At 64.8% G+C, this 56,313-nt stretch carries 50 protein-coding genes (1 of these 50 only partly in view); 24 read left to right on the top strand and 26 right to left on the bottom strand.

Annotation, left to right across the window (positions count from 1 at the left end; all coding sequences use genetic code 11):
* On the top strand, positions 1-437 hold the 3' portion of the coding sequence (locus FLQ03_RS08930; protein ID WP_144373577.1) for a DEAD/DEAH box helicase. Its footprint begins 880 nt before the window's first position; 437 of the gene's 1,317 nt are visible here — the last part of the coding sequence; the start codon falls outside the window, past its left edge; it ends in the stop codon at positions 435-437.
* A gap of 109 nt (positions 438-546) precedes the next feature.
* Here the strand turns inward: FLQ03_RS08930 and FLQ03_RS08925 are convergent, their stop codons facing one another.
* The 6 genes from FLQ03_RS08925 to FLQ03_RS08900 all read right to left on the bottom strand — a co-directional run bounded on the left by FLQ03_RS08925 (position 547) and on the right by FLQ03_RS08900 (position 5,090).
* Positions 547-1,044, bottom strand: a complete 498-nt coding sequence (locus FLQ03_RS08925; RefSeq protein WP_144373576.1) for a phosphatidylglycerophosphatase A family protein — start codon at positions 1,042-1,044, stop codon at positions 547-549.
* Positions 1,028-1,969: a thiamine-phosphate kinase gene (thiL, locus tag FLQ03_RS08920; RefSeq protein WP_144373575.1), complete on the bottom strand. Its 942-nt coding sequence runs from the start codon at positions 1,967-1,969 to the stop codon at positions 1,028-1,030. Before thiL ends, FLQ03_RS08925 begins: the two co-directional genes overlap by 17 nt.
* 282 nt (positions 1,970-2,251) lie before the next feature.
* Positions 2,252-2,701, bottom strand: a complete 450-nt coding sequence (nusB, locus tag FLQ03_RS08915) for a transcription antitermination factor NusB (RefSeq protein ID WP_144373574.1) — start codon at positions 2,699-2,701, stop codon at positions 2,252-2,254.
* A 41-nt stretch (positions 2,702-2,742) separates the two neighbouring features.
* A complete protein-coding gene (ribH, locus tag FLQ03_RS08910; RefSeq protein WP_144373573.1) occupies positions 2,743-3,210 on the bottom strand; it encodes a 6,7-dimethyl-8-ribityllumazine synthase in 468 nt (155 codons plus the stop codon).
* Between the two features lie 45 nt (positions 3,211-3,255).
* The gene (gene ribBA / locus FLQ03_RS08905; protein ID WP_144373572.1) at positions 3,256-4,371 is read right to left on the bottom strand and encodes a bifunctional 3,4-dihydroxy-2-butanone-4-phosphate synthase/GTP cyclohydrolase II; all 1,116 of its coding nucleotides are present in this window, start codon (positions 4,369-4,371) and stop codon (positions 3,256-3,258) included.
* 107 nt (positions 4,372-4,478) lie between these two features.
* Positions 4,479-5,090, bottom strand: coding sequence for a riboflavin synthase subunit alpha (locus FLQ03_RS08900; protein WP_144373571.1), 612 nt, complete (start codon positions 5,088-5,090; stop codon positions 4,479-4,481).
* A 167-nt stretch (positions 5,091-5,257) separates the two neighbouring features.
* On the opposite strand from FLQ03_RS08900, the gene FLQ03_RS08895 reads away from it, so the two are divergent.
* From FLQ03_RS08895 to FLQ03_RS08885, 3 genes are read left to right on the top strand one after another with little or no spacing between them, the layout of a single operon-like run.
* The gene (locus tag FLQ03_RS08895) at positions 5,258-6,868 is read left to right on the top strand and encodes a peptide chain release factor 3 (RefSeq protein WP_144373570.1); all 1,611 of its coding nucleotides are present in this window, start codon (positions 5,258-5,260) and stop codon (positions 6,866-6,868) included.
* A gap of 17 nt (positions 6,869-6,885) precedes the next feature.
* Positions 6,886-7,743, top strand: a complete 858-nt coding sequence (locus FLQ03_RS08890; protein WP_240802238.1) for a mechanosensitive ion channel domain-containing protein — start codon at positions 6,886-6,888, stop codon at positions 7,741-7,743.
* Between the two features lie 3 nt (positions 7,744-7,746).
* Positions 7,747-8,397, top strand: a complete 651-nt coding sequence (locus FLQ03_RS08885) for a TetR/AcrR family transcriptional regulator (RefSeq protein ID WP_144373568.1) — start codon at positions 7,747-7,749, stop codon at positions 8,395-8,397.
* 119 nt (positions 8,398-8,516) lie between these two features.
* Here the strand turns inward: FLQ03_RS08885 and FLQ03_RS08880 are convergent, their stop codons facing one another.
* Positions 8,517-9,500 (bottom strand): LacI family DNA-binding transcriptional regulator, encoded by a 984-nt coding sequence (locus FLQ03_RS08880; protein WP_240802237.1) that lies wholly within the window; start codon positions 9,498-9,500, stop codon positions 8,517-8,519.
* A gap of 160 nt (positions 9,501-9,660) precedes the next feature.
* Here FLQ03_RS08880 and ptsP point away from each other — a divergent pair, with 160 nt between their 5' ends.
* From ptsP to FLQ03_RS08865, 3 genes are all read left to right on the top strand, one after another.
* Positions 9,661-12,162 (top strand): phosphoenolpyruvate--protein phosphotransferase, encoded by a 2,502-nt coding sequence (gene ptsP / locus FLQ03_RS08875; RefSeq protein ID WP_144373566.1) that lies wholly within the window; start codon positions 9,661-9,663, stop codon positions 12,160-12,162.
* The gene (gene pfkB, locus FLQ03_RS08870) at positions 12,159-13,130 is read left to right on the top strand and encodes a 1-phosphofructokinase (RefSeq protein WP_144373565.1); all 972 of its coding nucleotides are present in this window, start codon (positions 12,159-12,161) and stop codon (positions 13,128-13,130) included. The genes ptsP and pfkB overlap by 4 nt, the downstream gene beginning before the upstream one ends.
* Positions 13,131-13,224: 94 nt before the next feature.
* Positions 13,225-14,946 (top strand): fructose-specific PTS transporter subunit EIIC, encoded by a 1,722-nt coding sequence (locus tag FLQ03_RS08865; protein WP_144373564.1) that lies wholly within the window; start codon positions 13,225-13,227, stop codon positions 14,944-14,946.
* Between the two features lie 524 nt (positions 14,947-15,470).
* On the opposite strand, the gene FLQ03_RS08860 is transcribed toward FLQ03_RS08865, so the two are convergent.
* A complete protein-coding gene (locus FLQ03_RS08860) occupies positions 15,471-17,492 on the bottom strand; it encodes a M3 family metallopeptidase (protein WP_144373563.1) in 2,022 nt (673 codons plus the stop codon).
* A 312-nt stretch (positions 17,493-17,804) separates the two neighbouring features.
* Here FLQ03_RS08860 and FLQ03_RS08855 point away from each other — a divergent pair, with 312 nt between their 5' ends.
* Complete coding sequence (locus FLQ03_RS08855) at positions 17,805-18,335, top strand: helix-turn-helix domain-containing protein (RefSeq protein ID WP_206210915.1); 531 nt, start codon at positions 17,805-17,807, stop codon at positions 18,333-18,335.
* A gap of 16 nt (positions 18,336-18,351) precedes the next feature.
* Here the strand turns inward: FLQ03_RS08855 and FLQ03_RS08850 are convergent, their stop codons facing one another.
* The 3 genes from FLQ03_RS08850 to FLQ03_RS08840 form a co-directional block, all read right to left on the bottom strand.
* On the bottom strand, positions 18,352-20,988 hold the full coding sequence (locus FLQ03_RS08850) for an EAL domain-containing protein (protein WP_170252360.1): 2,637 nt from the start codon (positions 20,986-20,988) through the stop codon (positions 18,352-18,354).
* A gap of 147 nt (positions 20,989-21,135) precedes the next feature.
* Positions 21,136-22,464, bottom strand: coding sequence for a two-component response regulator AauR (gene aauR, locus FLQ03_RS08845; protein WP_144373561.1), 1,329 nt, complete (start codon positions 22,462-22,464; stop codon positions 21,136-21,138).
* Positions 22,457-24,358, bottom strand: coding sequence for a sensor histidine kinase (locus FLQ03_RS08840; protein WP_240802236.1), 1,902 nt, complete (start codon positions 24,356-24,358; stop codon positions 22,457-22,459). The genes aauR and FLQ03_RS08840 overlap by 8 nt, the downstream gene beginning before the upstream one ends.
* Positions 24,359-24,814: 456 nt before the next feature.
* On the opposite strand from FLQ03_RS08840, the gene FLQ03_RS19560 reads away from it, so the two are divergent.
* Positions 24,815-25,915, top strand: coding sequence for a methyl-accepting chemotaxis protein (locus tag FLQ03_RS19560; protein WP_144373560.1), 1,101 nt, complete (start codon positions 24,815-24,817; stop codon positions 25,913-25,915).
* 57 nt (positions 25,916-25,972) lie between these two features.
* Here FLQ03_RS19560 and FLQ03_RS08830 read toward each other — a convergent pair whose 3' ends face one another.
* Positions 25,973-26,299: a YkgJ family cysteine cluster protein gene (locus tag FLQ03_RS08830; protein WP_144373559.1), complete on the bottom strand. Its 327-nt coding sequence runs from the start codon at positions 26,297-26,299 to the stop codon at positions 25,973-25,975.
* Between the two features lie 167 nt (positions 26,300-26,466).
* Here FLQ03_RS08830 and FLQ03_RS08825 point away from each other — a divergent pair, with 167 nt between their 5' ends.
* Positions 26,467-26,817, top strand: a complete 351-nt coding sequence (locus tag FLQ03_RS08825) for a hypothetical protein (RefSeq protein WP_144373558.1) — start codon at positions 26,467-26,469, stop codon at positions 26,815-26,817.
* A gap of 158 nt (positions 26,818-26,975) precedes the next feature.
* Entirely contained in the window at positions 26,976-28,130 is a 1,155-nt protein-coding gene (locus tag FLQ03_RS08820) for a hypothetical protein (RefSeq protein ID WP_144373557.1), read from the top strand.
* 60 nt (positions 28,131-28,190) lie between these two features.
* Here the strand turns inward: FLQ03_RS08820 and FLQ03_RS08815 are convergent, their stop codons facing one another.
* A complete protein-coding gene (locus FLQ03_RS08815; RefSeq protein WP_144373556.1) occupies positions 28,191-29,399 on the bottom strand; it encodes an amino acid aminotransferase in 1,209 nt (402 codons plus the stop codon).
* 135 nt (positions 29,400-29,534) lie between these two features.
* Complete coding sequence (locus tag FLQ03_RS08810; RefSeq protein ID WP_144373555.1) at positions 29,535-30,083, bottom strand: GNAT family N-acetyltransferase; 549 nt, start codon at positions 30,081-30,083, stop codon at positions 29,535-29,537.
* Positions 30,084-30,152: 69 nt separating this feature from the next.
* Here FLQ03_RS08810 and FLQ03_RS08805 point away from each other — a divergent pair, with 69 nt between their 5' ends.
* Together FLQ03_RS08805 and FLQ03_RS08800 are read left to right on the top strand one after the other, a co-directional pair.
* Positions 30,153-30,731, top strand: coding sequence for a HutD/Ves family protein (locus FLQ03_RS08805; RefSeq protein ID WP_170252359.1), 579 nt, complete (start codon positions 30,153-30,155; stop codon positions 30,729-30,731).
* A complete protein-coding gene (locus FLQ03_RS08800) occupies positions 30,724-31,071 on the top strand; it encodes a DUF1289 domain-containing protein (RefSeq protein WP_240802235.1) in 348 nt (115 codons plus the stop codon). Before FLQ03_RS08805 ends, FLQ03_RS08800 begins: the two co-directional genes overlap by 8 nt.
* A gap of 75 nt (positions 31,072-31,146) precedes the next feature.
* Here FLQ03_RS08800 and FLQ03_RS08795 read toward each other — a convergent pair whose 3' ends face one another.
* Both FLQ03_RS08795 and FLQ03_RS08790 read right to left on the bottom strand, forming a co-directional pair.
* A complete protein-coding gene (locus tag FLQ03_RS08795) occupies positions 31,147-31,827 on the bottom strand; it encodes a DUF1045 domain-containing protein (protein ID WP_144373552.1) in 681 nt (226 codons plus the stop codon).
* A 192-nt stretch (positions 31,828-32,019) separates the two neighbouring features.
* Positions 32,020-33,939 (bottom strand): B12-binding domain-containing radical SAM protein, encoded by a 1,920-nt coding sequence (locus FLQ03_RS08790; protein WP_144373551.1) that lies wholly within the window; start codon positions 33,937-33,939, stop codon positions 32,020-32,022.
* A 35-nt stretch (positions 33,940-33,974) separates the two neighbouring features.
* Between FLQ03_RS08790 and FLQ03_RS08785 the strand changes: the two genes are divergently transcribed.
* Entirely contained in the window at positions 33,975-34,544 is a 570-nt protein-coding gene (locus FLQ03_RS08785) for a hypothetical protein (RefSeq protein WP_144373550.1), read from the top strand.
* A gap of 27 nt (positions 34,545-34,571) precedes the next feature.
* Positions 34,572-34,943, top strand: coding sequence for a 5-carboxymethyl-2-hydroxymuconate Delta-isomerase (locus FLQ03_RS08780; RefSeq protein WP_144373549.1), 372 nt, complete (start codon positions 34,572-34,574; stop codon positions 34,941-34,943).
* A 75-nt stretch (positions 34,944-35,018) separates the two neighbouring features.
* Here FLQ03_RS08780 and FLQ03_RS08775 read toward each other — a convergent pair whose 3' ends face one another.
* Complete coding sequence (locus tag FLQ03_RS08775) at positions 35,019-35,999, bottom strand: TerC family protein (protein WP_144373548.1); 981 nt, start codon at positions 35,997-35,999, stop codon at positions 35,019-35,021.
* 282 nt (positions 36,000-36,281) lie between these two features.
* Here FLQ03_RS08775 and FLQ03_RS08770 point away from each other — a divergent pair, with 282 nt between their 5' ends.
* On the top strand, positions 36,282-37,379 hold the full coding sequence (locus FLQ03_RS08770; protein ID WP_144373547.1) for a PQQ-dependent sugar dehydrogenase: 1,098 nt from the start codon (positions 36,282-36,284) through the stop codon (positions 37,377-37,379).
* Between the two features lie 187 nt (positions 37,380-37,566).
* On the top strand, positions 37,567-38,112 hold the full coding sequence (locus FLQ03_RS08765; protein WP_144373546.1) for a DUF2087 domain-containing protein: 546 nt from the start codon (positions 37,567-37,569) through the stop codon (positions 38,110-38,112).
* 87 nt (positions 38,113-38,199) lie between these two features.
* Here FLQ03_RS08765 and udp read toward each other — a convergent pair whose 3' ends face one another.
* The 4 genes from udp to ahpC all read right to left on the bottom strand — a co-directional run bounded on the left by udp (position 38,200) and on the right by ahpC (position 42,170).
* The gene (gene udp, locus FLQ03_RS08760) at positions 38,200-38,973 is read right to left on the bottom strand and encodes a uridine phosphorylase (RefSeq protein WP_144373545.1); all 774 of its coding nucleotides are present in this window, start codon (positions 38,971-38,973) and stop codon (positions 38,200-38,202) included.
* A gap of 450 nt (positions 38,974-39,423) precedes the next feature.
* Positions 39,424-39,720, bottom strand: a complete 297-nt coding sequence (locus FLQ03_RS08755) for a helix-hairpin-helix domain-containing protein (protein WP_170252358.1) — start codon at positions 39,718-39,720, stop codon at positions 39,424-39,426.
* Between the two features lie 128 nt (positions 39,721-39,848).
* Positions 39,849-41,423: an alkyl hydroperoxide reductase subunit F gene (ahpF, locus tag FLQ03_RS08750; protein ID WP_144373543.1), complete on the bottom strand. Its 1,575-nt coding sequence runs from the start codon at positions 41,421-41,423 to the stop codon at positions 39,849-39,851.
* A gap of 183 nt (positions 41,424-41,606) precedes the next feature.
* Entirely contained in the window at positions 41,607-42,170 is a 564-nt protein-coding gene (gene ahpC / locus FLQ03_RS08745; protein ID WP_144372445.1) for an alkyl hydroperoxide reductase subunit C, read from the bottom strand.
* Positions 42,171-42,334: 164 nt separating this feature from the next.
* On the opposite strand from ahpC, the gene FLQ03_RS08740 reads away from it, so the two are divergent.
* Both FLQ03_RS08740 and FLQ03_RS08735 read left to right on the top strand, forming a co-directional pair.
* Entirely contained in the window at positions 42,335-42,931 is a 597-nt protein-coding gene (locus tag FLQ03_RS08740) for a hypothetical protein (RefSeq protein WP_144373542.1), read from the top strand.
* Between the two features lie 136 nt (positions 42,932-43,067).
* Positions 43,068-43,640, top strand: coding sequence for a hypothetical protein (locus tag FLQ03_RS08735; protein WP_144373541.1), 573 nt, complete (start codon positions 43,068-43,070; stop codon positions 43,638-43,640).
* A 183-nt stretch (positions 43,641-43,823) separates the two neighbouring features.
* Here FLQ03_RS08735 and FLQ03_RS08730 read toward each other — a convergent pair whose 3' ends face one another.
* Positions 43,824-44,459 (bottom strand): LysE family transporter, encoded by a 636-nt coding sequence (locus FLQ03_RS08730; protein ID WP_144373540.1) that lies wholly within the window; start codon positions 44,457-44,459, stop codon positions 43,824-43,826.
* Positions 44,460-44,569: 110 nt separating this feature from the next.
* Here FLQ03_RS08730 and FLQ03_RS19555 point away from each other — a divergent pair, with 110 nt between their 5' ends.
* Positions 44,570-45,466: a LysR family transcriptional regulator gene (locus tag FLQ03_RS19555; protein ID WP_144373539.1), complete on the top strand. Its 897-nt coding sequence runs from the start codon at positions 44,570-44,572 to the stop codon at positions 45,464-45,466.
* Between the two features lie 88 nt (positions 45,467-45,554).
* Here FLQ03_RS19555 and FLQ03_RS08720 read toward each other — a convergent pair whose 3' ends face one another.
* Both FLQ03_RS08720 and clpB read right to left on the bottom strand, forming a co-directional pair.
* Positions 45,555-47,549, bottom strand: coding sequence for a site-specific recombinase (locus tag FLQ03_RS08720; RefSeq protein ID WP_144373538.1), 1,995 nt, complete (start codon positions 47,547-47,549; stop codon positions 45,555-45,557).
* A gap of 245 nt (positions 47,550-47,794) precedes the next feature.
* Positions 47,795-50,371, bottom strand: a complete 2,577-nt coding sequence (gene clpB / locus FLQ03_RS08715) for an ATP-dependent chaperone ClpB (RefSeq protein WP_144373537.1) — start codon at positions 50,369-50,371, stop codon at positions 47,795-47,797.
* Positions 50,372-50,519: 148 nt separating this feature from the next.
* Here clpB and FLQ03_RS08710 point away from each other — a divergent pair, with 148 nt between their 5' ends.
* Together FLQ03_RS08710 and mnmC are read left to right on the top strand one after the other, a co-directional pair.
* Positions 50,520-50,996, top strand: a complete 477-nt coding sequence (locus FLQ03_RS08710) for a hypothetical protein (RefSeq protein WP_144373536.1) — start codon at positions 50,520-50,522, stop codon at positions 50,994-50,996.
* Positions 50,997-51,107: 111 nt separating this feature from the next.
* Positions 51,108-53,099: a bifunctional tRNA (5-methylaminomethyl-2-thiouridine)(34)-methyltransferase MnmC2/FAD-dependent 5-carboxymethylaminomethyl-2-thiouridine(34) oxidoreductase MnmC1 gene (gene mnmC, locus FLQ03_RS08705; RefSeq protein ID WP_144373535.1), complete on the top strand. Its 1,992-nt coding sequence runs from the start codon at positions 51,108-51,110 to the stop codon at positions 53,097-53,099.
* Positions 53,100-53,184: 85 nt separating this feature from the next.
* On the opposite strand, the gene FLQ03_RS08700 is transcribed toward mnmC, so the two are convergent.
* A complete protein-coding gene (locus FLQ03_RS08700) occupies positions 53,185-53,610 on the bottom strand; it encodes an acyl-CoA thioesterase (protein ID WP_144373534.1) in 426 nt (141 codons plus the stop codon).
* A 137-nt stretch (positions 53,611-53,747) separates the two neighbouring features.
* On the opposite strand from FLQ03_RS08700, the gene FLQ03_RS08695 reads away from it, so the two are divergent.
* On the top strand, positions 53,748-54,311 hold the full coding sequence (locus FLQ03_RS08695; RefSeq protein WP_144373533.1) for a thymidine kinase: 564 nt from the start codon (positions 53,748-53,750) through the stop codon (positions 54,309-54,311).
* Positions 54,308-54,706 carry a hypothetical protein gene (locus tag FLQ03_RS08690; RefSeq protein ID WP_144373532.1) on the top strand — a complete coding sequence of 133 codons (399 nt, stop codon included), beginning with the start codon at positions 54,308-54,310 and terminating at the stop codon, positions 54,704-54,706. The genes FLQ03_RS08695 and FLQ03_RS08690 overlap by 4 nt, the downstream gene beginning before the upstream one ends.
* A 291-nt stretch (positions 54,707-54,997) precedes the next feature.
* On the opposite strand, the gene FLQ03_RS08685 is transcribed toward FLQ03_RS08690, so the two are convergent.
* Complete coding sequence (locus tag FLQ03_RS08685) at positions 54,998-56,020, bottom strand: adenosine deaminase (protein WP_420855653.1); 1,023 nt, start codon at positions 56,018-56,020, stop codon at positions 54,998-55,000.
* Positions 56,021-56,313: the final 293 nt, after the last annotated feature.

Here is a 56,313-nt window from a genome sequence, read left to right as displayed (position 1 = left end):
GCCGCATCAAGATTCTGGTAGCAACCGACGTGGCCGCACGCGGCATCGACGTACCGGGCATTGGCCTGGTAGTGAACTACGATCTGCCGAAACAAGCCGAAGACTACGTACACCGCATTGGCCGTACCGGTCGTGCCGGCCGTAGCGGCGTGGCGATCACCATCGCCGAATCGCGCGAATTCCACCGCGTACGTCGTATCGAGCAATACCTGAAGCGCCAGCTGGCTGAAGCCGTCATCCAGGGCCTGGAACCGACCCGTCGCCCGCCGAAAGGCCGTCCGGCCGGCAAAGGCGGCCCGCGTCGCGGTAACGGTGGTGGCTACGGCGACCGCAAACCGGGCGGTGGCTACGGTGGCAACCGTGGCGGCTACGGCGATCGCCGCAGCAACGGCCCGCGCAACGGCGGCAGCAGCGACCGTCGCCCGCGCAGCGAGTAAGCCTGCTAGCGCAGCAAATAAAAACCCGGCTCCGGCCGGGTTTTTTTACGTGTTGGCGACACAACAAGGGCGGCCACGCGTGGCCGCCTTTGCGCCTTACACCCCGCCATCAAGCCGACAAATACGGCAGCACCGGCTGCAGCACAATCACGGCAAACAGCGCCGCCACCACATCGTCCAGCATCACGCCGAAGCCGCCGTGCACGCGGGCGTCCAGCCAGCGTATCGGCCACGGCTTGACGATGTCGAACACACGGAACGCCAGCAGCGCGGCCAACCACGCCAGCGGCGTCGCCGGCACCGCCGCCAGCACCAGCAGCATGGCCACGATTTCGTCCCACACGATATGGCCGCTATCGGCCACACCCAACGCGCGGCCGGTAACGTCGCACACCCACACCCCCAGCACAAACAGCGGCAACGCCAGCCAAGCCAGCATCACACCGTGCACGCCAGCCAGCTGCAAACCCGCCGCCAGCGGCAAGGCGGCAATGCTGCCCCAGGTACCCGGCGCCGGGGTAATCAAGCCGCTGCCAAAACCCAGCGCCAGAAAGTGTGCCGGGTGGCGCAGCAAAAAGCGCACGTCCGGCTTAGGCAAAGTGGTCATAACCCAACCTTTCCAGCGTGATGGCCTGGCCGCCGGCATCCAGCAGCCGCAAACCGCTACCGGCCACAATGCGGCCAACCTTGCTCACCGCCACCCCCACCGCGGCAGCAGCCGCCTCTACCGCCGCCGCTTGCGCCGGCGCGGCGGTAAAGCACAGCTCGTAATCGTCCCCCCCGGCGGCAATGGCCGGCAGCCAGCGCGTGCGTTCGGCCGCCAGCTGCGGGTGCGTCGGCAAGGCCGCCGCCCACACCTCGGCGCCGACGCCGGAGCGCGCCAGGATATGCGACAAGTCGGCCGCAAAGCCATCGGACACGTCCAGCGCCGCGTGCGCCACACCCAGCAAGGCACGGCCCAGCGCCACCCGCGGCTGCGGGCGCTCCAGTTTGCGTAGGCAATCGGCAGGCAATGCCAAACCGGCACCCGACAAACGCTGCTGCAGCGCTGCCGCCGCCAGGCCCAGCTGGCCGGACACCCAGATATCGTCGCCCGGTTGCGCCGCGTCGCGGCGCAAGGCCTGGCCGTGCGGCGTTTCGCCAAAGATGGTCACCGATAGCGTCAGCGGGCCACGGGTGGTATCGCCCCCCACTACGCTAACGCCGTGCTCGGCCGCCAGGCCAAAGAAGCCGCGCGCAAACGCGGCCGCCCAGTCGGCATCCAGCACCGGCAACGCCAGCGCCAGCGTTACCCAGCGCGGCGTGGCGCCCATCGCCGCCATATCGGACAGATTCACCGCCAGCGCCTTGTGCCCCAGCGCTTCGGGGCAGACATCGGCAAAGAAATGGCAGTTTTCCACCAGCATGTCGGTGGACACGTGCAGGTCACAACCCGGGGTTGGCCGCACGATGGCCGCATCGTCCCCCACGCCCAACACCGCATTGGGTGCGGCGCGGGTAAAATGCTGCCGGATCAAATCGAATTCGGTCATGCCGTCATCACCACACTGGGCCGCAAGCCTGCTTGCGGCCAACCTTGAACAACCTTGCCCCGCCCTCACCCGAACAACACCGTAGCCCGGATAAGCCGCAGGCGCATCCGGGGAAACAGCAAGCCACTGCCGCATCCGGCGGAACAAACCCACACCCGGACAAGACCGTAGCCCGGATAAGCCGCAGGCGCAGCCGGGGGAACCCCAAGCCACACACGAGCAAGGCAATAAAAAAGCCCGGCTGAACCGGGCTCTGGCAACACAGCCCGCAGGCTGCGCGAATCAGTCCGCCTGGCGGCGGCTGCGGATGGCCTGGACTTCTTCCTGGCGCACGTCGGCCGCCAGCTTGTCCAGCACGCCGTTGACGAACTTGTGACCGTCGGTGCCGCCGAAAGTCTTGGCGATCTCGATGGCTTCGTTGATGATCACCGGGCACGGCGTCTGCGGGTGCGATACCAGCTCGAAAGCCGCCATCAGCATCACCGAACGCTCTACCGGGCTCACTTCGCTGGCGTCGCGCTCGTAGTACGGCACCAGGTATTTGGACAGCTCGGCGTGGTCGCGCAGGACACCGTACAGGATCTCTCGGAACAGCGCTTCGTCAGCCTTGGCGAAGTAATCGTTTTCACGCAGGTGCTTTTCGATCAGCGATGCCGGGCGGTCGGCATTCAGCTGCCACTCGTAGATGCCTTGAACGGCATACTCGCGGGCGCGGCGGCGGGCAGTTTTCATTTACAGCTTCCTTGTAACTAAAGAACGTACGCGGCTTGCAATCAGCCGCGCAGGGCCTTGTGCAGATTCGCCATCTCCACGGCCACCTGGGCGGCTTCGCGGCCCTTCACCGACATGCGCACTTCGGCTTGCTCGTCGGTTTCGGTGGTGAGGATGGCGTTGGCAATCGGAATGCCGGCATCCAGGCCAACGCGGGTGATGCCCGCGCCGGATTCGTTGGATACTAGCTCGAAGTGATAGGTCTCGCCGCGGATCACCGCGCCCAGCGCGATCAGCGCGTCAAAGCGGCCGGTTTTTGCCATGGTTTGCAGCACCAGCGGGGCCTCCAGCGCGCCCGGCACGGTAGCCAGGGTCACGTCGGCAGGGGCCACGCCCAGCGCTTGCAGCTCGGCCAGGCAGGCATCGCGCAGACCGTGGCAAACCAGTTCGTTGAAGCGGCACATAACGACGCCGATCTTCATCCCCTTGCCGGAGAGGTCGGGAGCGATACGGTTTACTTGGTCCAGCATGCGGTTCTCCTTGCGGCGACAGCCAAATCGGTAAAGGGCGACATTTTAATCCAAATCGACGTGCACGTGTTCAGGTTGCACGAAGCCGGTCACTTCCAGACCGAAGCCGGTCATCGACGGCAGATTCACCGGCGACGCCATCAGCTTCATCTTGCCCACGCCCAGCGCGCGCAGCATCTGGGCGCCAATACCGAAGGTCTTGCTGTCCCAGCGCTGGCGCGGGCCTTTTTCGGCCTGCTCCGGCAGCGCACGGCTGAGCAGGTCTTCGCCGGATTCCGGGCGATGCAGCAGGATCACCACGCCGCAACCGCGCTCGCTGATTTCTTCCAGCGCATGCGGGATGGTCCAGCTGTGCTTGCCGGACAGCGGGTCCAGCAGGTCCATCACCGACAGCGGCTCGTGCACGCGCACCAGTGTTTCCTTGTCAGCACGCGGTTGGCCGCACACCAGCGCCAGGTGCGTGGCGCGGGTCAGTACGTCCTGGAACACGTGCAGCTGGAAGGTGCCGAACGGGGTGTCGGCCAGACGCTGACCCACCTGCTCGACAAAGCACTCGGTGCGGCTGCGGTAGTGGATGAGGTCGGCAATGGTGCCTACCTTCAGGTTGTGCTCCTTGGCGAACTCCAGCAGCTCCGGCAGACGCGCCATGGTGCCGTCGTCGTTCATGATCTCGCAGATCACCGACGCCGGCTCCAGCCCGGCCAGGCGCGACAGGTCGCAGCCGGCTTCGGTATGGCCGGCACGCACCAGCACGCCGCCCTTTTGCGCTTTCAGCGGGAACACATGGCCCGGCTGCACAATGTCGGTGGGGCGGGCGTCGCGCGCCACCGCCACCAGCGTGGTATGAGCGCGGTCGGCAGCGGAGATGCCAGTGGTAACGCCTTCTGCCGCCTCGATGGACACGGTGAAGTTGGTACCGAAGCTGGTGCCATTATTGGTGGCCATCATCGGCAGGTTCAGCTGTTTGCAGCGCTCTTCGGTCAGCGTCAGGCAGATCAGGCCGCGACCGTGCTTGGCCATGAAGTTGATGGCTTCCGGCGTGACGTGCTCGGCGGCCATCACCAGGTCGCCTTCGTTTTCGCGGTCTTCCGCGTCCATCAACACCACCATCTTGCCGGCCTTGATGTCGGCAATGATTTCCTGGATCGGGGCAATGCTCATTGTGTCGTCCTTCCCGCACGCCTGCGGCGCGCCTGGCTGCTATGGAGCATGGCGCCGCGCGCCATGCAGGAGTAATTCATTTATAGATGGGGCTACCCGGCCGGCAATCAAGCGCCGCGTGCGGCCAATACACGCTCCACGGTATCGACGATGGCCTGGGTTTGCGGATCGATCTCGATATTCACCACGTCGCCCACCTGGCGTACGCCCAGCAGCGTGCGCTGCAGCGTTTCGGGGATCAGGTTGACGCAGAAGCCGTCGTCACGCACGTCGCCGATGGTGAGACTGCAACCGTCCACGCCGATATAGCCCTTTTTCAGCACGTACTTCATCAGCTCGCGCGGCAGCGTGAACCACAGCGTGCGGTTGTCGGGGCTGGTCAGCACCTCGCTCACTGCCGCGGTGCAGATGATGTGGCCCGACATGCTATGGCCGCCGATGTCGTCGCCAAAGCGGGCGGCGCGCTCCACGTTCACCGCGTCGCCGGCCTGCAGGCTGCCCAGATTGGTCAGGCGCAGCGTTTCGGCGATCAGGTCGAAGCTCACCACGTCGCCGTCGATGGCGGTCACGGTCAGGCAGCAGCCGTTGTGCGCCACCGAGGCACCGATCTGCAGCCCGGGCAGTAGCGCCGCCGGCAGGCGTACCTTGTGGGTACGGAACTGGTTTTTCTCTTCCACCGCCACCACGGTGGCCATGCCTTGCACGATACCGGTAAACATTCTGCGGGCTCCGCTTACATCCGAAAGCCCGATTGTACCGTGTTGCACTGCAAATACGAGGCGATACGCGGCAAAAGGTTGGCCGCAAGGGCAGACGCGGCTTCTATGGCGCGCCCTTAATGCAGTACAATCGCCTGTTTTTCCGAATCTTTACCAGACGAGCATCCATGTCCGCCGAACTGACCCGCATTGCCGAAGAAGTTGCCAAGCGCCGCACCTTCGCCATCATTTCCCACCCTGACGCCGGTAAGACCACCCTCACCGAAAAACTGCTGCTGTTTTCGGGTGCCATCCAGATGGCCGGCACGGTAAAGGGCAAGAAAGGCGGCAAGTTCGCCACCTCCGACTGGATGGAAATCGAGAAGCAGCGCGGCATCTCGGTAGCGTCGTCGGTGATGCAGTTCGACTACCGCGAGCACACCGTCAACCTGCTGGACACCCCGGGTCACCAGGACTTCTCGGAAGATACCTACCGCGTGCTCACCGCCGTGGACAGCGCACTGATGGTGATCGACGCCGCCAAGGGCGTGGAAGAGCAGACCATCAAGCTGCTGAACGTGTGCCGCCTGCGCGATACGCCGATCGTTACCTTCATGAACAAGTACGACCGTGAAGTGCGCGACAGCCTGGAGCTGCTGGACGAAGTGGAAAGCATCCTGAAGATCCGCTGCGCGCCGATTACCTGGCCGATCGGCATGGGCAAGACCTTCCGCGGCGTGTACAGCCTGCTGAACGACGAAGTCATCCTGTTTGAAGCCGGCAGCGAGAAGCTGGTGAGCGACATCGAAGTGATCAAGGGCATCGACAACCCGCGCCTGGACGAACTGTTCCCGCTGGAAATGGAACAGCTGCGCATGGAGATCGAACTGGTCAAGGGCGCGTCCAATGAATGGAACCTGGAAGAATTCCTGGCCGGCGAGCTGACCCCGGTGTTCTTCGGCTCCGCCATCAACAACTTCGGCGTACGCGAGATTCTGGACGCACTGATCAACTGGGCGCCGGCACCGCAACTGCGCGATGCCACCAGCCGTGACGTGGCGCCGGAAGAAGGCAAGTTCTCCGGCTTCGTGTTCAAGATCCAGGCCAATATGGACCCGAAACACCGCGACCGCATCGCCTTCCTGCGCGTGTGCTCCGGCCGTTTCGAGCGCGGCATGAAAATGAAGCACCTGCGCCTGAACCGTGACATCGCCGCCTCGTCGGTGGTGACCTTCATGTCGCACGACCGCGAAATCGTGGAAGAAGCGTTTGCCGGCGACATCATCGGCATCCCGAACCACGGCAATATCCAGATTGGCGACAGCTTCTCCGAAGGCGAAGACCTCACCTTTACCGGCATTCCGTTCTTTGCGCCGGAACTATTCCGCAGCGTGCGCATCAAGAACCCGCTGAAGCTGAAGCAGCTGCAAAAAGGCCTGCAACAGCTGGGCGAAGAAGGCGCGGTACAGGTGTTCAAGCCGCACAGCGGCGGCGACCTGATCCTGGGTGCCGTGGGCGTGCTGCAGTTTGAAGTGGTGGCCAGCCGCCTGGCGGCCGAATACGGCGTGGACGCAGTGTTCGAGTCGTGCAGCATCTGGTCGGCACGCTGGTTCAGCTGCGACGACCGCAAGAAACTGGACGAATTTACCAACGCGCTGGTGATGAACATCGCCACCGACGCTGGCGGCAACCTGGCCTATCTGGCGCCCAACCGCGTCAACCTGGCACTGACGCAGGAACGCTGGCCGGACATCGTGTTCCACGAAACCCGTGAACACGCGGTGAAACTGAACGACTGATGACAGGAAGCCTCCCCATGCCCGCCTGGCTTGCCCCCATCTTGCAAAGCTACGGTGCCGACTTGTTGCGCTCGGCCGTGCTGGTGCTGGTGCTGTTGCTGGTGCACGCCAGCATTGCCCGTACCATTGCGGCCAACCCGCAGGTGCCGGTAGATACGCGCAGGCGCTGGGCGATCAATGTGCGCAATACGATGATCATCATCGGGCTGGCAGGCTTCGTCATCATCTGGGCGCGCGAGCTGCAAACCATCGCACTGTCGATGGTGGCGTTCGCCGCCGCGCTGGTGGTGGCCACCAAGGAGCTGCTGATGTGCCTGGGCGGCGGCCTGGTGCGCTCCATCACCAACAGCTACGAGCTGGGCGACATCATCGAGATCGGCGGCATGCGCGGCCGGGTGCAGGACATCACCATGCTGGGCACCACGCTAATCGAAATCGGCCCGCGCCACGACTCGCACCAGCTTACCGGCAAGGCCGTCACCTTCCCCAACAGCCTGTTGCTGACCCAGTCGGTAGTACGCGAAAACTTCACCGGCGATTTCGTGATGCACATCGTCAACGTGCCGCTGCCGTACAGCGTGCGGCCAGCGCGTGCCGAACGCCTGCTGCAGGAGATTGCCGCCGAGGTATGCGCGCCGTGGCTGGACGACGCCCGCCGCCACATGGCCATGCTAGAACACAAATTGCTGATGGATACGCCCTCGGTAGAACCGCGCATTGCGCTGCAACCCACCAGCGAAAAAGAATACCGTTTGATTGTGCGCATCGCCCTGCCCCCGCGCGAGCGCCAGCGCGCCGAGCAGGCCATCCTGCGCCGCTTCCTGTTTGCCTGCTTCCCCGAAGACAGCCAACACCCCCAAGCCGACACCGACTGAATCATGCCCAAGACCCGGATCAAGACCTACGACCGCATCGTTCAGGAAAGCCTGAAGCTGTTCAACGAGCACGGCGAACGCACTATCACCACCAACCACATCGCCGCGCACCTGGGCATCAGCCCGGGCAACCTGTACTACCACTTCCGCAACAAGGAAGAGATCGTCTACCAGATCTTCCTCAGCTACCGCCGCTTCATCAGCGAACGGCTGGCGGTGCCGGCCGACGGCACCATGAAGGTGGACGACCTGGTGAACTACCTGGAAACCGCCTTTGACGCGATGTGGCAGTTCCGCTTCATGTTTTACGACCTGCCGGGGCTGATGGCGCGCAACCCGCAGATGCAAACCGACTACCACCAGTTCGTCAACGGCGAGCTGCAAGGCATTCTGGAAGGCCACTTCCGCGAATTCATCCGCCTGGGCCTGCTGAAGATGGACCTCGACGACATCGGCCCGGTATCGGTCAACATCTGGCTGGTGGTGAAGTTCTGGTTTGCCTTCGAGCAGACCGCCCGCCCCACATCGCCGATCAACGAGGCATCCAGCCACCGCGGCGTGCGCCAGGTACTGGCGCTGCTAAAGCCCTACGTGCAGGCAGACTTCCTGCCCGCCTTCCAGCAGCTGCTGGCACGGCACCATACCGCAGACTGACGCAACGCGGCCAACGTTGGCCGCAACACAAAACAACACCCCCGCCAGCCCATGCCGTGCGGGGGTGTTGCTTTACAGGGGCCGTATGCCCCCGTTCCAGGAGATACAGGCCTTGCGCGTCAACAGGCCGGCGCGCTACTGCCACGCGCCAGCAGCTTGCCTTGCAGCACCACGATGCGCGGGCTGCGCTCGGCGTCGTCCAGCCGCTCCAGCAGCATGGCCATCGCCGCGCGGCCGATGTCGCCTACCGGCTGTTCGATGACGGTGAGGCCGTCGCCCAGCAGCTCGGTCCAAACATCATTGTCAAAACCGGCCAGCGCCACGTCTTGCGGCCAGTGCAGGCCGGCCGACTTCAGCGCCCGCACCGCGCCCAGCATCAGCACGCCGTTACTGACCACCAGCGCCCGCGGCCGCTGCGGCGCGGCCAACATCGCCAGCACCGCCTGCTCGGCCGCTTCCACACTGGGCGCCACAAACTGCGCCGGCGCCGGCAGGCCGGCCTGCTGCATGGCCTCGGCAAAACCGGCGTGGCGCTCCATGCCGGTGCTGCTGGTATTGCCGAACACGCCGGCGATATCGCGGTAGCCCTGCGCCAGCAGGTGCTCCACCAGCGTGGCGGCGGCGCGGCGGTTGTCCAGCACCACCGCGTCGGTGGTGACGTCACGGCCGGCGCGGTCGATCATCACCACCGGAAAGCCCAGCGCCGCCGGGTCCAGGCTGGCCACCGTCTGCCGCGTCGGCGCAAAGATCACGCCGGTAACGCGCTCTTCCTGCATCAGGCGCAGGTACATCGCCTCTTTGTCGGGGTTTTCGTCGGTATTGCACAGGATCACCCGCATGCCGTTGCGGTAGGCCTCGTCCTCCACCGCACGGCTGACGGCGGTAAAAAACGGGTTGCGGATGTCCGACACGATCAGGCCGATGGTGTCGGTGTGTTGCGAGCGCAGGCGCCGTGCCGCCAGGTTGGGGCGGTAGTCCAGCTGCCGCATCGCTTCTTCCACGCGCTTGCGTACCTTGTCGCTGACCGGGCCGTTACACAGCACCCGCGAAACGGTGGACGGAGACACCCCCGCCGCTTCTGCCACATCCTTGATCTTTGCCACTTGCATGCTCCGGAATCGATTTCATGCGACCAACCTTGGGCTGGCGCAATGTTGTGGTGAAATGGTACCACCAAAGCTGACACAAATATTGACACAAAAATTGGGATCGATTTCAATTGCGCCACACGGCAACACACAAATAATCCGGAGACAGCACCCCATGTCCACTCAGATCATCCGCGCAGACCTGGTTCAGCTTGGCGCCCAGGCGCAGGAAAAAACCAGTGCAATCAAGGCTGCAGGCCAATTGCTGGCCAAAGCTGGCCGTATCGACCCGGCCTATATCGACAGCCTGCTGCGCCGCGAAACCGTTGCCAACACTTTCCTCGGCCACGGCGTTGCCATTCCGCACGGCATGATCGAAGACCGCCACCTGATCCGCGAAACCGGCATTGCCATCCTGCAAGTGCCGGAAGGCGTGGAATGGAACCCCGGCCAGCGCGTGCACCTGGTGATTGCCATTGCCGCCCAGTCCGACGAACACATCGCCCTGCTGCGCCGCCTCACCCGTCTGCTGCAGGACGAAAGCCGCCTGGCACAGCTGTTTGCCACCACCAACCCGCACGACCTGATCGCCGCGCTGGACGACAGCGCCGCCGCGCCTGCCGCCCCCGCCGCGCCGGCCACCGACCTGGCCCATAGCGCCAGTTGGCAGCTGAACTACCCCAACGGCCTGCACGCCCGCCCGGCACGCGCCTGGAGCGAGCAAGCACGCCGCTTTGCCGCCACCGTACAGGTACGCAACGGCAATGAAGTCGCCGACGCCAAGAACATGATCAGCCTGCTGCAGCTGGGCGCCGAGCACGGCCACACGCTGCAGCTGTCCACCGACGGCCCGGACGCCGACGCCGCGCTGCAGGCGATGCTAACTATCGCCAACCAGCTCACCGCGCAAGAAGTGGCCGACGCCCAGGCCGCGGCCAAAGCCGCCGCCAAGGCCAACCGCCAACACTGGCAGCCGTCCGGCAAGCTGCTGGCGCTGCGCGGCATCACTGCTAGCCCCGGCCTGGTGATTGGCCAGGCACGCGTGCTGAAAGCGCAACAGATTGTGGTGCCGGACGTACCCGCCACGCTGGGCTACGACGGCGACCTGCTGGAAACCGCCCTCACCGCCACCCGCAGCGAACTGCAGGGGCTGGCCGACGACACCACCCGCCGCCTGGGCAAGACCGAAGGTGGCATCTTCCTGGCGCAGGCCGAGCTGCTGTCCGACACCGACCTCATCACCCTCACCTGCCAGCTGATGGTAGAAGGCCACGGCGTGGCCTGGGCCTGGCACGAAGCGGTACAGCGCCTGGCCGACCGCCTGGCCGCGCTGGGCAACCCGCTGCTGGCCGCCCGCGCCGCCGACCTGCGCGACGTTGGCCGCCGCGTGCTGGCCAAGCTGGCGCCGGACCTGGCGCTGGACGCCGACAAAGACGCACAGCGCGACAACGAAGTGCTGATCGCCACCGACCTGGCACCGTCCGACACCGCCACGCTAAACCCGAAACAAACGCTGGCGCTGGTCACCGCCCAAGGCGGCCCCTCCTCGCACACCGCCATCCTGGCCCGCACGCTGGACCTGCCGGCCGTGGTCGCCGCCGGCAGCGCGGTGATGGACATTCAGGACGGCACCACGCTGATCGTCGACGGCGACAGCGGCACCGTGTACCTGAACGCCGGTGATGACGACCTGGACAGCGCCCGCCAGTGGCAACAGGCCCAGCGCGACAAGCTGCTGCAAGCCACCCGTGAAGCGCAGCAGCCGGCCCGTACCCGTGACGGCCAGCAGGTGGAAGTGGCGGCCAACGTCAACCGCCCGGAACAAGTAGCCGCCGCGCTGCAAGCCGGCGCCGAAGGCGTGGGCCTGATGCGCACCGAGTTCCTGTTCCTGGAGCGCGACAGCGCACCGGACGAAGAAGAGCAATACCAGACCTACCGCGCCATGCTGGCCGCGCTGGAAGGCCGCCCGCTGGTGATCCGCACGCTGGATATCGGCGGCGACAAACAAGTGCCCTACCTGAACCTGCCGCACGAAGAAAACCCCTTCCTCGGCGTACGCGGCGTTCGCCTGCTGCTGCGTCGCCCTGACCTGATGCTGCCGCAACTGCGCGCGCTGTACCGCGCCGCCGCCCACGGCCCGCTGTCCATCATGTTCCCGATGGTGAGCACGCTGGCCGAAGTGAAACTGCTGCGCGCCCAGTGCGAGCAGGTACGCGCCGAGCTGAACGCGCCGGTGGTGCCGCTGGGCATCATGGTGGAAGTGCCGGCCGCCGCCACCATGGCCGACCGCCTGGCCGAACACGTGGACTTCTTCTCGGTCGGCACCAACGACCTCACCCAGTACGTGCTGGCCATCGACCGTCAGCACCCGGAGCTGGCTGCCGAGGCCGACAGCCTGCACCCGGCGGTACTGCGCCTGATCGCGCAAACCGTGGCCGGCGCCCGTGCCCACGGCCGCTGGGTAGGCGTGTGCGGCGGCATGGCCGGCGACCCGCTGGGCGCTGCCATCCTCACCGGCTTGGGCGTGTCCGAGCTGTCGATGAGCCCGCGCGACATTCCGGCTGCCAAAGCCAGCATCCGCGCCGCCGACCTGGCCGCACTGCAAGCGCTGGCCCAGGCCGCGCTGGGTTGCGACAGCGCCGCTGAAGTGCGCGCGCTGCAGGGAGCCCAGGCATGAGCCAGCCCGTCATCACCCTGACGCTGAACCCGGCGCTGGACCAGACCGTCACCGTGCCGCTGCTGCGCACCGGCGCCGTTAACCTGGCCAGCGAGGTACACGTCAACGCCGGCGGCAAGGGCGTCAACGTGGCCAGCTGCCTGGCCGACTGGGGCGTGCCGGTGGTGGCCAGCGGCCTGCTGGGCCGCGACAACACCACGCCGTTTGAAGACCTGTTTGCCGACAAGGGCATCCGCGACGCCTTCATCCGCGTTGGCGGCAGCACCCGCACCAATATCAAGCTGGTGGACGCCGCCACGCTGGACACCACCGACATCAACCTGCCGGGCATCCAGCCCTCTACCGGCGCGCTGGCCAAGCTGCAGCTGCTGCTGGACGAGCAAGTAGACGACGGCAGCCTGGTGGTGCTGGCCGGCAGCCTGCCCGCCGGCGTGGACGACGGCTGCTGGGCGCAATACGCCCGCCAGCTGCGCCAGCTGGGCGCCCGCGTGGTGCTGGACACCAGCGGCCCGGCGCTGCAACAGGCGCTGGCGCTGCCGCCAGACGCGCTGCCGTGGCTGATCAAGCCCAACCAGCACGAGCTGGAACAGTACCTGGGCCAGCCGCTGCCGGACGTGGCCGCCACCGTGGCCGCTGCCCGCCAGTTGCAACAGCGCGGCATCGCCGTGGTGGTGGTGTCGCTGGGCAGCGCCGGCGCGCTGCTGTGCTGCGAGCACGGCTGCTGGCAAGCCCTGCCGCTGCAACTGGACAACCTGAAAAGTACCGTTGGCGCCGGCGATGCGCTGGTAGCCGGCCTGGTGGCCGCGCTGCACGCCACCGCCCCCGGCCAGACGCCGGCATGGCCGGAAGTGCTGCGCCTGGGCATGGCCTTTGCCGCCGCCAAGCTGGCGCATATCGGCCCGCACCTGCCGGACACCGGCGAAGTGCGCCGCCTGGAGCGCCGCATCACCGTCAACGCCCTGGATTGAATCACGGTAACACCCCGGCCCCGCCAGGGCGCCGGGCATAACAGCACGCACGACCAGACCAGTCCGCCAAAGCGGCACACTGAGGAGAGTAAACATGTCGAACATCATGGCCATCATTGCCTGCCCGCAGCGGGTAGCGCAGGGTCAGCTGGCAGCCGAAGCGCTACGCAAGGCCGCCCAGCAGGCCGGACATCAGATCAGCATCGAACTGCGCCACGCGCAGGGCGTGCAAGGCCGTCTGGACGAGGCACAGCTGGCAGCGGCCGACGCCGTCATCGTCATTGCCGAAGGCGACGCCGAAACCGGCCGCCTCAACGGCCGTGCCAGCCATGCGGCCAACCTGGACGCCGTACTGGCCAACGCCGCCGGCGTGATCAGCGCCGCCCTCGGCGCCGCCCAGGCTGCCGCGCCCGCTGCCGCTGGCAAACTGCGCATCGTCGGCATTACCTCTTGCCCCACCGGCATTGCCCACACCTTCATGGCCGCCGAAGGCCTGAGCCAGGCCGCCACCACGCTGGGCCACGAGATCAAGGTGGAAACCCAGGGCTCGGTCGGCTCGCAAAACACCCTGACCGCCGCGGATATCGCCGCCGCCGACCTGGTGATCATCGCCGCCGACACCCAGGTGAACCTGGACCGCTTTACCGGCAAACGCCTGTACAGCAGCGGCACCAAGGCCGCCATCAACGACGGCATTGCACTGGTAAAACGCGCGCAAGCTGAAGCCCGCCCGCACCAGGCTACCAGCGCGGATGCACAGGAAAGCGAAGCGGCCCCGGCCAGCGGCGCCAAGAGCGGCGAGCACAGTGCCGCCTACAAACACCTGATGACCGGCGTGTCCTTCATGCTGCCGTTCGTGGTAACCGGCGGCCTGCTGATTGCGCTGGGCTTTGCGCTGGGCGGCATTTACGTTTACGAAGACGCCTTCAAGGGCACGCTGGGCTGGACGCTGTTCAATATCGGCGCCAAGGCCTCGTTTGCGCTGATGGTACCCATCCTGTCCGGCTACATCGCCTACTCCATCGCCGATCGCCCCGGCATTGCCCCCGGCATGGCCGGCGGCATGATCGCCGGCTCCATCGGCTCCGGCTTTCTGGGTGGCATCGTGGCGGGCTTCATTGCCGGTTACGCGGTGAAGTACCTGAACGAGAAAATCCAGCTGGGTCGCAACTTTGACGGCCTGAAGCCGGTGCTGATCCTGCCGCTGCTGGGTACCACCATCGTCGGCCTGCTGATGTACTACGTGCTGGGCCAGCCGGTGGCCGCCGCACTGGGCGCGGTAACCGACTGGCTGAAAGGCCTGCAGGGCTCCAGCGCGCTGGCACTGGGCATGATCCTGGGCGGCATGATGGCCTTTGATATGGGCGGCCCGATCAACAAGGCCGCCTACACCTTCGCCACCGGCCTGCTGGCCAGCCAGGTGTACGCACCGATGGCCGCCGTAATGGCCGCCGGCATGACACCGCCGCTGGGCATTGCGCTGGCCGCGCTGCTGTTCAAGAACCGCTTCAGTGCCGACGAACGCGAAGGCGCCAAGGCGGCAGGCGTACTGGGCATCTCCTTCATTACCGAAGGCGCCATCCCGTTTGCCGCCAAAGACCCGCTGCGCGTGATTCCGGCACTGGTGGCCGGCTCGGCGCTGGCCGGTGCCATCTCGATGGCCGCCGGTTGCGAACTGCGCGTGCCGCACGGTGGCGTGTTCGTGCTGCCCATCCCCAACGCCGTGACCAACCTGGGCATGTACCTGGTGGCGCTGGCGGCCGGCACCGCACTGACCGCCGTGGCACTGGGCCTGTTCAAGAAACCGGCCAAGTAAGCCCTAGCCCTTTTCTCTCCCTGGCATCACCAGGATTTTGCGACCAGCCCCTGGACCGGGCTGGTCTTTTTTTTGCGGCCAACCCTGGCTGCCGGCAATAAAAAAACCGCCAGGGAGGGCAATGCCATTCAACTAGGCGAATGTGCTTGGTTTTCACGTAGCAGGACGTGAGTGAAGCGCCCCATCCCGTTGGCGCGAGCCGGTCAAAATGGTGCGCCCCAGGTTTTAAGACGCCGATTTGTTTGAGCTCCGAGCCGTTAGCGAGGAGCGAGTTCGGCGGCGCCTGGGGCGTGCCATTTTGAACGGGGTTTCGAGCAGCCCCGGGTTGCGGGGGAATGAAAAGGGGGCGGCAATCCGCCCCCTTTTCCCGTTTGCCGGGCGGAACCGGCATGTAAGCATGGGTCCGCATCGCGGACACGAAAGCACTCTCCAACACCACAAACTTTTAGCGATAGAAAATACCAGTCAGCGTTAACTGACTGGCATTACCACCAATGCAGGCTGGTTTTTTCGTACAGCCGATATTACTGGCGGGTGCCGGTAATCTGGGCAAAGAAGGCGTCGCTATTGGGCGCCCGGCCGAGGAACTGGGTTACCAGTGTCATCGGGTTCACCTCGCCACCCTTCTCCAGAATCAGACTGCGGTACTTGGCGCCCACTTTCGGGTCCATGAAGTTATTGCCGTAGGCCGACTGCATGTCCAGCGCCATCACTTCCGACCACATATAGCCGTAGTAGCCGGCTGCATAGCCGCCTGCCAGGTGGCCGAAGCCGGCCGGGAACAGCGTGGCAGGCACGTAACCCAGCGGGGTGGCGCCTTCCAGCGCTTGCCACGAGGCCAGCGGTGCCTGGTAGTCCTTGCCTACCAGCGACATATCGTAGCTGGCGTACAAGCGCTGGCGGGCGTACTGGATGCCGGCGCCGTAGTTGTTGGCCGCCTTGATCTTGGCGATCAGCGCGGCATCTACCGGTTTGCAGCTGGCGCAGGCTTCGGTGAGCAGGCGCGTCACTTCCGGGCGGCGCGTCCACTCTTCGAACATCTGCGACGGCGCTTCCACAAAGTCGCGCTTCACATTGGTACCGGCGTGGAAGCTGTAACGGGTTTTGGACAACACGCCGTGCAGCACGTGGCCGAACTCGTGGAACAGTGTTTCCAGCTCGTCAGAGCTGAGGCCGCCCTTGTCGAAGTTGGTCACCAGCACGCTGACCGGCTTGGCACCCAGCTGAGTGCTGACACCGCGCACCCCCCAGGCGGCGGCGTGGCCGTACTTGTCGTCACGCGGGAACAGGTCCATGTAGAAGCTGCCGATGTAGGTCTTGCCGTCGGCCTCGTACACATCGTAAGCCTTCACTTCCGGGTGCCATACCGGCAGTTTGGCGTTGGCCTTGAACGTGAGGCCGTACAGGCGGCTGGACACCAGCAGCAGCCAGTCTACCGAACCCTGGGTGGGGAACTGTTTGCGCACTTCAGCCTGGTCCAGCGCGTAGTTCTGCTTCTTCACCTTGGTCTGGTAGTAGGTGACGTCCCAGCGTTCCAGCTTGGCTGCCGGGTTGGCCGTATCGCTGCGCTTCAGTGTGGTCAGGTCGGCAATTTCCTTTTTCTCCAGCTCTTCCACCTTGCTGCCCACACTGGCCAGGAAGTCATCCACGGCTTTGGGGGTGCCGGCCATGCGGTCTTCCAGCGTCCAGGCAGCAAAGCTTTCCTTGCCCAGCAGCTGTGCTTGCTGGCGACGCTTCTTGGACAACTCGTCCAGGATGGTGATGTTGCGGTTGCCGCCACGCTGCATGAAAGCCACATAGAACTTGCGCCGCGCTTCTTCATTGCTGGCATAGCCCATGATGTTGTCGCGGTTGGGGTAGTTCAGCTTGAACTGGTAGTTGCCGGCGCCGTCTTTCGGGATGCTGGCCAGGAATGCGGCGTCGATACCGGCCACTTCCGCCGGGCTGAGGGTAACGATGTTTTTGCCGTCGTTGGCCACATTGGCGTTGAACTCGTTGGCCAGCGTGGTCATGTCGTCCGACAGCTGCTTGAATTGCGCGCGCTTGGCGGCGTCCAGGCTGATGCCCGAGCTTTCGAAGCCTTTCAGGATGTCGCGCTTGGCCAGCGTATCCAGCTCGTCGGCCGGCACCACGGCATTCATGCGCTGATACAGCGCCTCGTCCTGGTACATATTGGTGTACTGGCTGGACACTTTTTCGGTACACGCCAAGGCGGCGTCACGCAGGCCCTGGCTGGTATCGGTATTGGCCTGCAGGTCTGCCGTACCGGTGGTGCTATCCAGCAACTGGTTCACTTCGTTCCAGCGTGCCAGCAAACCGGCCTTGCCGGCATTGGCTAGCGGAATGGCCCGGATGGCGGCCAACTGGTTGGCCGCATTCTTCAATGCCTGGTCGCAGCTGTCCTGCACCGCCTTGGCGGTGGTACCCAGCAAAAAGCCCCCCTGCAGATTGGGCTGTTCGTCCTTGCTGCTGCCGTGCGTCAGACAGCCGGTCAGCACCAGGGCCAACGGCACGGTCAGTACTGCACTCTTGATGATGTTATGCACAATGTTCTCCTCGCAATCACCGTTGCGATTATGTTGGTTATTGCCGCGTCATGACGGCAAGGCCAGCATAAACAAAGTCATCATCGGCATTTAACTGTCACAAAGCACTGCATAAATGCCATTGGCAGCACAATAAAACCCCACTACCATTTCATGCCCACGGCAAACCGGAATGCATTCATCGCCATGGCACGGCAACAACACTCACCGAACTGGCAAGCAACTGATACAGATTAAATCTGCCGCCCTGCCCGCGCCGTACACTGCCACAGCGAATAGCCGACACCGGCCGCACCACGAACGGACGCCATCATGACCCGAACCGCCTGGCCACCCGCCAGCATCTGCAGTTACCCCAGTTGCCTGCAGCAGGAGCAGATCCCCGAACACTGCCTGCAGCAGTTCTGCCACGACAAAGCCACCGACGGCACCGCCTGCATGGCGGCACTGGCCGGTCACCTGCTGACGACACAGGCCCGTGCCCAGATCGCGCTGTTTGATGGCGACCTGGTCAAGGCCTACCTGCTGGCCGAAGTGCACGGCCGCCACCCTATCGCCCAGGCGCGGCATGGTCAGGAAAGCGCCAGCTATGCGTTTTCCAATATCCATTCGCTGGCCGAGGCCACCGGTTTTCCGCGTGAGACAGTACGCCGCAAGATCCTGCAGCTGATCGATGCCGGCTGGGTGACCCGGCTGAAGAATGGCGGCCTGTTGCTGAACCCGGCCCGTCAGGCCGAGTACCACGGCATGCTGCTGGAACAGGCGCGGCTGGTGGCGCGTACCGCCGGCAAGCTGCGCGTGCTGCAGGCGGCCACCCGCGACGGCCACCCGCTACCGCGCTGACGGCACGGCACGCCGTTCAATGCATATCGGCGACCTGGCGCTGCTGCTGCAGCACTGCGGCCAGTTCGTCGGCAGGTAGCGGGCGATGCAAGAAAAAGCCCTGCACCTGGCTGCAGCCCATGTCGCGCAACATGGCCAATTGCGCGGCCTCCTCCACCCCTTCTGCAATCACCGCCAGCCCAAGCTCGTGCGCCATAGCGATGATGGCGGCCGTCACTTTGCGTGCGCGTTCGTCGCTGGTCAGCCGCGCCACGAAGGAGCGGTCCAGCTTTAGCCGGTCGAACGGGTAGGCATGCAGATAGGACAAACTGGAATAACCGGTACCGAAATCATCGATGGCGATGCAGTAGCCGCCAGCCTGCAGCTGTTGCATGCGTTCGCGGGCGGCGTCGTGGTTGCCCAGTACGGCGCCCTCGGTGATTTCCAGTACCAGCCACGCGGGCTGCAAGCCGGCCTCTTCAACCAGCGCGGCCAACTCGGCGGCAAACTGCGGGCTGTCGAACTCCGCCGCCGATACATTCAGCGATAGCTGCAGCCACAGCCCCTGCTGGTGCCAGCCGCGCAAGGCGGCCAGCGCCTTGCGGCGCACGATGCGCTCCACCCCCGGCAGCAGGCCGGCGGCCTCGGCCACAGGCAGAAACGCCGCCGGCGGCACCATGCTGCCCTGCTGCGGCCAACGTACCAGCGCTTCCACACACAGCAGCTGGCCGCTTGCGGCATCGACGATGGGCTGGAAGTACGGCACCAGCGCGTCGGCGGCGATGGCTTCACGCAGCGCTGCCTCCAGCTCCAGCTCCTGACGGTAACGCGGCGCATGCTGCTCGCTGTAAAAGCGCACCCCGCCGCGCTGGCGTAGCTTGGCTTGCTCCAGTGCCGCGTCGGCAGCTTTCAGCAATTCACCGGCATCGCCGGCGTCGTCGGGAAACAGCGCCACCCCCATCGAACCGCCCACCACCTGGCGGCTACCACCGGGCCCTTCCAGCGGCGACAACAGCGCCTGGCGGATTTTTTCCAGCACGCCCGGCAGCTGGTGCGGCTCGGCGGCGTCTTCCACCACCACGGCAAACTCGTCGCCGCCGACGCGCGCCACCGTCCAGCCTTCGCCCAGGCCGTCGGCCAGGTGACGACCGAACTGCGCCAGCACGCGGTCACCATGGCTGTGGCCCCAGGTCTCGTTGACCAGCCGGAAATGGTCCAGCCCCACCAGAATCAGCGCCAGCGGCGCCAGGTTGAACTGCGCCCGCCGCAATGCCTGCTCCAGGCGGTCCACCAGCAAGGCGCGGTTGGGCAGGCGGGTCAGCGTGTCGTACTGCGCCAGCCACTGCATGCGCGCCTGCATCTGGTGGCGTTCGCTGACGTCGCGCACGATGGCGGCCACGCCGCCGGCCGGCAGCGGGCTGAGCGTAATCTGCACCAGCACTTCGCCGCCGTCACGGCGGATACCGCGCAAGGTCGGCCGGTGCCCCATCGCACGCCCTACCGGCATGGCCACGTAAGCGCTGGCCACGTGACGGTGCGCTGCGCGCACGGCTTCGGGGATCAACACATCCACATTCAAGCCGGTCAGCTCGTCCACGCTGTAACCGAACATGCTGGCGCCCTGCTCGTTGACGGCCAGGATGTCCATCTGCGCGTTCACCACCAGCACGCCGTCGGTAGACGCAGCAAACAGCAAGCGGTAACGCGACTCGGCGTAGTCGGCCGCGTCCAGCATGCGGTTGATTTCCTTGCCCAGCAGCTGCAGCTCGTCCGGCCCTTGCGGGCGGATACGCAAGCTGGCCTCGCCGCGGCCAACCCGCAACACGAAATCGGTCAGTTCGCGAATGCTGCGCAGCTGGTAGCGGGCAAACAGCCAGCCGGCCACCAGCGCCAGCAGCACCGCACCCAGCATGGCCAGTATCAGCGGCATGCCCTGCTGCCACAGCTGTCGGGTCAAAGAGGCATGCGGCAACCAGACCTGTACCTGCCAGGGTGCTTGTTGCAGTTGGCGCACCACCAGCAAGCTATCGTCTTGCCCGTGCGGCGCGCCGCTACTGCCCATGATGCGGCTGCCATCCTCGGCCAGCACCTGCCAGCCCAGCCCGGCAGGCAGGCTGGCGGGGCGGGTAGCCTGCGCCAGCGCTGCCAGCTCCAGCGACAGGATTACCTGCCCGCCGGAAAACGGGGCAGCCCCCGATAGTGGCGCGGACACCACGACGACGCGACGCCGCGAAATCGGCGCCAGCATCGGGTCGCTGACGCGGGTGCTGCGTTGCGCCGTTAGCGTAGCCAGCTGCGGCAACTGCAAGACGCGCTGCTGCGCGGCAGCGTCTACCGGCAATACCGAACAGATAACCTGGCCACCGCGTGTCAACGTCACGGCATTATTGAAACCGTAAGCCCCCAGCAGCCACTGCCGCATATCGGCCACCGGGCAGCGATGGCGGTCCAGCAGCGGTGCCCAGCTCGTCGCCGCCATGCCTTCGGCGACACGCCGCCCTTGGCCAAGCTGGCGGTCGAGCAGTGTTTGTTGCTGTAGCGCCAGCGCGTCCAGCTGTTCGCGCATGCCGGTTTGCTGCGCCTGCCAGCCGCTGTACAGCAGCCAGGCCAGGCCCAGCGCCACCGGCAGCAAAACGGCCAGCAGGGTGCGAAGAATGTGCTGCGAGACGGTCATGCCCTGCCCTGTAAGCAAAAATCGATGGCAGATTGTGACGCAGGGCCGATTTATAGAAACCAAAGCGCCGCCCATATTGGGCGGCGCTTTGGCTGATAATGAATACGGCATGGCTTGGCGTGCGGCCTGTTGGCCGCAGACCGCAATCTAGCCTTGCTGCAGGCCGTATTTCTTCACTTTGTCGAACAGCGTGGTCTTGGGCGTACCCAGCGCAGCGCTGGCCTGCGTCATGTTGCCACCGTGACGGCGCAGCGCCTCCACGATCAGGCTCTTCTCGTAGGCTTCTACGGCTTCCGACAAGCTGTGGTTGACGCTCTCGCCAGCCCCGCCCTTGAACACCGGCAAGCCCAGTGCGTAGCGCTCGGCCACGTTGCGCAGCTCGCGCACATTGCCGGGCCAGTCGTGCGCCATCAGCTGGCTTTGCGTCTTGCGGTCCACTTCCAGCGGCTCGCGGTCAAAACGCAGCGCCGCCTGCTGCAAGAAGCAGTCAAACAGCAGCGGGATGTCCTCGCGCCGCTCGCGCAGCGGCGGCAGCTCCAGCGTGACCACGTTGAGGCGGTAGTAGAAGTCGGAGCGGAACTTGCCCTGCTGCGACAGCTCGTCCAGATCGTCCTTGGTGGCGGCGATCAGGCGGCAGTCCACCGGGATGGCCTGGTTGCTGCCCAGCCGCTCCAGCTTGTGTTCCTGCAGCACGCGCAGCAGCTTGATCTGCAGGTTGATCGGCATCGACTCCACTTCGTCCAGAAACAGCGTGCCCTTGTGTGCGTGCTCGATCTTGCCGATGCGGCGCTTGCCGGCGCCGGTAAAGGCATTGGCCTCGTGGCCGAAGATCTCGCTTTCAAACAGGTTTTCCGGCAGGCCGCCACAGTTGATGGCCACGTACTGGTGGTCTTTGCGGCGGCTGAAATCGTGCAGGCAGCTGGCCACCAGCTCCTTGCCGGTACCGGTTTCGCCGTGGATCAGCACGTTGGCCGAGGTATCGGCCACGTTCAGCAGCAGCTCGCGCAGGCGGCGAATGCCGTCGGAACGGCCGATGATGCGCTGCTCCAGCGACTGGCGACCATCCAGCTGGCGGCGCAAGCTGGCCACTTCCAGCGTCAGGCGGCGCTGCGCCAACGCGCGGCGCGCCACGTCGACCAGTTTTTCCGGCGAGAACGGCTTTTCGACAAAGTCGTAGGCGCCGTCTTTCATCGCCTGCACCGCCATCGCCACGTCGCCGTGGCCGGTAATCAGCACCACCGGCAGCTGGCGGTCTACCTGCAGCAGGCGGTCCATCAGTGTCAGGCCGTCCATGCCCGGCAGCCGGATATCGCTGATGACAATGCCGGGCACCATGCCGGCCTCGATTTTCTGCAGCGCCTGCTCGGCGCTGGCACAGCCCACTACCGGAATATCTTCCAGCAACAAGGCTTGCTGGCAGCCCAGCAGCACGTGCGGGTCATCCTCGACAAACAATACGGTCAAATCGTCATGCATGGTGATCGTCCTCCCCTTGGTACAGGGGCAAGGTCAGGGTGAATTCGGCACCACCGCTGGCCGAAGCGCCGGCACGCAGCGACCCGTCAGCGGCGGCGGCCAGGCTGGCCGACAGCGTCAGGCCCAGGCCCAGGCCGCGCTCGGCGGGCTTGGTGGTGAAAAACGGTTCGAACAGGTGTTCCATCACGTGCGGCGGCAGGCCGCTGCCGTTGTCGCTGACGGCGATGGCGTAATGCTGGCCATCCTGCCGGCCGCTGAGCACGATCTGCGGCTCGGGGCGGCCTTGCAGCGCGTCCATCGCGTTGGCCAGCAGGTTCACCAGAATCTGCTCCAGCCGGGTCTGGTCGATGGCCAGCGCCACGTCGTCCAGCTGTTGCGTGACCTGCACCGGCTCGCGGCTAAGGCGCGGGTGCAGCAGGAACAGCGCGGCGTCGACTGCGGCGGCCAACCTGGCCTTGCCGCCGGCGTGCTCGGAACGGCGGGCAAACGAGCGCAGCGAGGCGGTGATCTTGCCCATGCGCTCCACCAGTTCGCCGATGGTGTGCAGGTTGGCCGCCGCCACGTCGTGGGCGCCACGCTGCAAAAACTTCACCGTATTGCCGGACAGCGTACGTAGCGCCGCCAGCGGCTGGTTCAGCTCATGGGCAATGCTGGTGGACATCTGGCCGATGACAGCCAGCTTGCCGGCCTGGATCAACTCGTTCTGCGTCTTGCGCAGGCTCTTTTCAGCCAGCTCGCGTTCGCGGATTTCGGCGCGCAACCGGTCGTTGCTGGCCTTCAGGTCGGCAGTGCGTTCGGTAATCCGACGCTCCAGTTCGCTGTTGGCCGCCTCCAGCGCCTCGCGTGCGGCCAACTTGGTGGCCAGCGCCTTGCGCCGTTCGTTCATAGCGATGATCAGCAAGGTCAAAAACGCCACCACGGCGGCCGACAGCATGGCGTGGGTCAGCGCCGCGCTGCGTACATCATTGAGCGGGCTGAGCATGGTCAACTGCCAGCGGGTGTCGTTCAACGTACGCGATTGCACCAGATAGCGATGGATGCGTAGCGGGTTGGCCGCATCGCCTACCCCCCACTGCTCGACGCCGGGCGACAACGTGACGCGCTCGGCCAGGTTCAACACCGGCAGCGGCGACCAGTGGTACTGCAGGCTGCGCGCCAGCTGCTCGCGGCGCTCGGCGCTGATCGGGTGTAGCGCGCGCAGGTACCAGTCGGGGTCGGTGGACAGGATCACCACGCCGTTTTCATCGGTCACCAGCGCGTTAGAGTTGGCCTTGCGCCAGCCCTGCTCCAGCTGGCTAAGACGCACTTTGGCCACCGCCACGCCGATGATGCGGTCACCGATGCGCAAGGGGCTGGACAGATAGTAGCCCGGCTCGCCGGACAGGCTGTCCAGGCCATAGAACTGGCCCTGGCCACCGTTCATCGCTTCTACAAAGTACGGCCGCTGCGACATGTCTTCGCCTACCGAGCTGTCGTTGCGGCGCCAGTTGCTGGCCGCCAGCACGCGGCCACTGTTATCCAGCACGAACAGCGCCAACGTGCCGCTGCGCGTGCTCATGCCGTCCAGGTACTCGTTGACTTCGCGCCGCAGCTCGGCAAAGTGGTCGGTCTCGGTACGGATGCCGGGGTTGTCCTGCAGCAGCAACTGCCGCGTCGGCGTATGCAGCCCCAGCAGCCGCGGCAGCCAGATATAGCGTTCGATTTCGCTTTCCACGCCACGCGCGTGCAGCTCCAGCTGGCGATTGCCACTTTCGCGCAGCGCCTCGATACCGGCACGGAAAGAGATACGGTAGGTCATCAGGCTGAACAGCAGCACCACAAGCAGCAGGACGCTGATCCAGACCAGTGGCTTGCGTATCCTGGAGGTAATCATGTCGATAATGAGCCGGAGCATGTGCACAGATCCAACGGTTCTATCACACCCGGCAGCAGACGGCCAGATTACGCGGTATCGATAAGGGAGGTGGGTGCCGTGAACCGCCCTGCAACTGTCACCGCTGCAGGGCGGCCCGACGACGTCCGGTCGTTGCCGGATATTTGGTTTTGCTCTATCCCGTGGTGTTTTTGTCGGTCGACTACGGGTATCGACTTGCCGGTTATATTGCAGGATGCGTGCCAGCTTTTCGCGCCAATCTCTACCCTTTAAAAACAGCCACTTAAGAAAGAACCAGCCAATTCATACGCCGGTTTATCGTACGCCGCCGCGCACAGCATCCGGAAAACCGAACGCATGCCATTGGCAATTGCCTGATCAAACACAAGCGCAGACGGCAGAATGCAATACATGGAAGGCATCTGAAGGTATTCTCCTTATAGAACCCCCACAACAAGTTGTTCCTCTGGAGTAGACATGTTCGGTAACCGCAAGAAAATCGACGCGCTGCAGGCACGCCTGGACGCACTGGAAAAGGAAAATGCCCGCCTGGCCGGCGATCTGGAACACAGTCGCCAGCAACTGGCCCAGTGCCAGCAACAGCAATCGGAAGAACAAGCCAACAACACCAAGCGGGCGGTATACCGCGAACCGTTCGGCGAGTTCTGTGACAGCACCGCCAGCATTCGCGCCTCGTTTGCGGCGCTGGCAGAAATGATGGAAAGCAAATTCGCGCTGGCCACCGACGCCGTGTCCAGCCTGCACCACACCCGCAACGCGGTGGACACGCTGGCCGACAGCTTTACCCGCATTGCCGACGCCCAGCAGCAAACCGCGCGCCAGATGGATACCCTCAACGGCAAGACCAGCCAGATCCGCCAGTTCGTGCAGCTGATCAAGGACGTGGCCGACCAGACCAACCTGCTGGCGCTGAATGCGGCCATCGAAGCAGCCCGCGCCGGCGAGCAAGGCCGCGGCTTTGCCGTGGTGGCCGACGAAGTGCGCAAGCTGGCGGAACGCACCAGCCAGGCCACCAATGAAATTGCCAGCCTGGTAACCGACGTGGAAACCGCGTCCTCCGATACCAAGCAACAAGTAGGCGAAGCGGCGCAGCAGGCCGAGGGTTACCGCAATACCGGCATCGAAATCGCCACCGCCATCAAGAAACTGGTCGACGACAGCGAGGCGATGGCCAACGCCATTGCCACCGGCACCAACACCAGCTTCATGGAAGTGGTGAAGCTGGACCATATCGTGTTCAAGCTGGATATCTACAAGGCCTTTATCGGCTACCACACGCTGAACCCGGACCAGGTATCCAGCCACCGCAACTGCCGGCTGGGCAAATGGTACTTTGAAGGCCGCGGCCATCAGGAATGCCGTGGCAGCCACGCCTACACCCAGCTGGACGCGCCGCACGAACGCGTGCACGAGCAGGGCCGCCAGGCGCTGCAAGCCTTCTACAGCGGCGACTTCGACCGCGCCACCCGCGCGCTGAAAGAAATGGAACGCGCGTCGGTCGAGGTGATGGAACTGCTGACCAGCATGGAAACCACCCCCTGCCAGCACAAAGTCTGAGCCTCGCGTAGCAGCAACAACAACGCCCGGCATTGCCGGGCGTTTGTTTTTCTGGCTTCAGGCCGGCTCCGGCACCAGCGCCGGCAACCCGTACCGCGCCCGCGCGCGCTGACACTGCACCGACCCTTGCTCTACCTCGCGGCACAGACTGGGGCGCTGCGCATAAATGCGGCAGGCCACCTCGCGGCCAACCTCGCCTTGCAGCGCGGCACAACGCGGCGCGGCAGACCAGGTGCCGCGCATGCAACGATGAAAACTGTCCACCTTCTCCGTCATGGCCACCGGTACGGTGCCACCACCGTCCTCCGCTTCGGCCCAGTAGAAGGAAACACGAAAACTGGCGCAACAGGCGCCACACTCAGTGCAGGCAGAGATCACGGACATACGAGCAATAAGCAAGTCATGAACACGCGGAAATTTTTTTCAAACTGCCCGTTTTCGTCAAGCGCCTGCTGTCACACACCGTCACACAGCCCACACCAAAGCACGGCAGATTGACTGCCGGCGCCTGCCTACACTGCCGGTATCGATAAAGTAACAAGGAAAACACCATGCGCCATACGCTGACTATCGCTGCCCTGACGCTGGGCAGCCTTGCCTTCCAGGCACACGCCGACGACCTGCACAGTGTCATCGTCGGCGCCGCTACCGGTGCAGCCGGTGCCGCCATCGGCCAGAGCGTCGGCGGCAAGAACGGCGCCATCATTGGTGGCGCCATCGGCGGCGCTACCGGTGCTGTCATCGCCGCCAAGAACAAACCGCAAACCGTGGTGGTACAGCAGCAAGGCCGCCCGGAATACCGCAGAACCGAATACCAGCCGCCGCACGGCAAAGCCTGGGGCCACAAAAAGCACGGCCACAAGCATCGCGGCCCCGGCCACTACCGCGATCACGACGACTGAGCCCGGCCCCTTGGCCACACCTTGACAGCCCCCTGATCAGCCCGCAGCATGCGGGCTGATCCTTTTAACGCCCCCTGTCTACCCATGTGATGACTGCCTGATTCCGCTTTGCCTACTTTGCCCCCTACGGGGCGCGGATTATTCATCAGGAAGCCATCATGTTCCCTCTGTTCTGGCGCGCCTTGTGCGCACACGCCTGGCTGCGCCGTTTGTGCGCCGCCCTGCTGCTGAGTTCGGCCGGCAACGGCCTCAGCCACATCGTCCTTTATGCTGAATTACTGCAACGCCAGGCGCCCCCCGCCTCGCTGGCGCTGGGGTTTGTGCTGTCCAGTGCCCCGGGCTGGCTGGGCAGCCTGCTCGGCGAGCACGCCTTGCGCCGCGGCGACTGCCGCCACGTCCTGATCCTGGGCGAGCTGGCCGGCCTGGCAGGCCTGGGCTTGCTGTGGCATGCGCTGACCCAGCCCGGCACCCTGTGGCTGCAACTGGGCACCGCCTGCACCGCGCTGGGTGGTGGCATGGCGCTGCCGGCGCTGGCGCACTACGGCAAAGCCAGGCTCAGCACAGCAGAGCTGCCGGCCGCCGCACTGCTGGACACGCTGGCCTTTAGCTGCCACGTACTGCTGGGCGTGGCGCTGGGCGTGCTGTTGCAGCCGAGGCTGGGTAGCGCGCCATTGCTGCTACTGGATGCGGCCAGCTTTATCGGCGCGATAGGGTTGCTACTGACGCTGCCAGCGTTGGCCGCCGGCAAGCGCCAGCCGCCGGTACAGCCGCTGCCGCGCACGCTACCGGCCCGGCAACGGCGCGCGCTGGCCATCTTGCCCGCGCTCGGCGCAGTCGGCGCACCGGCCATGGCCTTGCTTCCCGCACTGCTACCGGCGGCGCATGCCACGTCACTGCTGCCACTGCTGCTGGCCCGCAGCCTGGGGCAGCTGTGCGGGCCGCTACTGGTGCCGCAGCACCGGCTGGGTCACCCCAACCGGGCCTTGATGCTGGCGTGCCTGGCCGGCTTCAGCACCTGCTATCTGGCCGTGGCGTGGCAACCGTGGCCGGCACTGGCCTGGGCACTGGTCTTCCTCGCCCACCTGCTATCCAACGTGGTGTTCAGCCTGGGCTGGCACGGGCTACTGCTGGCGTTTGACGCGCAACATGCCGCGGCGGCCAGCGCGCGCAGTTACCGGGCCCAGGTACTGGTGGCAGCCGGCACCAGTTTGCTGGCCGGCTGGCTGGCCGGGCATGCCGGTGCCGCACCCGCCTTGCTGGCGTGCAGCCTGGCAGGCTGGCTACTGGCCGCCTGGCTAACCCGGCAGGCATGAAAAAACCCGCCGGATGGCGGGTTGGTTTGGCGGCCGGCGCAGGCCGGCCGGTGAGCGTGCTTAGGCTTTCACCACTTTGGCAATCGCTTCGGCCACGTAGCCGATGTTCTTGCTGTTCAGCGCGGCCAGGCAAATACGGCCGGTGGACACGGCGTAGATGCCGAACTCTTCTTTCAGGCGCTCTACCTGGGCAGCGGTCAGGCCGGTGTAGCTGAACATGCCGCGTTGCTTGATCACGAAGCTGAAGTCCTGGGCGACGCCCTGGGCCTGAATGGCTTCCACCAGCGCGCTGCGCATGGCGCGGATGCGGTCGCGCATGCCGGCCAGCTCGTCTTCCCACTGCTGGCGCAGTTCCGGGCTGGACAGTACGGCGGCTACTACGGCGCCACCGTGGATCGGCGGGTTGGAGTAGTTGGTGCGGATCACGCGCTTCAGCTGCGACAGCACGCGGCCGGCTTCTTCCTTGCTGGCAGTCACGATGGACAGTGCGCCCACGCGTTCGCCGTACAGCGAGAAGCTCTTGGAGAAGGAGCTGGATACAAAGAACTGCAGGCCGGAAGCCGAGAACAGGCGCACGGCAACCGCATCGGCTTCGATACCGTCGGCAAAGCCTTGGTAAGCCATGTCCAGGAACGGCACCAGGCCTTTTTCACGGCAGGCTTCTACCACTTCCGCCCACTGCGCGTCGCTCATGTCGGCGCCGGTCGGGTTGTGGCAGCAAGCGTGCAGCACGATGATGGAGCCGGCGTCCAGGCCCAGCAGGAAGGCCTTCATGGCGGCAAAGTTCACGCCACGGGTTTCTGCGTCGTAGTACGGGTAGTTTTCCACCACGAAACCGGCGGATTCAAACAGCGCACGGTGGTTTTCCCACGAAGGGTCGCTGATGTACACCTTGGCGTTCGGGTTCAGGCGTTTCAGGAAGTCGGCACCGATCTTCAGTGCGCCGGTACCACCCAGCGCTTCGGCGGTCACTACCTGGCCGGAGGTGGCCAGCTCGCTACCGGCACCGAACAGCAGGTTTTGTACCGCCTGGGTGTAGGCAGCCGGGCCTTCGATCGGCTGGTAGCCGCGCGGCGGCATGGTTTCCAGACGGGCTTTTTCGGCGGCTTTCACCGCGGCCAGCAGCGGGATTTTGCCGTTGTCGTCGTAATAAACGCCGACCCCCAGGTTGACCTTGTTCGGTCGGGTGTCGGCGTTGAATGCTTCGTTCAGACCCAGGATCGGGTCACGCGGTGCCATTTCCACGGCGGCAAAAATCGAAGAGGACATGCAGGGCTCCATGAGATTGCAAAACATGCCGCCCGCGCCACGGCTTGGCCGCACGGGCTGGCACGCAGATGAAAAAGCAATGCCGCAAGTCTACCACGCACCCCGCCATCGCGCTGCGACAAGCCGGTTGACGCGTCAGGCGTCGCGTTGCAGCAATCGGCGCAAGGCGGGCACATCCTGCCACGTTACCTGCATGGCCGGCAGCGTGACATTGCCCGGCATCGCCACATCCTGATGGATCGTTTCAAATCCGCCCATGCGGCGATACACCGCCCGCGCCTGCCCGTTGGCGGCCAGCACGTACAAAAACAGCGGCTGTTGCGGCCAACCTTGCTGCGCTTCGGCAGCGGCCCACGCCATCAGGCGCCGGCCCAGCCCGAAGCCCTGAAACGCCGGCAATACGTGCAGATTGTCCAGGTAAACCCCCTTGTCCGGCTCGGCCGCCGGCCACAGACAGACAAAGCCGGCCGGCTCGTCATCGACGCAGGCAATGGCAATACGGTAGCTGCCGGCGGGCTCGGCCAAGCGCGCCGCCCATTTGGCGGCCATGAAACCGTCCAGCTCGTCGCGCAGGAACGCCGCCGGCAGCTGGCCGGCGTAGGCATGCTGCCAGCTGGCGGTGTGCAGGCGGGCCAGAACGGCAGCCTCGTCGCTGGCGGCGACACGCAAGGTGATGTCAGTCATACAGGCTCCTCCTTATTGAAACAGCCATGCTACCATCGCGCCTCGGCACAGAGACATCAAACAATAATCATGTACATCATTCGACTACTGGACTGCCCGCCCAGTACCTGGAAAAACGGCGGCGGCAGTACCCGCCAGCTGCTGGCCTTCCCACCCGGGGCCAGCCTGGACAACTTTATCTACCGTATCAGCGTGGCCGAAGTAGACAGCGACGGCCCGTTCTCGCACTTCCCCGGCATCGACCGCAGCCTGGCCATCCTGGATGGCGACGGCCTGGCGCTGATGAACGGCGCGCAGCTGTTCGGCACCCTGCTGGCCGGCCAGCCACCCATGGCGTTCGACGGTGCCTTGTCGCTATCCGGCCTGCGCCTGGGCGGCAAAGTGCGCGACTTCAACGTGATGAGCCGGCGTGGCCAGGCCAGCCACCGCTGTCAGCAGCTGGTGCTGGACGCCGGCAGCCACCGCGTGACGCTGCCAGCGCGCAGCCTGCTGTTTGTCGCGGCCGGCCAGGTGCAATGCGGCGAGCAGACACTGCATGGCCTGGAAGCCGGCTGGCAAGACACGGCCACCGAGCTGACGCTTCATTGCGACGGTAGCGCCACGCTGCTGCTGGCCAGCTTTACGCTGACGGATGGCGGCGATGACTGAGGTCGCTTCACCCTGCATCAAGCAATGCAAGCTGGATGCCAGCGGCCGCTACTGCACCGGCTGCCTGCGCACGCTGGACGAAATCAGCGGCTGGTCGCGCGCCAGTAATGCGCAAAAGCAGGCCGCGCTGGACCGTATCGCCAGCCTGCGCCAACCGTTAGCGGTGCGCCAGTTGCGCTGTACGCAGTGCGGCAGCGCGTTTGCCTGTGGCAGTGGCGGCAGCCAGGGCGGTTGCTGGTGCGCCGACCTACCACCGCTGGCCAGCGCCAGCGGCACTAGCAGTGACTGCCTGTGCCCGGCCTGCCTGCAACAAAAGCTGACGCCACAGCCAGCAGGCTAAACGGCCAATACAAAAGCCATGCGGCCAACCTGTTACCGGTTGGCCGCATGGCTTTTAGGCGCCGCTCGCGCTGCGTCAGCGCAAATGGCGCGTCAGGCTGCCATCGAAACCGCACTCGGCGAACAGCCGCATCGGCTCGTCGGGGCGGGTTTCCACGAAGACCGACAGCGCGGCCACATCCGCCTGCAGCACGCCGTCGAAATGGGTGATGGCAGCACGCTCGATGGCCGCCTGCAGCGCCGGTTCGCGGCTGCGCTGCGCCAACGTCAGGTGAAAGCAGAACTGGTCCAGCACGTAGGGGTAGCCCCAGGCAGCGTGCAGCTCGGCTTCGCGCGGGCTAAGGCCAGGGCGATCCGGCGCCGGCGCCCCCAGTGGCAACAGCTGGCGCACGCAGCGCTCGGCCAGCGCATCGATAGCCGCGGTATCGCCCGCCACGCGCAACACGGTGGCGTCGCGCAGCGTGCCTACCTGCAAGGGCAGCGAGAAGGGCGTGCAGGTGGCGGCCAAGGCGGCCACCTGTTGCAACAGTGTCACCTCATCCACACCATCCGCCAGCCGGAATGGTGCCTTCAACGTGGCGTGCCAGCCGTAGTGTGCAGCGCGGCGCGTCAACGGTGCCAGGCGGGCCAGCAGGCCACCGGGCAGTGCCGGCGGCAGCAGGGTGACACCTCGGGCGGCGTCCCAGCCCAGCCATTCGCTGCCGGCGCGCCACAGGGCGCTGCGCGGTGCGGGCGCGTAGTAAACGGCGTAGCGCATCGTCTCTTCACAAAAACGTCAAACAGGGGTCGCTACCCTACTCCAGCACGCCCCGCGCTGGCAAAAGAAAATGCGGCCAACCCTGACCTGAGGTTGGCCGCAGTATCGATAAAACAAAACGCATGACAAAAGCCGCCTGTGCGGCGAGCGGCTATTAGCTTGTCAAACGCCAGCACACCAGGCTGCAGCAACCTAGCGCTGCGGGTTCAGCGCCTTGCTGATGAAATGGCGCGGCACACGGCTGCGCGGCACGCGCATGTCGAACCACTCGCGCACGTCGGCGTCCAGGCCGATGCCGTGCATGTAGTTGTACAGCGCCTTGTTCAGGCCACGGCCCAGCGTGTCGTGGTCGGTACCGGTGGGGTCGATGAAACCGACGTCGTTCTTGGCAAACGTCACGTCCGGCAGCGGGATCAGCTTGACGCCGTACTCGTCGGGATGCTGCCCCACCGGCGAGTGCACGGTACAGGCAAAGCGGTGGAAGAAGCCGCTCTGGATGCAGCCGTTGTCGAACAGCTGGCGTACGTACTCCAGCGCGTCCACCGTGTCTTGCACTGTCTGGGTGGGGAAGCCGTACATCAGGTAGGCGTGCACCAGAATGCCGGCTTCGGTAAAGCCCTGCGTCACGCGTGCCACCTGCTCTACCGACACGCCTTTTTTCATCAGCTTCAGCAGGCGGTCGGACGCCACCTCCAGCCCGCCGGAAATGGCGATACAGCCCGATTCGGCCAGCAATTGGCACAGCTCGGGCGTAAACGATTTTTCAAAGCGGATATTGCCCCACCACGAAATCGACACCTTGCGCCGCAGCAATTCCTCGGCCAGCGCGCGCAGCATCTTGGGCGGCGCCGCTTCGTCCACAAAATGGAAGCCGGTCTGGCCGGTTTCGGCAATGATGGCTTCGATGCGGTCCACCAGCGTCTCGGCAGAGGCGGTTTCGTAGCGCGAGATGTAGTCCAGCGTCACGTCGCAAAAGCTGCATTTCTTCCAGTAACAGCCGTGCGCCACCGTCAGTTTGTTCCAGCGGCCGTCGCTCCACAGCCGGTGCATCGGGTTGAGCATGTCCAGCAGCGACAGGTAGCGGTGGATGGGCAGCCCGTCCCAGGTGGGGGTGCCCACCTCCTCGAACGGGATGTCGGCTTCCATCATGTTGATGTAGCGCACCGCGTCGCCGTCGCGCACGTAGGTACGCACCAGGCGGCTGACGCCGCGCTGGCCCTGCAGGTGCTCGATCAGCGCCAGCAAGGGCTTTTCGCCGTCGTCCAGCGTGACAAAGTCGAAATAATCGAACACGCGCCGCTCTTTCAGCTCGCGCAGTTCGGTGTTGACGAAGCCGCCGCCCAGCGCGGTGCGGATGTGCGGCCAACGTGCCTTGATGGTTTGCGCAATGCGGAACGCCGCGTACACCGAGCCGGGAAACGGCACCGACAGCAGCACCAGGTCGGGCTGGTGGCGTTCTACCGCTGCAACCGCCAGCGTGGCCAGCGTGTCGTCCACCAGCGTCGGCGGCGCCGCCAGCGCCTGCGCCAGCGGGTCGAAGGTGGGCTGGCTCATCGCCAGCGACTCGGCGTAGCGCACGAACTCGAAGCGGCCATCCACCGCGTCGCGTACCACGTCGGCCAGGTCGTTCAGGTACAGCGTGGCCAGGTGGCGGGCGCGGTCGTAGCTGCCCAGCGCACCGAACGCCCACGCCAGCGGGTCGCCGCCGTACGGGTCTTCCGGGTCCACGTAGTTGTCCAGCGCGGCAAAGCGCGCGCCTTCCGGCAGCAGGCCACGGCTGCAGATGCGGTGCGCCAGCGTGCTGTCGCGCCCTTGCAGGAAGGCAATAACACGGTCGATGGTGGCCAGGTACTGCTCGAAGTTGTCCACAAAGAAACGTACCTGCGCGCTGCGCTTCTTCGGCGCGATGGCGTCGATACGCTGCCGGATAGCCTGCAGCCCGTCGGCAGAAAACAGCTGCAATACCAGCGCCAGCGCCAGGTCTTCCTGCGCCGCCGTTACCCCGCGCGAGCGCAAGAAGCCGGTGATATAGGCGGTGGACGGGTAAGGCGTATTCAGCTGCGTCATCGGCGGGATCAGCGACAACACGCGCACACTGGCATTCTGGGACATGGCAGGCTCTCGGTAACAAACGACGGCGGGCAGCCGTGGCTGCCCGCAAAAACTGGCGCGATTGTCGCACGGATAGGCAAAAATCGCAGCCCAAAGCCGAAAACAGCTCTGCTAAACTCGCAACCCCGCATCACGGCATAGTCAAAGAGGATAAACCGATGAAAAAGGCGCTGTTTGCCAGTGCGTTCTTGCTTGGACTGACACTGGGCGCCTTCCCTGCGGCATGTCTGGCGGATGACACCCCTGCGGCCAGCCAACAGGATAGGCAGCAAACGGAGTTAGTCATCGGCAAATGGCTGTTTGAAGATGCCAGCCCGGATGGCAACATGCAGGGCACCGTCGTGTATGCAGCGGATGGTTCGTTCGACAGCAAGATGGTTGCCACCTATCAACACCGCCGCGTCGCGCTTCGCATTCAAGGCAAATGGCGACTGGAGAACGGCTATCTGGTGACCACCTTCACCGCCATGACCCCACCGGTTATGCCTGTAGGCAAGGTTTACCGTGACAAGTTGGTGAGTATCGACGACAAGCAAATGGTCTATGTCTCCGAACGGGATGAAACCGAAACCCTGCTGCGCGTGCCATCCAGCCCGACACCCTGAACGCCTTCCCCACCTCGGATACCAGAGATGCCCCATCTTTACCTTGAATACAGCGATAACCTCTCCACCTTCGACGCCGCCGCCGCGCTGCTGCAAGCCAACCGTGCGCTGGACGCCAGCGGTCAGTTCAGCGAGATCGACATCAAGAGCCGCGCCTACGCGGTGAGCTGCCATCAGGTCGGCACCGCCAGCAATCCTAAGCGTGCCTTTATCCACGCCCGGCTGGCCATTCTGGAAGGCCGCAGCGAAGCGGTACAGCAGGCGCTGGCGCAGCAGGTACTGGCTGCACTATTGCAGCATTGCCCCGACGACCCGGCGCTGGATGTGCAGGTGTCGTGCGAAATCCAGCAAATCGCCCGCGCCAGTTACGCCAAGCAGCACCGCTGCGGCCAACCTTGAAAAAAAACCCGGCTTGCAGCGCAAACCGGGTTGCTTGTTCAGGTGGCGTGATCACGCCGCAAGTACGGTGAAGCCTTAAGTGCCACCTTTGTTTGCCTCGCCTTGCGGACGCGGCGACAGCAGACTAGCCACGATGGATACCGTCAGGATGACGGCAACCGTGCCCAACATCCACAGGATGGGTACCTTGTACACATCCATCAGCAGCATCTTCACGCCCACCAGGGTCACGATGACGGCCAGACCGTAGCCCAGCAGATGGAAGCGGTCGGAGATGTCGGCCAGCAGGAAGTACATCGCCCGCAAGCCCAGGATGGCGAAGGTGTTGGCGGTAAAGACGATGAACGGGTCCTTGGTGACGGCAAAAATGGCCGGAATGCTGTCAATGGCAAAGATCAGGTCGCTTACCTCCACCAGCACCAGCACCACAAACAGCGGCGTAAACATCTTCACCCCGCGCTCCAGCACCACAAAACGCTCGCCATGCAGGGTATCGGTCAGCGGTACGCGCTGACGCAGCCAACGCAGTAGCGGGTTGCTGCCCAGGTCGCTTTGCTTGCCGGTGAACATGAACATCTTGATACCGGTTACCACCAGGAACAGGCCGAACACGTAGAAGATCCAGTCAAACTGCTGGATCAGTACGGCGCCCAGGTAAATCAGCACCGCCCGCATCAGAATGGCCCCCACTACCCCCCACAGCAACACCCGCTTCTGAAACTCTGGCGGGATGGCGAAGTAGGTGAAGATGGTAATCCACACGAACACGTTTTCGATGGCCAGACCTTTTTCGATCAGATAGCCGGTAGCGTATTCCAGCGTTTTCTGGTTGGCCACGGCGCTGCCAAACTGACCATTGAGGTACCACCAGAACCAGGCGCCAAACGTTGCCGCCGCAGCAAACCATACTACCGACCACCAGGCAGCCTCTTTCACGGTCACCTTGTGGTTGCCCTGGGTACGCAGCAACAGAAAATCGGCAGCCAGCAAGAGCACCACCAGCAAGGTAAAGCCGGCATATAACAGCGGGGTGCCGACACTCGCGACTTCGTTCATGTGCATCACTCTCCCTGTAAATGGCCAGAAGGCCGGACACTGAAACCCGCTACTGCGTTTTCACACAGGCAAGCCTCTGGCCATGTAGAGCATGACTTTGGCACGCGGGTTCCGCTGCCGCGATATGATTAAAAATTCAGTCATAATTCCATAAAATCAAGCATACATACCCCAAGAGTCATCATCGTCATGCTGCACACAGCCCGCTATCGGCAAATGATGGCTAGCCGGCACTTTTGTGTAATACCTGCGTCTTAGCCGTTTTAGCGCCCGGAGCCCACCATGCATCGCCTCGCCCTGCCCTTGCTTGCCTTGCCACTGCTTGCCCACGCCGAGCCCGCCACCTTGCGCAGCGAGGTGCTGAACGACAAGCTGCACCACCCGTGGGCGCTGGCCTTTATCGATCAGGGTCGCATGCTGGTGAGCGAGCGGCGCGGCCAACTGTGGCTGCTGGACGCCAATGGTCGCAGCCTGGCACGGGTGGCCGGCTTGCCGGCGGTGGATGCCGGCGGCCAAGGCGGCCTGCTGGACGTGGTGAGCGACCGCCGCTTTGCCGACAACCGCCAGCTGTACTTCTGCTACAGCGAGGCCGCCGACGGCGGTAACCGCACGGCACTGGCGCGCGCCCGGCTTAGCCCCGACGGCCAGCAGCTGCAGGACGTGGCGGTGATCTTCCGCCAGCAGCCGGCGGTGGCCAGCCGCCTGCACTTCGGTTGCCGCATCGCACAACAAAGCGACGGCACGCTGTTCCTGACGCTGGGCGAACGCTTCAGCCGCATGCAGGACGCTCAGCGGCTGGACAACACGCTGGGCAAGGTGGTGCGGCTGCGCCCGGACGGCAGCATTCCGCCGGACAACCCCTACGTTGGCCGGAAGGATGCCCAGCCTGCCATCTGGAGCCTGGGCCACCGCAACCCGCAAGGCGCCAGCATCGGCCCAGACGGCCAGCTGTGGCTGGTAGAACACGGCCCGCAAGGCGGCGACGAGCTGAACCGCCCCGCTGCCGGCAGCAACCAGGGCTGGCCGGTCATTACTTACGGCCAGCAATACGGCGGCGGGCCGATCGGCGCCGGGCTTACCCGGCAGCAGGGCATGGCGCAACCACTGCACTACTGGACACCGTCGATCGCCCCTTCGGGCCTGGTGCGGCTGAGCAGCGACCGTTACGGCAAGGCTTGGCAGGGCAGCCTGTTTACCGGCTCGCTGAAATTCGGCTACCTGGCGCGACTGACGCTGCAAGGGCAACGCGTGATCGCCGAAGAAAAGCTGGCCGTCAGCGACGGGCAGCGCGTGCGCGATGTGCGCCAGGGCCCGGACGGCCTGCTCTATGTGCTGACCGACGCGCCGCAAGGCCGGCTGCTGCGCCTGCTGCCGCGCTAGGGCGGCTTGTCGGCCGGCGCGGCCAGCGCTATCATGCCCGCCGGGTCTGCAGTTCACCCAGGCGTCGCCGGTACCGTTACCACGCTAAACCTGCTGTCTTACCTTCCTGCTTGGCTCGAACCCGTGCCAGGCCGCAACGGCGACCAGCGGCAGTCCTCCGACTTTGGCACGCAGACAGGATTCGACCATGTCTCGTACGCTTCATCCCTTTTACAGCCCCGACATTTCCGCCCTCGCGCGCTCGCTCAAACAGCAATGGGCCGCCAGCGACGGCACACCCGGCCACCTGCAGCTGCTGAACATGCTGGCGCGCGCCAGCGGCTACCACAACTTCCAGCACTGGCTGGCCGCCGCACCGGCTGCCGTGGCACCCGACAGCCCACGGCCAACGGTGCGGCAGCACGATGCGCTTACCCAGCGCCTGCTGCGCCACTTTGACGCGCAAGGCCGCCTGCAACGCTGGCCGAAAAAGTACAGCGAACAGCAGCAATGCCTGTGGGCGATCTGGCCGCAGTTGCCCGGGCGCGGCCAGCATGGCGAGGCGGTCATCAACGACGCCCTGCGCCAGGCGCAAACCTTTGGCGACCACGTACTGCTGCGCCGCGAGCTGGTCAACCACGGCCTGCTGGCACGCACGCCCGACTGCCGCGTCTACTGGCGGCTGGACCACGTGGTACCCGCCGGGCTGCAACCCTTGGTGGCCGAAGTGAACCGTCGCCGCCAAGCCGGCTGATGGCAACCTGTTAGCCACAAAAAAGCCCTGCCTTTTCAAGGCAGGGCTTTTTTGCGCCAGCGACCAGGGTTGGCCGCATAGCCTGGCTCAGACCAGCTGACGGGCAGCAGCGATGACGATATCCACTGCCGTGGTTTCCGAGGCCTTGATCTGCGTGGTGTCGGGGATTTCCTGCTGCGTACGGTTCACCAGCACCCCCGCCACCATACCGGCGCGCAAGCCCATGGTGGCGCACATGGTCAGCAAGGTGGCCGATTCCATCTCGTAGTTCATCACACCCATCGCCTGCCATTCTTTCATGCTGCCGACAAAGTGCTGCACCACGCGGCCGCTGTAGGTGTCGTAGCGCTCCTGGCCCGGGTAGAAGGTATCGGACGACGCGGTAATGCCCACGTGCACGGCCTGGCCAGCGTCGCGCGCGGCGTTCACCAGCGCGGTAGTGCAGGCAAAGTCGGCCACCGCCGGGTAGGCCAGCGGCGCAAAATGCTGGCTGGCACCGTCCAGGCGCACGGCACCGGTGGTCACCAGCACGTCACCGACATTGATGTGCGGCTGGATGGCACCAGTGGTACCCACGCGCAGGAAGGTGCGCACGCCCAGTTGCGCCAGCTCTTCCACCGCGATCGAGGTGGACGGGCCGCCGATACCGGTGGAACACACCACGACAGGCTTGCCGTCGATTTCGGCCAGCCAGGTGGTGAATTCGCGCTGGGTAGACAGGTGGCGCGGGTTGTCGAGCTTGCGGGCAATGCGTTCAACGCGTGCCGGGTCGCCCGGAATGATGGCCAAGGTAGCGCCCTCGAGCTGGGCGCGGGTCAGGCCCAGGTGGAATACATCGGATGGGGTATCGCCGTGGGACACGGGGTCTCCTCTCGTGAAAACGTGAGGCCCGCGGCAGCAAAAGGCATGCGGCAGCGGGCCAGAAACAAAAAGCGTCATGCCCGGCGGGCGGGCATGACGTGATAGCTCTTTTTACCTGAAGTTGGCCGCAAATTGAAGTGCTTTTTATTGGCTGACACCTTTCAGCTACAGTCAGCCATTGCGGCCCTTGCCACTACCGTCTTTACCGCTGTCGCCACCTTTGCCCTTACCGCCGTCACTGCTTTTGCCGCTATCACTACTCTTGCCACTGTCGCTGCTCTTGCCGCCATCACTGCTTTTGCCACTATCGTGGTCTTTACCATGATCGTCGGCCTTGCCGCCGTCGCTACCATGGTCGTCCGACTTGCCCGCATCCGACCGGTGGTCGTCACCGGCTGCGTGCTCTGTCGCTTCGTGGCTAGCCGTGTCGTCACCGGCCTTGCGCGCCGGCTAGGCGGGCCGCTCACCCGGTACCGCCGGGCGGGTACCGCTACGGTTACTCACCGCCTCCCCAGCAACGGTCAGGCTACCACGTACCCGGTTCAGGTCACCCTGTGTCACACCGCTAACCCCCAGCAAATCGGACGAGCGGGTAAATGCGCCCTGCTGCTCTCGCGCCGACACAATCGCCTGCGCTTCACGCTGGCTGAACCCGGCTTCCACCAGGTCCGGCACGCTGGCGGTATTCACCTCCAGCCCCCACGCCGGGCCCGCCATGGCCACGGCAACACCTATCCACCATTTCATGATCACCCTCCCCGGCACCATGTCTGCTGCACTATAGACCCATAGCAATAAAAAAACGCCCCGGGTGACAACACCACGGGGCGCCCAAGGAGGCTTTACACAGTTAGGAGTAGCGAAGCGGTCAGGGCTCAGGCGGCTGGCGCGCTGCTGCGGATCAGGTGGTCGAACGCGCCCAGCGCGGCTTTGGCGCCTTCGCCCATGGCGATGATGATCTGCTTGTACGGCACGTCGGTCACGTCACCGGCGGCGAATACGCCGGCCACACTGGTGTCCTGGTGGCGGCCGGTAATGATCTCGCCGCGGCTGCTCAGCTCGATGCTGCCTTTGAGCCAGTCTGTGTTGGGCAGCAGGCCGATCTGTACGAAGATGCCTTCCAGCTCGATGTGGCGCGCTTCGCCGCTAACGCGGTCGGTGTAGCGGAGGCCGTTCACCTTGCTGCCGTCGCCGGTGACTTCGGTGGTTTGCGCCTGCAGGATCACGGTGACGTTGGGCAGGCTGCGCAGCTTGTTTTGCAGCACGGCGTCGGCGCGCATGGCGTCGCCGAATTCCAGCAGGGTGACGTGCGACACGATGCCGGCCAGGTCGATGGCGGCTTCCACGCCGGAGTTGCCGCCGCCGATGACGGCGACGCGCTTGCCTTTGAACAGCGGGCCGTCGCAGTGCGGGCAGTAAGCCACGCCTTTGTTGCGGTATTGCTGCTCGCCCGGCACGTTCATTTCGCGCCAGCGGGCACCGGTGGCGATGATGACCGACTTGGCTTTCAGCGTAGCGCCGTTTTGCAGCTGCACTTCGGTGAGGCCGCTGCTGCTCTCGCTGGCGGCGATCAGCTTGCTGGCGCGTTGCAGGTTCATCACGTCCACGTCGTATTCCTTGACGTGCTGCTCCAGCGCCATCGCCAGTTTCGGGCCTTCGGTTTCTTTTACCGAGATGAAGTTTTCGATACCCAGGGTGTCCAGCACCTGGCCGCCGAAGCGTTCGGCCACCACGCCGGTGCGGATGCCTTTGCGGGCAGCGTAGATGGCGGCAGCGGCGCCGGCCGGGCCACCGCCGACCACCAGCACGTCAAACGCCTCTTTCTGCGCCAGCTTCTCGGCGTCGCGGGCGGCGGCGCCGGTGTCGAGCTTGGCCACGATTTCTTCCAGCCCCATGCGGCCCTGGCCGAACACCTCACCGTTCAGGTACACGGTGGGCACCGACATGATCTGGCGGTCGTTGACCTCGGCCTGGAACAGCGCGCCGTCGATCATGGTGTGGCGGATGGCGGGGTTCAGCACCGCCATCAGGTTCAGCGCCTGCACCACGTCCGGGCAGTTCTGGCACGACAGCGAGATGTAGGTTTCGAACGTGAACTCACCTTGCAGGTCTTTCACTTGCTGGATCAGCTCCTGGCCGGCTTTGGACGGGTGGCCGCCCACTTGCAGCAGCGCCAGCACCAGCGAGGTGAACTCGTGGCCCATCGGCACGCCGGCAAACTGCACGCGCGGGGCGGCGTCGCCGGCGCGGCCAACACTGAACGACGGCTGGCGGGCGTTGTTGCCGTCGAAACGGGCGCTCACCTTGTCGGACAGGCTGGCGATGTCGGCCAGCAGGCCGCGTACTTCGTCGTCTTTGGCGCCACCCCCCAGGCTGGCGACCAGCTCGATCGGGTGTTGCAGGTTGGCGAGGTAGGCTTGCAGTTGGGTCTTGATATTGGCGTCCAGCATGGTGTGCTCCTTGGTAACGGGTACCCGGGAAAGCGGCTTTGGCGAGGCCAAGGTTGGCCGCAAGGCCGCTTTCCGGGGCACCCGGCAATGAATGTCGGGTGGGGGCGAGGCTAGCCGGGAGAGGCCGGCCAACCTCGTCAAACTGCTGAGCTGCCAGCCTGTGGGCGGCAGCGTGGTGGGCGATTAGATTTTGCCGACCAGGTCCAGCGACGGTGCCAGGGTAGCGTCGCCTTCTTTCCACTTGGCCGGGCACACTTCGCCCGGGTGGGCGGCCACGTACTGGGCGGCTTTCACTTTACGCAGCAGTTCGGCAGCGTCGCGGCCCACGCCACCGGCGTTGATTTCAACGATCTGGATCTTGCCTTCCGGGTCGATCACGAAGGTGCCGCGGTCGGCCAGGCCGGCTTCCTCGATCAGCACGCCGAAGTTGCGCGAGATCAGGTGGGTCGGGTCGGCCAGCATCGGGTACTGGATCTTCTTGATGGTGTCGGAGGTGTCGTGCCAGGCCTTGTGGGTGAAGTGGGTGTCGGTGGACACCGAGTAGATTTCCACGCCCAGTTTCTGGAATTCCGGGTACAGGTCGGCCAGGTCGCCCAGTTCGGTCGGGCACACGAAGGTGAAGTCGGCCGGGTAGAAGAACACGACGGACCATTTGCCCAGCAGGGTCTGGTCAGTCACGTCGATGAACTGGCCGTTGTGGAAGGCTTTGCTGGCGAACGGTTTGATCTGGCTATTGATGATGGACATGCTCGGCTCCTTGGGTTGGGAAGTGTCGTTGTCGACAAGAGCCATGATGCCGCAAGCCAATAGTCAATTCCAATTGAATGTTTTTTTCGAATAGTTTAATTTTTTTTATTGCCACTCGGGAGGCTGGTGAGCATGGCAGTTCTATCGTGATTGCGAGAACCACCATGCGCCTGCTTTTCACCCTGCTGCTGACCGCCTGCTTGCTGCAAGCCAGCCACGCTTCCCCGCCACCCGTTACCGCCAATAGCGCCAACGCGCCACTGCCCTGGCTGCAAGTTGGCCGCAGCACGCTGCGCCAGGCCGAGCAGCTATGGCAGGCACAGCAGGCTACCCTGCTCAGCCAGCGCTATGGCAATGCGCTGGAAAGCTTCAGCAACGGCCTGCCGCGCGAGGTCAGCAACTTGCGGGTAGTGGTCAGCGAGGTACAGCAATGGGGGCGCTTTGCCCAGGTCAAGCTGGGTTTCTTTGACGGTGTGCTGTACCGGCTGAACGCCACCCTGGCCGCCGGCTACCGCTACGACGAGGCGGTACAGCAGCTCAGCCGCCAGTACGGCACGCCGCTCAGCCAGAGCAACGAACCGCGCCAAAGCTACTGGCAAGCCGGCGACGTGTGGGTGGCACTGCAAGCCGGCGACGACAGCAAGGCGGTGCTGCAGGTAGAGCACCGCCAGCTGGCACGCAAGGTACGCACGTCCAATATGGAGGCTTACGCCGGCTACGTGGTGGCCAAGCCGGCCGGCCGCAGCATTCTTTCGCCCTGAGCGGGCCGCAGCGCGGCACCGCCGCAACAATGAAATACGCTGGCACAATCAGCAGATTCAATACCAAAAACATGCAAAAAGAGTAAAATCCGCCCGCCGGCGTACCGGCACCCCCACCCGCCCTGCGACATTGACCATGCTCCGATACCTGCGCCCGTGCCTGGGCTACTTGCTCGCCTATACCCTGCCAGCCATGGTGGCAGCCCAGCCACCCGATAGCCTGCAGCCCGGCATTACCCGCTACCCGCAAGCGCAGCAGCTGTGGCAGCAGCAACAGGCCCGGGTGGTAAGCGAGGTCTACGGCAACGCCCAGGAAGCCTTCATCAGCGCCCGACCGGAGAACATCGCCAATACGCGGGTGATCCGCAGTGAGCTGGCCGAGTGGCCGATCGATGGCGCCCACAGCGTGAAACTGGGGTTTTTCGATGAGCTACTGTATCAGTTCCGGCTCGAGTACCACCCCGGCCACACCGAGCGCCTGCTGGGCGCCCTGCAACAACAGTATGGCGCGCTGCCCGCTGCAGCACGCGAAGCCGGCGCCTGGCAATGGCAGTACAACGGGCTGCAGATCCAGCTGCGCGCACTGGCGGATGGTGGCTGCAGCCTGAGTTGGGAACACCAGCAGCTGGCACGCAAGGTGGCAGCGTCGCACGCCGAGGTGTACGCCGCCCACATCCGGCAACGGGTACGGATTACGCCGGCACCCTAGCTCGCAGCAAGAAAACCACAAGCTCCGTTACAGAACGCTATTTTCATGATTACCTTAATGAAAATGGCAAAAAACAGCGCAGTGCCTACTATAAAAAAACTGTTCTGCGTCTGTTTTCTCCTCTCCTCAACCGGAGTTGTGCCCGCCCGCTGGCGGGCATTTTCTTGCCCCCGCCACTGCAACTCAGTGCAGTGACGCCGCCCCCAGCACCCCCGCCAGCAGCACCAGCACCGCGCCGATCGCGTGTTCGATACGGTGCCGGTAGCGCGCCACCAGGCCCCGCGCCGCCTGCGATGAAAAGGCCTGCGCCACCAGCACGAACCACAACAAGTGCGCCAGCGACATGAACGCACCGTAGGCCAGTTGCAGCCACAGCGGCGTGACTGGGTGAATGACCTGGCTGAACAGCGACAGCACAAACAATGTGGTCTTGGGGTTCAGCGCATTGGTCAGCAAACCACTCTGCAACGCCGCCCAATCGGCCAGCGCCACGCCACGGTCTTCGCCCTGCGCCTGCGGCCGGCTGCGCAGCATGCCCACACCCAGATACAACAGATACGCCGCACCCACCACTTTCAACAGCCCGAACCACAGTGGCGACTGCGCCAGTAACCACGCCAGCCCAAGCAAGGCGTAGCCCACGTGCAGCCACACCCCCAGCGCAATGCCGACCGCGCTGAGCACACCGGCGCGACGCGACACCAGCATGCTGTTACGCGTCACCATGGCAAAGTCAGCCCCCGGGCTGACCACCGCCAGCAGCGTAATGGAAGCCACCGCCCACAACTCGGCGCCAGGCAACAGGTCAGGATTAATCATCGTTTTTTCCTCGAATGACAGCGCCACAACGGCGTAACGTCATTCTCTGCGCGGTTTGGCTGCCTGAAAAACGATGTATGCTGCAGAAAATACGTGAGGAAAACTCAACCATGCCACCTCGCCTGCCGCCACTGAACAGCCTGCGCGTGTTCGAGGCTGCCGCGCGCCACGCCAGCTTTGCGCGCGCCGCCGACGAACTGCACCTCACCCACGGCGCCATCAGCCGCCAGATCCGCCAGCTGGAAGCGCAGCTGGGCCTGGCCTTGTTCGAGCGCCGTAACCGCGCCGTGTTTCTGACCACCGCCGGCGAGCAGCTGCACGCCGCCTGCAGCGAGGCACTGGGCAAGCTGCAACAAACGCTGCAACAGCTACAGGCCGACAGCAGCCCGCCGCCGCTGGTACTGTCGTGCGAACCCACGCTGGCCATGCGCTGGCTGATTCCGCGGCTGCCGGCTTTTCGCGCACAGCACCCGGACATTGCGCTGCACCTGCTCACCGCCGGCGGCGCGGTGGACTTTGCGCGTGATCGTGTCGATCTGGCGCTGCGGCGTAACGACTTTGCCTGGCCGGCCGACGGCTACCTGGCAGAGTTGGCCGCCGAGTACACCGGGCCGGTTTGCCCGCCGGCCCAGGCCGCCGCCGTGATCGCCGGCAGCCCGCAAACCTGCTTGCACACCCGCAGCCGCGACAGCGCCTGGCCGCAGTGGCAGGCGCGTAGCGGCCGCACCCTGCCCTGCGCCGGCCACAGCACGCTGGAGCATTTCTACCTCAGCCTGCAAGCCGCCGGTGCCGGGCTGGGCTTGGCCATTGGCTCGGTGTTCATGGTGGCCGACGAGTTGGCCGCTGCGCGGCTGGCGGCCCCGCTGGGCTTTGTTGCCGACGGTTCGGCCTACGTGCTGCTTTCGCCGCACGCCTTCGACGGCGACCGCCGCCGTAGCGCGGTGCTGGCCTGGCTGCGCCACGAAATGGCGGCCACGTTGCAGCAAAGCGGCTTGGCCGCAGGCTAAGGCGCACGCCGCCAGGCATCGCCGCTGCCGGGCAAGCAAAACGCCCCCGGCCGACAGGCGGCAGGGGGCGTGACGGACAGGGGGCAGATCAGGCGCCGGTGCTGTCGCGCACCGCGTCTTTTGGCGGAATGAAAAAGTCTTTCGGCTTTTGCCAGAAACGGCGTGCCAGCGCCGGCAGCAGCGGCAACGCGTCGGTGCCCTTCAGCTTGCGCGAGCGCAGCGCCACCCACAGCGCCAGCGTAAAGCTGACCAGCAGGTTGGTCATGCCGATCAGCAACACGCCGGCCACCGACCACAGCACCACATTCAGCGGGATCAGGTAGTCGTAGCTGACCGCTGCATACGACAGATAAGCCGACGAGAAGGTGATGTGGCGGATATCCAGCGGCAGCCCCAGCAAGAAACCGATGGTGCCGGTAACGCCCAGGAACAGGCCGAAGTAGAAGTTACCGGCCAGCCCGCCCAGGTTGTGCTCCACATAGTGCGCCAGGCGCTGGGTACGCGCCGCGCCCAGCAGCCGGTTCAGCCACGGCAATGCGGCCAACCGTTGCGGGATCTGGCGGTAAATGGCCAGGTTGTCGTAGTAACCGGCGATCAGGCCGGCCAGGAACAGGTACACACCGGCAATGGCGGCGTGGAAGATGGCCAGGCTGTGCAGCGGGTCGAGGTCGGCCAGCAAATGCGCCGCTTTTTCGGTGTTCACCACCGGCGCGCCGGTGAAGCTTTGCCAGCACACCGCAATCAGCCACGCCACCGGAATGGCCGCCATCACGTTGCCGACAATGGCGATGAACTGGGTGCGCATCACCTTGGCTACCAGCTCGGCCAGCAGGGGCATGTCCGGCTTGCCGCCCGACTCGTGGATGACCGCCGCAATGCGCGCCGCCGTCATCGCCGGCTGCTTGGTGGCGATGGTGAAATGCAGCACGTGCACCAGCATGAAACCCAGCGAGTAGTTGAGGCCGAACGCCAGCGCTTCCCAGATCAGCGGCAGGTGCAGCTTGGCCAGCAGCAGCTTGATCAGCGCCATGAAGCCCACGATGACGCCGGCGCCCAGTGCGGCGCTGGCCATGTCTTTCCACTGTTTGCGGTCTTCGGCGATGTAGTGTTCGCCGTGGCGGCCGGCGTGCTCGGTGACCTGGCGCGCCAGCATTTCGGTATTGCTGGTAAACACGTCGCGCACGCTGAAGCGGCGGTTGTCGGCGCGCACCAGCTCGGCCAGCAGGCCGAACAGCGTGCCGTTGGCCGCCGGGCTGCTATCGGTGTCGAGCAGCGCCAGCAAGGTACGCAGCCGGCCGATGTGCTGGCTGAGGCGGATCAGATGGTAGGTCAGCCCCACCGATACGCCGCGCTCGTGCGCCACCTTGCGCAAGCGCGCAATCAGCTGCTCGCACTGCTCCAGCAACACCAGCATGTGCTTTTCGTCTTCCGGCAGGCAGGCCGGGTCCACCATCGCGTGGCGCGCCGACTCCACGTAGCGCATGGCTTCGGACGCCAGGTGCAGGAACGGCGACTCGAAGCGCTCGATGTCGGGGTAGACGCGCACCAGCTCCGGCTCGAGGCCGATGGCGGTAATGCGCGCCGTCAGCACCTGTACTGCCTCCAGCAACTGCAGGCGCACCGGGTTGGCCGCCGCCGGCGGCAGCTCGGTCCAGGCCAGCGCCTGCCACAGCTCCAGCCACACTTCCTGCGCCACGCTGCCTACCCAGCGGTAGTCTTCCGGGTGATTGAAGATCAGGCCGAACTGGTCGGCCAGATGGTGGGCAGAACGCGCCGGCGGCAGCAGCCGCTCGCCAATGCGGCGCTTGATGGCGGTGGAAAACGGCTCGTTGGACAGCAAGCCGGTGTCGGTATACAGCTGTACCTGGCGGGTGTTGCCCAGCAGGTCGAGGATGGCGCGGCGCAGGCCGGCGCGGTAGTCGGCGTGACGGCTCAACAGATAGGTCAGCGCGCGAAGGTTGCTGGTGGCCTGCACGAAGTCGCCGGCGTCTTCCGGTCGCGCCGCAGCCAGCAGGCTGGCCAGCGGCGGCACCGGGCTATCGGTACTCTGGCGCGTGGCCAGGTTTTGCAAGAGTTGATCCATGCACCTTCCTGATACGGTTGTTGTTATTGATGGTGGGTCGTCACCGCCGCAGGCGGCCACGCCCAGACTGAGGCCGGCGCCGCCTGATGGCAAGTATCGGCGGTCCGTGCGTCAGTACAATGTCTTTTTATGACCACGCACCGGCTGCGACGGTTCCTTTCGCCCAAAATCATCGCCAGTGCGGGCGCAAAAAAACCCGGCCAAAGCCGGGGTGGGTGCAAAGGTTGGCCGCAGCGCAGCTGGCCCTAGTCGAACTTCAGGCCGCTGCCGGCGGCACTGACCATCACCGTGGACTTGGGCGGGTACTTGCCGCCCAGAATGGCCTTGGCCAACGGGTTTTCGATCTCGCTCTGGATGGCACGCTTCAGCGGCCGCGCGCCGTATACCGGGTCGAAACCCGCGTCGGCAATCAGCGCCAGCGCGCTGTCGTCCACCTGCAGGCTGATATCCAGCTTGGCCAGGCGCTGTTCCAGCCGCTTCAGCTGGATGCGGGCGATGGAGCGGATATGGTCCTGACCCAGCGCGTGGAACACCACCAGTTCGTCGATACGGTTGACGAACTCGGGGCGGAAGTGCGCTTTCACCTCGGCCATCACCGCCAGCTTGATCACCTGGTAGTCGCTGTCTTCCATGTTCTGGATGTGCTGGCTGCCCATATTGGACGTCATCACGATTACCGTGTTCTTGAAGTCCACAGTACGGCCCTGGCCGTCGGTGAGGCGGCCGTCGTCCAGCACTTGCAGCAGCACGTTGAACACGTCGGGGTGGGCTTTTTCCACCTCGTCCAGCAGAATCACGCTGTACGGCTTGCGACGCACCTGCTCGGTCAGCAGGCCGCCTTCCTCGTAGCCCACGTAGCCGGGCGGCGCGCCGATCAGGCGGGCGACCGAGTGTTTCTCCATGTATTCCGACATGTCGATGCGGATCAGGTGCTCTTCGCTGTCGAACAGGAAGCCGGCCAGCGCCTTGCACAGCTCGGTCTTGCCCACGCCAGTCGGGCCCAGGAACAGGAAGGAACCATACGGGCGGTTAGGGTCGGCCAGGCCGGAGCGCGAGCGGCGGATGGCGTCGGCCACTACCGTTACCGCCTCGTCCTGCCCCACCACGCGCTGGTGCAGCACGCTTTCCATCTGCAGCAGCTTGTCTCGCTCGCCGGTCAGCATCTTGCTCACCGGAATGCCGGTCATGCGCGACACCACCTCGGCAATTTCCTCGGCACCGACCTGGGTACGCAGCAGGCGGTTGGGCGTGGCGTCGCCGCTGTCGGCGGCCTCGGCTTCCTTCAGGCGGCCTTCCAGCTGTGGCAGCTTGCCGTACTGCAACTCGGCCAGTTTTTGCCAGTCGCCACGGCGCTTCAGCTCCTCGATCTCCACTTTTACCTGCTCGATCTCTTCCTTGATCGCCTGGCTGCCCTGCTGGCTGGCCTTTTCGGCCTTCCAGATTTCTTCCAGGTCGGCATACTCGCGCGACAGGCTGTCGATTTCGTCCTCGATCAGCTGCAGGCGTTTTTTGGACGCTTCGTCGCTCTCGCGCTTCACCGCCTCGCGCTCGATTTTCAGCTGGATCAGGCGACGGTCCAGCTTGTCCATTTCTTCTGGCTTGGAATCCAGTTCCATCTTGATCTTGGACGCGGCTTCGTCGATCAGGTCGATGGCCTTGTCCGGCAGGAAGCGGTCGGTGATGTAGCGCTGGCTCAGCTCGGCGGCGGCCACGATGGCCGGGTCGGTAATGTCCACACCGTGGTGGATTTCGTACTTCTCTTGCAGGCCGCGCAGAATGGCGATGGTGTCTTCCACCGACGGCTCGTCCACCAGCACTTTCTGGAAACGGCGCTCCAGCGCGGCGTCTTTTTCGATGTACTTGCGGTATTCGTCCAGCGTGGTGGCGCCCAGGCAGTGCAGCTCGCCGCGCGCCAGCGCCGGCTTCAGCATATTGCCGGCGTCCATCGCGCCGTCGGCCTTGCCGGCGCCCACCATGGTGTGGATTTCGTCGATGAACAGGATGATGTTGCCTTCATCCTTGGCCACGTCGCTCAGCACCGCCTTCAGCCGCTCTTCGAACTCGCCGCGGAACTTGGCGCCGGCAATCAGGCCGGCCATGTCCAGCACCAGCAGCTTCTTGTGCTTCAGGCTCTCCGGCACTTCGCCGTTGACGATGCGCTGCGCCAGCCCTTCCACGATGGCGGTCTTGCCCACGCCCGGTTCGCCGATCAGCACCGGGTTGTTCTTGGTGCGGCGTTGCAGCACCTGGATGGCGCGGCGGATTTCGTCGTCGCGGCCGATTACCGGGTCCAGCTTGCCCATGCGGGCGCGCTCGGTCAGGTCCAGCGTGTACTTTTTCAGCGCCTCGCGCTGCTCTTCGGCGTCGGCACTGTCCACCGCCTCGCCGCCGCGCACGGCATCTACAGCCGCGGTGATGGCGGCAAGTTGGCCGCCGTGCTGCTTCAGCAGGCGGGCCGCCTCGCCCTTGTCGGCGGCCAACACCAGCAGGAACAGCTCGCTGGCGATGAACTGGTCGCCGCGCTTGGTGGCGGCCTGATCGGTCAGGTTCAGCAGCTTGCCCAGCTCGCGCGATACCGTGATGTCGCCATCGCCGCCACTGACTTTCGGCAAACGCGCCACACTGTCGCGCAGCGCGGTTTTCAGCGCGCCGACATTGGTGCCGGCACGCGCCAGCAGGCTGCCGATGCCGCTTTCGGCATCGTCCAGCATGGCCAGCAGCAGGTGTTGTGGCTCGATAAAAGCATTGTCGGACGCCAGCGCCAGGCTCTGGGACTCGGCCAGCGCCTGCTGGAATTTGGTAGTGAGTTTGTCGAAACGCATGACAGCCTCCGTGGCAAAAAAGCTTCGATACCCCCTAGCTTGGGAGGGATACGCTGCTTTTCAAGGTTCACATTGACGCCACTTTGCCTACGATCAAAGAGCAGGTTCGCGTATTTAGAAATTAAAATCTATGAAACCAGGGGGCTACATGAAAACAACAATGCTGGTATTGGCCTGTTGCTTGTGTGGTGGCCACGCACTGGCCGCCGAGACATCGGTACTGATCTTCGGCGCCTCGCACCACGGCAGCTGCGACGCCTCGCGCTGGAATTGCGACCTGAACAACAGCAACCCGGGCCTGGGGCTGGAGCTGGCCGAACCGCAAGTGGATTACAGCCTGTTCGTCCGTGGCGGCGGCTACCGCGACTCGCGGCGCGAGACCGCCTATTTTGTGGCAGGCGGCGGCCGCAAGCACTGGGAAGTCGGCCAGGATGTCGTGGTGGGCGCGGGCCTGATGGTGGGCTACCTGAACGGCAGCGGCGTGCACGGCCTGGCCGGGCTGCCCTTCGTCACCGTAGGGGGGAAACTGCTACAACTGGAAATCGGCTACGCGCCCAAGTTGCAATGGAAAGACCGCATGATGCCAGCCACCACCACCTTCAGCTTGCGCTGGCAAATAGAATGATCTTCCCGCCGCGCGCCGTTTTTTGCATTGCACCATAGGCGGGCGCGCGGCAAGCGGGCATACTATGCGCCATCAACGTTTGACCCCGTGCCACCGGCACCTTGCCTGACCATGACCTCTCCCCTTCAAGCCGCCCGCCTGGACTGGAGCACCGGCCTGCCGATGTCGGCAGACTACGGTGACGTGTATTTTTCCCGCGACAGCGGCCTGGCCGAAACCCGTCACGTTTTCATCGACAACAACCAGCTGCCGCAACGCTTTGCTGCTTTGCAACAAGATGCCTTGTTCGTCATCGGCGAAACCGGCTTCGGCACCGGCCTGAACTTCCTGGTGGCATGGCAGTGCTTTCTGCAGCACGCACCGGCAGGCGCCCGGCTGGCGTTTGTCAGTACCGAAAAACACCCGCTGACCCCGGACGACCTGCAACGCGCGCTGGCGATGTGGCCCGAGCTGGCCACCGAGGCCGACGCGCTGCTGCGCCAGTACCAGGAGATGGCGCCGGGCTGGCACCGCTACGTGCTGGCTGGCGGCCGCATCAGCCTTACCCTGCTGGTAGGCGACGCGCTGGCCACCTTACCCGAGCTGGACGCCCGTGTTGATGCCTGGTTCCTGGACGGTTTTGCGCCGTCGCGTAACCCGGACATGTGGCAACCGGCGCTGTTTGAACAGCTGGCCCGCCTGAGCAAACCCGGCGCCACGCTGGCCACCTTTACCAGCGCCGGCATCGTGCGTCGCGGCCTGGCCGAGGCCGGCTTCGCGGTAGAGAAAGTAGCGGGCTTCGGCAGCAAGCGCGAGATGACGCGTGGCCAACTCGACACCGCGCCGGCACCCGGCTGGCAAGCCCCGTGGTACGCCCGCCCGCAGTTGGCCGCCAACCGCGAACGCAGCGCTATTGTGGTGGGGGCTGGCATTGCCGGCGCCAGCACCGCTTACAGCCTGGCCGTGCGCGGCTGGCAGGTCACGGTGGTAGACCGCCACCCGCAGCCGGCCAGCGAAGCGTCCGGCAACCCGCAAGGCGTGCTGTACACCAAGCTGTCGCCGCACTTCACGCCGCTGACACAGCTGATTCTGTCCGGCTACGGCTACAGCCTGCGTACGCTGCAAGCGCAGCTGCCGCAGGGCGACGACAGCTGGCGCCAGTGCGGCGTACTGCAGCTGGCGCACAATGCCGATGAAGAAAAACGCCAGGGCGGCCTGGCGCTGGCCGGGTTGCCGCACGGCATCCTGCACGCGGTGAACGCCGAGCAGGCGTCGGCGCTGGCCGGGCTGCCATTGCAGCATGGCGGGTTGTTCTTTCCGCAAGGCGGCTGGCTGCACCCGCCGGCACTGGTACGCCGGCTGCTGGATCACCCCAACATCACGCTGCGGCTGGCCACCGCCATTACCGAGCTGGCGCAAAACCCGGCCGACGACAGCTGGGTGGCGATGGACAGCGACGGCCCGCTGGCCATTGGCAGCATTGCCGTGCTGGCCACCGCCAACGAGACCGTCCAGTTCGACCCCACCTTCTACCTGCCGGTAAAACGCATTCGCGGCCAGGTATCGGTACTGCCGGCCACCGACGCCAGCCGCCAGCTGAAAACGGTGATCTGCGGCGAGGGCTATATCTCGCCGGCGCGCCACGATAGCCACTGCATGGGTGCCACCTTCAAGTTCGACACCAGCGACACCCGTGCCTGCGACGACGAGCACGAAGAAAACCTCGCCATGCTGGCGCAGATGGCGCCGGCGCTGCACGAGGCGCTGGGGGGCGAGACACTGTCGGCCGCAGACTGCAACGGCCGTGCCGCCCTGCGCTGCACCAGCCCGGACTACCTGCCGATGTGCGGCGCGGTGGTGGACCGCGAGGCGTTTATCGATTGCTACGGCCAGCTGGGCCGCGACGCGTCGCTGAAAATCAGCCAGCCGGCACCGGAGGTGGGCGGGCTGTTTGTCAGCACGGCGCACGGTTCGCGTGGCATGGTCACCGCCCCGCTGTGCGGCGAGGTGCTGGCCAGCCTGCTGGAAAACGAACCGGCGCCGCTGCCCAAACCGATCATGGACGCCATCCACCCCAGCCGCTTCCTGATCCGTGACATCGTGCGGCAAAAGCTGCGCGACTAGCCACCGGCCACGCGCCGTCGCAACGACAAGGCCCTGGCGCACGCGCCAGGGCCTTGTTACGTGGCTCGCGCTAATCGCCTGCCGCTCAGGCCTCGGCTCCCGCTGCGCGCAGCAAGGCACGGATGGGTTCCGGAATCGACACCGTTTTGCCGGCCTGGTAGTCCACCCACACCAGCGTGGCCTCGCCCACTGCGTAGACGGTGCTGTCGTCACCGGCCAGGTAGAAGTGATGGCTCAGCTTCAGGCTGCTGCGGCCAACCTTTTCCACTTCGGTGGTCACCACCACGGTAGCCGGGTAGGAAAACTCGCGCTTGAAGGTACAGCTGGTGCTGCCTAGCACCGGGCCGACACCGGACGGGTCGATCGGGTGGCCGATGCTGTCCAGCCACTCCACGCGAATCTGCTCCATGTAGCGGAAGTAATAGGTATTGTTGAGGTGGCCCACCGCGTCCATGTCGCCCCAGCGCATGGTGATGGTACGGCGGTCCAGCAGTGGCAGTGTCTTTTCCATGTTTCGCCCCTTGTGTGCAATGCAGCATATGATAGCCGCCCGCTTACGCTAACGTAAGCAGCCGCGATGAACGCAGTGTTCGCCCGCCCCTGCCGGCTGCGCTACAATGCCTGCCCTTCGCCAAACCTTTGTACGCCATGGCCAAACTTTTCTATCGCTACGCTGCCATGAACAGCGGCAAAAGCACGCAGCTGCTGCAGATAGCCAATAACTACGAAACGATGGGCAAGGCCGTGCGCCTGTATACCGCCGCCATCGACCATCGCTATGGCGTGGGCAAGATCACCTCGCGACTGAACATCCAGCGCGACGCGCTAACCTACGACGACAGTTTCGACTTTCTGACGCAAGACTATCAGGGCATCGCCTGCGTGCTGATCGACGAAGCCCAGTTCCTGACCAGCCAGCAGGCGCAGCAACTGCACCGTCTGGCGCATACCCGTGGCGTGCCGGTGATCTGCTTCGGCTTGCGCAGCGACTTCAAGGGCGAGCCGTTCCCCGGCGCTGCCTGGCTGCTGGCACTGGCCGAGGACATCGAAGAAATCAAGACCATCTGCCACTGCGGCCGCAAGGCCACCATGCACATCCGCATGGATGGGCAAGGCCAGCGCATTCAGGAAGGCCCGCAGGTGGATATCGGCGACGAAACGCGTTACCAGGCGGTGTGTGCCGACTGTTTTTATCAAGGCGAACAAGCATGAGCAAACCCCGCAAGGACAGCAAACCCGGCAGCGACAGCGCGCTGCGCCAGGCTGCCGACAAACGCCACGCCCAGGCCGAAGCGGCCTGCCGCACCGTGCTGGATACCTTTGCCGCGCTGGCCGACGACAGCGCCTGGCAAAGCTGCGAGATGGCGGTGAAGTACGCGCAGATGGCGGCAGTGTACGCGCGCAAGATCCGCAACGGCCGCGTGATCAGCCCGGCCGACTTCAACGCGGCGGTAGAAGTGTGCACCGCCGCCCGCCGCGCCCTACGCAGTCTGGACGCCGAGCTGGCCTTTGCCGGTCACCCGCAGCAAGCGGCACTGACCGACGCGGCCAACCTGAGCTACCAAGTACTGCTGGCGCACCACCAGCTGACCAAGGGCAAGGCGTAAGCCGCCGGCGGCCACCACCCGGCTGGCTTGCACCCGTCGTCGTCAGTGGATGCAACGCAACAAGGCCACGGCATCGCCGTGGCCTTGTGCTTCCAGCGGCAGACAGCATCCGGCCCAAGCTTGTACCGGACCCGGCAAAGCCGGGCCGCGCCACAGCAGTTTTTGAAACCGCCGCCTTTCCGTTTACAAAAAAAGCCTGTCTGCTCCGCAGACAGGCTTTTTCATCAAGCTCAGCACAAGGCCACGGCTATGCCGTGGCCTTGTGCTTTTACAACGCTACGCGCCGACAGATCAGCCAGCCTGCGCCGCCTGCCACTGTGCGTGCACGCGGCCCACCTCGTCCAGCCAGTGCTGCTTGTCTGCTGCCGGCAGCCAGCTGGCCTCGAAGCTGTTGTTCACCAGCTGTACCACTTCGGCGTCGCTCAGGCCCAAGGCCTCGCGGCAGGCGTAGAAGTTCTGGTTCAGGTAGCCACCAAAGTAAGCCGGGTCGTCCGAGTTCACCATCGCCGCCAGGCCAGCCTGCAGCATGCGGCGCAGCGGGTGCTGCGCCAGGTCCGGCGTTACCTGCAAACGCTGGTTGGATAACGGGCACACGGTCAGCGGCGTACGGTCTGCGGCCAACCTTTGCACCAGCGCCTCGTCTTCCAGGCTGCGTACGCCGTGGTCGATACGGCATACCTGCAGCAGGTCCAGCGCCTCCACCACATACGCCGCGGGGCCTTCCTCGCCAGCGTGCGCCACACAAGGCAGGCCCAGCGCATGGCAGCGGGCAAACAGGCGGGCAAACTTGGACGGCGGGTGGCCCAGCTCGCTGGAATCCAGCCCGAAACCATCGATACCGGCCAGGAACGGCTCGGCCTGGTCCAGCACCGCCATGCCGGCCTCTTCGCTAAGGTGGCGCAAAAAGCTCATGATCAGGCGCGAGCTCATGCCCCACTGCGCCTGCGCGGCGTCCAGCGCACGGCGAATGCCGTGGTAGACGGTGGCAAAGGCGATGCCGCGGTCGGTATGGGTTTGCGGGTCGAAGAAAATCTCGGTGTGCACGATGCGGTCGGCGTGCGCGCGCTCCAGGTAGGCCCAGGTCAGGTCGTAGAAATCCTGCTCGGTTTGCAACACGCCGGCGCCGGCGTAGTACAGGTCCAGAAACGATTGCAGGTTGTCGAACTGATACGCCGCGCGCAGCGTGTCGATATCGGCGTACGGCAGCGTCATGCCGTTACGGGCCGCCAGCGCAAACATCAGCTCCGGCTCCAGCGTGCCTTCAATGTGCAGGTGCAGCTCGGTTTTGGGCAGGGCGGCGATCAGGGAATCCACGGGATGGGTCATGGCAGGCTTTCGGCTAGGTTGGCCGCAACGCGGCCTGTTCAAACACGTATGATGACGCGGCCCGGCGTGGCCGGGCCCGGTAAAACCTTTGGGTATACTTTATCAGCAGCCAGTGGCTGGCCACAGGCGCCGGCCGGTCTTTCTGCTTAGCCCACGCCGGCGGCCATGCCAAAGCAAAAAGCCCCGCAGTGCGGGGCTTTTTGATTCTGGCGGAGAGGGGGGGATTCGAACCCCCGTCAGGGTATTACCCTGAACACGCTTTCCAGGCGTGCGACTTAAAC

The organism is Vogesella urethralis, from assembly GCF_007644045.2.
Taxonomy (GTDB): Bacteria; Pseudomonadota; Gammaproteobacteria; order Burkholderiales; family Chromobacteriaceae; genus Vogesella; species Vogesella urethralis.
This window is presented reverse-complemented; position numbering and strand designations above follow the sequence as displayed.

Excerpts from the sequence above, each read along its gene's own strand:
- FLQ03_RS08810 (WP_144373555.1), bottom strand. The coding sequence starts at position 30,083 with ATGACTGACATCACCTTGCGTGTCGCCGCCAGCGACGAGGCTGCCGTT.
- FLQ03_RS08820 (WP_144373557.1), top strand. The coding sequence starts at position 26,976 with ATGTTCCCTCTGTTCTGGCGCGCCTTGTGCGCACACGCCTGGCTGCGC.
- FLQ03_RS08795 (WP_144373552.1), bottom strand. The coding sequence starts at position 31,827 with ATGCGCTACGCCGTTTACTACGCGCCCGCACCGCGCAGCGCCCTGTGG.
- FLQ03_RS08735 (WP_144373541.1), top strand. The coding sequence starts at position 43,068 with ATGCTCCGATACCTGCGCCCGTGCCTGGGCTACTTGCTCGCCTATACC.
- FLQ03_RS08710 (WP_144373536.1), top strand. The coding sequence starts at position 50,520 with ATGAAAACAACAATGCTGGTATTGGCCTGTTGCTTGTGTGGTGGCCAC.
- ahpC (WP_144372445.1), bottom strand. The coding sequence starts at position 42,170 with ATGTCCATCATCAATAGCCAGATCAAACCGTTCGCCAGCAAAGCCTTC.
- FLQ03_RS08865 (WP_144373564.1), top strand. The coding sequence starts at position 13,225 with ATGTCGAACATCATGGCCATCATTGCCTGCCCGCAGCGGGTAGCGCAG.
- FLQ03_RS08900 (WP_144373571.1), bottom strand. The coding sequence starts at position 5,090 with ATGTTTACCGGTATCGTGCAAGGCATGGCCACCGTGGTGGCGGTGGAA.
- FLQ03_RS08840 (WP_240802236.1), bottom strand. The coding sequence starts at position 24,358 with ATGCTCCGGCTCATTATCGACATGATTACCTCCAGGATACGCAAGCCA.
- FLQ03_RS08925 (WP_144373576.1), bottom strand. The coding sequence starts at position 1,044 with ATGACCACTTTGCCTAAGCCGGACGTGCGCTTTTTGCTGCGCCACCCG.
- ribBA (WP_144373572.1), bottom strand. The coding sequence starts at position 4,371 with ATGAGCATTGCCCCGATCCAGGAAATCATTGCCGACATCAAGGCCGGC.
- FLQ03_RS08775 (WP_144373548.1), bottom strand. The coding sequence starts at position 35,999 with ATGAACGAAGTCGCGAGTGTCGGCACCCCGCTGTTATATGCCGGCTTT.
- FLQ03_RS08890 (WP_240802238.1), top strand. The coding sequence starts at position 6,886 with ATGCCCGCCTGGCTTGCCCCCATCTTGCAAAGCTACGGTGCCGACTTG.
- FLQ03_RS08730 (WP_144373540.1), bottom strand. The coding sequence starts at position 44,459 with ATGATTAATCCTGACCTGTTGCCTGGCGCCGAGTTGTGGGCGGTGGCT.
- FLQ03_RS08885 (WP_144373568.1), top strand. The coding sequence starts at position 7,747 with ATGCCCAAGACCCGGATCAAGACCTACGACCGCATCGTTCAGGAAAGC.
- nusB (WP_144373574.1), bottom strand. The coding sequence starts at position 2,701 with ATGAAAACTGCCCGCCGCCGCGCCCGCGAGTATGCCGTTCAAGGCATC.
- pfkB (WP_144373565.1), top strand. The coding sequence starts at position 12,159 with ATGAGCCAGCCCGTCATCACCCTGACGCTGAACCCGGCGCTGGACCAG.
- ribH (WP_144373573.1), bottom strand. The coding sequence starts at position 3,210 with ATGCTGGACCAAGTAAACCGTATCGCTCCCGACCTCTCCGGCAAGGGG.
- FLQ03_RS08765 (WP_144373546.1), top strand. The coding sequence starts at position 37,567 with ATGTCTCGTACGCTTCATCCCTTTTACAGCCCCGACATTTCCGCCCTC.
- thiL (WP_144373575.1), bottom strand. The coding sequence starts at position 1,969 with ATGACCGAATTCGATTTGATCCGGCAGCATTTTACCCGCGCCGCACCC.
- aauR (WP_144373561.1), bottom strand. The coding sequence starts at position 22,464 with ATGCATGACGATTTGACCGTATTGTTTGTCGAGGATGACCCGCACGTG.
- FLQ03_RS08855 (WP_206210915.1), top strand. The coding sequence starts at position 17,805 with ATGACCCGAACCGCCTGGCCACCCGCCAGCATCTGCAGTTACCCCAGT.
- FLQ03_RS19555 (WP_144373539.1), top strand. The coding sequence starts at position 44,570 with ATGCCACCTCGCCTGCCGCCACTGAACAGCCTGCGCGTGTTCGAGGCT.
- FLQ03_RS19560 (WP_144373560.1), top strand. The coding sequence starts at position 24,815 with ATGTTCGGTAACCGCAAGAAAATCGACGCGCTGCAGGCACGCCTGGAC.
- FLQ03_RS08690 (WP_144373532.1), top strand. The coding sequence starts at position 54,308 with ATGAGCAAACCCCGCAAGGACAGCAAACCCGGCAGCGACAGCGCGCTG.
- FLQ03_RS08805 (WP_170252359.1), top strand. The coding sequence starts at position 30,153 with ATGTACATCATTCGACTACTGGACTGCCCGCCCAGTACCTGGAAAAAC.
- clpB (WP_144373537.1), bottom strand. The coding sequence starts at position 50,371 with ATGCGTTTCGACAAACTCACTACCAAATTCCAGCAGGCGCTGGCCGAG.
- FLQ03_RS08770 (WP_144373547.1), top strand. The coding sequence starts at position 36,282 with ATGCATCGCCTCGCCCTGCCCTTGCTTGCCTTGCCACTGCTTGCCCAC.
- FLQ03_RS08755 (WP_170252358.1), bottom strand. The coding sequence starts at position 39,720 with ATGAAATGGTGGATAGGTGTTGCCGTGGCCATGGCGGGCCCGGCGTGG.
- FLQ03_RS08850 (WP_170252360.1), bottom strand. The coding sequence starts at position 20,988 with ATGACCGTCTCGCAGCACATTCTTCGCACCCTGCTGGCCGTTTTGCTG.
- FLQ03_RS08740 (WP_144373542.1), top strand. The coding sequence starts at position 42,335 with ATGCGCCTGCTTTTCACCCTGCTGCTGACCGCCTGCTTGCTGCAAGCC.
- FLQ03_RS08830 (WP_144373559.1), bottom strand. The coding sequence starts at position 26,299 with ATGTCCGTGATCTCTGCCTGCACTGAGTGTGGCGCCTGTTGCGCCAGT.
- FLQ03_RS08815 (WP_144373556.1), bottom strand. The coding sequence starts at position 29,399 with ATGTCCTCTTCGATTTTTGCCGCCGTGGAAATGGCACCGCGTGACCCG.
- FLQ03_RS08825 (WP_144373558.1), top strand. The coding sequence starts at position 26,467 with ATGCGCCATACGCTGACTATCGCTGCCCTGACGCTGGGCAGCCTTGCC.
- mnmC (WP_144373535.1), top strand. The coding sequence starts at position 51,108 with ATGACCTCTCCCCTTCAAGCCGCCCGCCTGGACTGGAGCACCGGCCTG.
- FLQ03_RS08780 (WP_144373549.1), top strand. The coding sequence starts at position 34,572 with ATGCCCCATCTTTACCTTGAATACAGCGATAACCTCTCCACCTTCGAC.
- FLQ03_RS08895 (WP_144373570.1), top strand. The coding sequence starts at position 5,258 with ATGTCCGCCGAACTGACCCGCATTGCCGAAGAAGTTGCCAAGCGCCGC.
- FLQ03_RS08800 (WP_240802235.1), top strand. The coding sequence starts at position 30,724 with ATGACTGAGGTCGCTTCACCCTGCATCAAGCAATGCAAGCTGGATGCC.
- ahpF (WP_144373543.1), bottom strand. The coding sequence starts at position 41,423 with ATGCTGGACGCCAATATCAAGACCCAACTGCAAGCCTACCTCGCCAAC.
- ptsP (WP_144373566.1), top strand. The coding sequence starts at position 9,661 with ATGTCCACTCAGATCATCCGCGCAGACCTGGTTCAGCTTGGCGCCCAG.
- FLQ03_RS08695 (WP_144373533.1), top strand. The coding sequence starts at position 53,748 with ATGGCCAAACTTTTCTATCGCTACGCTGCCATGAACAGCGGCAAAAGC.
- FLQ03_RS08700 (WP_144373534.1), bottom strand. The coding sequence starts at position 53,610 with ATGGAAAAGACACTGCCACTGCTGGACCGCCGTACCATCACCATGCGC.
- FLQ03_RS08720 (WP_144373538.1), bottom strand. The coding sequence starts at position 47,549 with ATGGATCAACTCTTGCAAAACCTGGCCACGCGCCAGAGTACCGATAGC.
- FLQ03_RS08790 (WP_144373551.1), bottom strand. The coding sequence starts at position 33,939 with ATGTCCCAGAATGCCAGTGTGCGCGTGTTGTCGCTGATCCCGCCGATG.